Annotated in this window: 56 protein-coding genes (2 of these 56 running past the window's edge); 37 read left to right on the top strand and 19 right to left on the bottom strand. The window is 59.8% G+C overall.

Annotation, left to right across the window (positions count from 1 at the left end; genetic code table 11):
- A protein-coding gene (locus U367_RS0108430) for an ABC transporter substrate-binding protein (RefSeq protein ID WP_028616550.1) crosses the window boundary here: on the bottom strand, positions 1 to 157 show its start. 626 nt of this gene lie to the left of the window's left edge; the window shows 157 of its 783 coding nt (coding positions 1-157); the start codon lies at positions 155 to 157; its stop codon lies off the left edge, out of view.
- A 215-nt stretch (positions 158 to 372) separates the two neighbouring features.
- Between U367_RS0108430 and U367_RS0108425 the strand changes: the two genes are divergently transcribed.
- Positions 373 to 1,152 (top strand): IclR family transcriptional regulator, encoded by a 780-nt coding sequence (locus U367_RS0108425; RefSeq protein ID WP_028616549.1) that lies wholly within the window; start codon positions 373 to 375, stop codon positions 1,150 to 1,152.
- A gap of 186 nt (positions 1,153 to 1,338) precedes the next feature.
- On the opposite strand, the gene U367_RS0108420 is transcribed toward U367_RS0108425, so the two are convergent.
- The gene (locus tag U367_RS0108420; protein WP_028616548.1) at positions 1,339 to 2,583 is read right to left on the bottom strand and encodes a saccharopine dehydrogenase family protein; all 1,245 of its coding nucleotides are present in this window, start codon (positions 2,581 to 2,583) and stop codon (positions 1,339 to 1,341) included.
- Between the two features lie 28 nt (positions 2,584 to 2,611).
- Positions 2,612 to 3,709: a carboxynorspermidine decarboxylase gene (locus U367_RS0108415; protein WP_028616547.1), complete on the bottom strand. Its 1,098-nt coding sequence runs from the start codon at positions 3,707 to 3,709 to the stop codon at positions 2,612 to 2,614.
- A gap of 397 nt (positions 3,710 to 4,106) precedes the next feature.
- Between U367_RS0108415 and U367_RS0108410 the strand changes: the two genes are divergently transcribed.
- Genes U367_RS0108410 through U367_RS0108380 form a run of 7 tightly spaced genes read left to right on the top strand, consistent with a single transcriptional unit; the run spans position 4,107 to position 10,922 of the window.
- Positions 4,107 to 5,126 carry a LacI family DNA-binding transcriptional regulator gene (locus U367_RS0108410; protein WP_028616546.1) on the top strand — a complete coding sequence of 340 codons (1,020 nt, stop codon included), beginning with the start codon at positions 4,107 to 4,109 and terminating at the stop codon, positions 5,124 to 5,126.
- The gene (locus U367_RS0108405; RefSeq protein WP_028616545.1) at positions 5,110 to 6,114 is read left to right on the top strand and encodes an ABC transporter substrate-binding protein; all 1,005 of its coding nucleotides are present in this window, start codon (positions 5,110 to 5,112) and stop codon (positions 6,112 to 6,114) included. Before U367_RS0108410 ends, U367_RS0108405 begins: the two co-directional genes overlap by 17 nt.
- Complete coding sequence (locus tag U367_RS0108400) at positions 6,115 to 6,933, top strand: ABC transporter permease (RefSeq protein WP_028616544.1); 819 nt, start codon at positions 6,115 to 6,117, stop codon at positions 6,931 to 6,933.
- A complete protein-coding gene (locus U367_RS0108395; RefSeq protein WP_028616543.1) occupies positions 6,930 to 7,724 on the top strand; it encodes an ABC transporter permease in 795 nt (264 codons plus the stop codon). Before U367_RS0108400 ends, U367_RS0108395 begins: the two co-directional genes overlap by 4 nt.
- Positions 7,721 to 8,752 carry an ABC transporter ATP-binding protein gene (locus U367_RS0108390; RefSeq protein WP_028616542.1) on the top strand — a complete coding sequence of 344 codons (1,032 nt, stop codon included), beginning with the start codon at positions 7,721 to 7,723 and terminating at the stop codon, positions 8,750 to 8,752. Before U367_RS0108395 ends, U367_RS0108390 begins: the two co-directional genes overlap by 4 nt.
- Positions 8,753 to 8,761: 9 nt before the next feature.
- On the top strand, positions 8,762 to 9,595 hold the full coding sequence (locus U367_RS0108385; RefSeq protein ID WP_028616541.1) for a phosphodiesterase: 834 nt from the start codon (positions 8,762 to 8,764) through the stop codon (positions 9,593 to 9,595).
- A gap of 7 nt (positions 9,596 to 9,602) precedes the next feature.
- A complete protein-coding gene (locus U367_RS0108380) occupies positions 9,603 to 10,922 on the top strand; it encodes an OprD family porin (protein WP_028616540.1) in 1,320 nt (439 codons plus the stop codon).
- Between the two features lie 169 nt (positions 10,923 to 11,091).
- Here U367_RS0108380 and U367_RS0108375 read toward each other — a convergent pair whose 3' ends face one another.
- The 3 genes from U367_RS0108375 to U367_RS0108370 form a co-directional block, all read right to left on the bottom strand.
- Positions 11,092 to 11,550, bottom strand: coding sequence for a GNAT family N-acetyltransferase (locus U367_RS0108375; protein ID WP_028616539.1), 459 nt, complete (start codon positions 11,548 to 11,550; stop codon positions 11,092 to 11,094).
- Positions 11,547 to 11,933: a GFA family protein gene (locus tag U367_RS01000000129950; RefSeq protein WP_032864159.1), complete on the bottom strand. Its 387-nt coding sequence runs from the start codon at positions 11,931 to 11,933 to the stop codon at positions 11,547 to 11,549. The genes U367_RS0108375 and U367_RS01000000129950 overlap by 4 nt, the downstream gene beginning before the upstream one ends.
- A 71-nt stretch (positions 11,934 to 12,004) precedes the next feature.
- A complete protein-coding gene (locus U367_RS0108370) occupies positions 12,005 to 12,796 on the bottom strand; it encodes a hypothetical protein (protein WP_028616538.1) in 792 nt (263 codons plus the stop codon).
- A gap of 230 nt (positions 12,797 to 13,026) precedes the next feature.
- On the opposite strand from U367_RS0108370, the gene U367_RS0108365 reads away from it, so the two are divergent.
- Entirely contained in the window at positions 13,027 to 13,635 is a 609-nt protein-coding gene (locus U367_RS0108365; protein ID WP_028616537.1) for a LysE family translocator, read from the top strand.
- A 39-nt stretch (positions 13,636 to 13,674) separates the two neighbouring features.
- Here U367_RS0108365 and U367_RS0108360 read toward each other — a convergent pair whose 3' ends face one another.
- The gene (locus U367_RS0108360) at positions 13,675 to 14,829 is read right to left on the bottom strand and encodes a DUF1624 domain-containing protein (RefSeq protein ID WP_028616536.1); all 1,155 of its coding nucleotides are present in this window, start codon (positions 14,827 to 14,829) and stop codon (positions 13,675 to 13,677) included.
- 125 nt (positions 14,830 to 14,954) lie between these two features.
- Between U367_RS0108360 and U367_RS0108355 the strand changes: the two genes are divergently transcribed.
- The 5 genes from U367_RS0108355 (at position 14,955) to U367_RS0108335 (ending at position 19,305) form a co-directional block, all read left to right on the top strand.
- On the top strand, positions 14,955 to 15,491 hold the full coding sequence (locus tag U367_RS0108355; RefSeq protein WP_028616535.1) for a DUF924 family protein: 537 nt from the start codon (positions 14,955 to 14,957) through the stop codon (positions 15,489 to 15,491).
- Positions 15,492 to 15,587: 96 nt separating this feature from the next.
- Positions 15,588 to 16,220, top strand: coding sequence for a glutathione transferase (yfcF, locus tag U367_RS0108350; protein WP_028616534.1), 633 nt, complete (start codon positions 15,588 to 15,590; stop codon positions 16,218 to 16,220).
- Positions 16,221 to 16,331: 111 nt separating this feature from the next.
- Positions 16,332 to 17,063, top strand: coding sequence for a GntR family transcriptional regulator (locus U367_RS0108345; RefSeq protein WP_028616533.1), 732 nt, complete (start codon positions 16,332 to 16,334; stop codon positions 17,061 to 17,063).
- A 98-nt stretch (positions 17,064 to 17,161) separates the two neighbouring features.
- Positions 17,162 to 18,442 carry an MFS transporter gene (locus U367_RS0108340; RefSeq protein WP_028616532.1) on the top strand — a complete coding sequence of 427 codons (1,281 nt, stop codon included), beginning with the start codon at positions 17,162 to 17,164 and terminating at the stop codon, positions 18,440 to 18,442.
- 29 nt (positions 18,443 to 18,471) lie between these two features.
- Positions 18,472 to 19,305 (top strand): amidohydrolase family protein, encoded by an 834-nt coding sequence (locus U367_RS0108335; protein WP_028616531.1) that lies wholly within the window; start codon positions 18,472 to 18,474, stop codon positions 19,303 to 19,305.
- Here the strand turns inward: U367_RS0108335 and U367_RS0108330 are convergent.
- Entirely contained in the window at positions 19,282 to 19,545 is a 264-nt protein-coding gene (locus U367_RS0108330; protein WP_028616530.1) for a hypothetical protein, read from the bottom strand. The genes U367_RS0108335 and U367_RS0108330 overlap by 24 nt on opposite strands.
- Before the next feature lie 131 nt (positions 19,546 to 19,676).
- On the opposite strand from U367_RS0108330, the gene U367_RS0108325 reads away from it, so the two are divergent.
- Positions 19,677 to 20,321: a hypothetical protein gene (locus U367_RS0108325; RefSeq protein WP_028616529.1), complete on the top strand. Its 645-nt coding sequence runs from the start codon at positions 19,677 to 19,679 to the stop codon at positions 20,319 to 20,321.
- A gap of 35 nt (positions 20,322 to 20,356) precedes the next feature.
- Positions 20,357 to 20,698: a hypothetical protein gene (locus U367_RS0108320; RefSeq protein ID WP_016977143.1), complete on the top strand. Its 342-nt coding sequence runs from the start codon at positions 20,357 to 20,359 to the stop codon at positions 20,696 to 20,698.
- A 13-nt stretch (positions 20,699 to 20,711) separates the two neighbouring features.
- Here the strand turns inward: U367_RS0108320 and U367_RS0108315 are convergent, their stop codons facing one another.
- Both U367_RS0108315 and U367_RS0108310 read right to left on the bottom strand, forming a co-directional pair.
- Positions 20,712 to 21,458, bottom strand: a complete 747-nt coding sequence (locus U367_RS0108315; protein WP_028616528.1) for a creatininase family protein — start codon at positions 21,456 to 21,458, stop codon at positions 20,712 to 20,714.
- 32 nt (positions 21,459 to 21,490) lie between these two features.
- Complete coding sequence (locus U367_RS0108310) at positions 21,491 to 22,204, bottom strand: murein L,D-transpeptidase catalytic domain family protein (RefSeq protein ID WP_028616527.1); 714 nt, start codon at positions 22,202 to 22,204, stop codon at positions 21,491 to 21,493.
- A gap of 39 nt (positions 22,205 to 22,243) precedes the next feature.
- Between U367_RS0108310 and U367_RS0108305 the strand changes: the two genes are divergently transcribed.
- Positions 22,244 to 23,839, top strand: coding sequence for a L,D-transpeptidase family protein (locus tag U367_RS0108305; protein WP_028616526.1), 1,596 nt, complete (start codon positions 22,244 to 22,246; stop codon positions 23,837 to 23,839).
- Here the strand turns inward: U367_RS0108305 and U367_RS0108300 are convergent.
- Entirely contained in the window at positions 23,754 to 24,329 is a 576-nt protein-coding gene (locus U367_RS0108300; protein WP_028616525.1) for an AAA family ATPase, read from the bottom strand. The genes U367_RS0108305 and U367_RS0108300 overlap by 86 nt on opposite strands.
- 74 nt (positions 24,330 to 24,403) lie before the next feature.
- On the opposite strand from U367_RS0108300, the gene dapF reads away from it, so the two are divergent.
- Positions 24,404 to 25,207: a diaminopimelate epimerase gene (dapF, locus tag U367_RS0108295; RefSeq protein ID WP_028616524.1), complete on the top strand. Its 804-nt coding sequence runs from the start codon at positions 24,404 to 24,406 to the stop codon at positions 25,205 to 25,207.
- Here dapF and U367_RS0108290 read toward each other — a convergent pair.
- On the bottom strand, positions 25,195 to 26,337 hold the full coding sequence (locus tag U367_RS0108290; protein ID WP_028616523.1) for a PAS domain-containing sensor histidine kinase: 1,143 nt from the start codon (positions 26,335 to 26,337) through the stop codon (positions 25,195 to 25,197). The genes dapF and U367_RS0108290 overlap by 13 nt on opposite strands.
- Positions 26,327 to 27,142 carry an alpha/beta fold hydrolase gene (locus U367_RS0108285; protein WP_028616522.1) on the bottom strand — a complete coding sequence of 272 codons (816 nt, stop codon included), beginning with the start codon at positions 27,140 to 27,142 and terminating at the stop codon, positions 26,327 to 26,329. Before U367_RS0108285 ends, U367_RS0108290 begins: the two co-directional genes overlap by 11 nt.
- Before the next feature lie 128 nt (positions 27,143 to 27,270).
- Here U367_RS0108285 and U367_RS0108280 point away from each other — a divergent pair, with 128 nt between their 5' ends.
- A complete protein-coding gene (locus tag U367_RS0108280; protein ID WP_028616521.1) occupies positions 27,271 to 28,470 on the top strand; it encodes a TPM domain-containing protein in 1,200 nt (399 codons plus the stop codon).
- Positions 28,471 to 28,473: 3 nt separating this feature from the next.
- Here the strand turns inward: U367_RS0108280 and U367_RS0108275 are convergent, their stop codons facing one another.
- The 4 genes from U367_RS0108275 to U367_RS0108260 form a co-directional block, all read right to left on the bottom strand.
- Positions 28,474 to 29,316, bottom strand: a complete 843-nt coding sequence (locus tag U367_RS0108275; protein ID WP_028616520.1) for a response regulator transcription factor — start codon at positions 29,314 to 29,316, stop codon at positions 28,474 to 28,476.
- A gap of 65 nt (positions 29,317 to 29,381) precedes the next feature.
- Positions 29,382 to 30,800: an aminotransferase gene (locus tag U367_RS0108270; RefSeq protein ID WP_028616519.1), complete on the bottom strand. Its 1,419-nt coding sequence runs from the start codon at positions 30,798 to 30,800 to the stop codon at positions 29,382 to 29,384.
- 25 nt (positions 30,801 to 30,825) lie between these two features.
- On the bottom strand, positions 30,826 to 31,926 hold the full coding sequence (locus tag U367_RS0108265; RefSeq protein WP_028616518.1) for a polyamine ABC transporter substrate-binding protein: 1,101 nt from the start codon (positions 31,924 to 31,926) through the stop codon (positions 30,826 to 30,828).
- A gap of 96 nt (positions 31,927 to 32,022) precedes the next feature.
- On the bottom strand, positions 32,023 to 32,517 hold the full coding sequence (locus U367_RS0108260) for a DUF1543 domain-containing protein (RefSeq protein WP_028616517.1): 495 nt from the start codon (positions 32,515 to 32,517) through the stop codon (positions 32,023 to 32,025).
- Between the two features lie 106 nt (positions 32,518 to 32,623).
- Here U367_RS0108260 and U367_RS0108255 point away from each other — a divergent pair, with 106 nt between their 5' ends.
- The gene (locus U367_RS0108255; RefSeq protein WP_028616516.1) at positions 32,624 to 33,445 is read left to right on the top strand and encodes an aldo/keto reductase; all 822 of its coding nucleotides are present in this window, start codon (positions 32,624 to 32,626) and stop codon (positions 33,443 to 33,445) included.
- A 52-nt stretch (positions 33,446 to 33,497) separates the two neighbouring features.
- Here U367_RS0108255 and U367_RS0108250 read toward each other — a convergent pair whose 3' ends face one another.
- Complete coding sequence (locus U367_RS0108250) at positions 33,498 to 34,013, bottom strand: Hcp family type VI secretion system effector (RefSeq protein ID WP_010209954.1); 516 nt, start codon at positions 34,011 to 34,013, stop codon at positions 33,498 to 33,500.
- Between the two features lie 477 nt (positions 34,014 to 34,490).
- Between U367_RS0108250 and tssA the strand changes: the two genes are divergently transcribed.
- The 16 genes from tssA to U367_RS0108170 are packed head-to-tail and all read left to right on the top strand — an operon-like array spanning position 34,491 to position 54,165.
- Positions 34,491 to 36,044: a type VI secretion system protein TssA gene (tssA, locus tag U367_RS0108245; RefSeq protein ID WP_028616515.1), complete on the top strand. Its 1,554-nt coding sequence runs from the start codon at positions 34,491 to 34,493 to the stop codon at positions 36,042 to 36,044.
- 31 nt (positions 36,045 to 36,075) lie between these two features.
- Positions 36,076 to 36,573, top strand: coding sequence for a type VI secretion system contractile sheath small subunit (gene tssB, locus U367_RS0108240; RefSeq protein ID WP_028616514.1), 498 nt, complete (start codon positions 36,076 to 36,078; stop codon positions 36,571 to 36,573).
- A 28-nt stretch (positions 36,574 to 36,601) separates the two neighbouring features.
- On the top strand, positions 36,602 to 38,077 hold the full coding sequence (gene tssC / locus U367_RS0108235) for a type VI secretion system contractile sheath large subunit (RefSeq protein WP_028616513.1): 1,476 nt from the start codon (positions 36,602 to 36,604) through the stop codon (positions 38,075 to 38,077).
- A gap of 14 nt (positions 38,078 to 38,091) precedes the next feature.
- A complete protein-coding gene (gene tssE, locus U367_RS0108230; RefSeq protein WP_028616512.1) occupies positions 38,092 to 38,490 on the top strand; it encodes a type VI secretion system baseplate subunit TssE in 399 nt (132 codons plus the stop codon).
- Entirely contained in the window at positions 38,480 to 40,267 is a 1,788-nt protein-coding gene (tssF, locus tag U367_RS0108225) for a type VI secretion system baseplate subunit TssF (RefSeq protein WP_028616511.1), read from the top strand. Before tssE ends, tssF begins: the two co-directional genes overlap by 11 nt.
- Positions 40,231 to 41,244, top strand: coding sequence for a type VI secretion system baseplate subunit TssG (tssG, locus tag U367_RS0108220; RefSeq protein ID WP_028616510.1), 1,014 nt, complete (start codon positions 40,231 to 40,233; stop codon positions 41,242 to 41,244). The genes tssF and tssG overlap by 37 nt, the downstream gene beginning before the upstream one ends.
- Positions 41,245 to 41,250: 6 nt before the next feature.
- The gene (locus U367_RS0108215; RefSeq protein ID WP_028616509.1) at positions 41,251 to 43,683 is read left to right on the top strand and encodes an AAA family ATPase; all 2,433 of its coding nucleotides are present in this window, start codon (positions 41,251 to 41,253) and stop codon (positions 43,681 to 43,683) included.
- A complete protein-coding gene (locus U367_RS0108210) occupies positions 43,680 to 45,212 on the top strand; it encodes a sigma-54 interaction domain-containing protein (protein ID WP_028616508.1) in 1,533 nt (510 codons plus the stop codon). Before U367_RS0108215 ends, U367_RS0108210 begins: the two co-directional genes overlap by 4 nt.
- A 42-nt stretch (positions 45,213 to 45,254) precedes the next feature.
- Entirely contained in the window at positions 45,255 to 45,386 is a 132-nt protein-coding gene (locus U367_RS0108205) for a hypothetical protein (protein ID WP_028616507.1), read from the top strand.
- A 16-nt stretch (positions 45,387 to 45,402) separates the two neighbouring features.
- Positions 45,403 to 46,575 (top strand): type VI secretion system-associated FHA domain protein TagH, encoded by a 1,173-nt coding sequence (gene tagH / locus U367_RS0108200; protein ID WP_028616506.1) that lies wholly within the window; start codon positions 45,403 to 45,405, stop codon positions 46,573 to 46,575.
- A 29-nt stretch (positions 46,576 to 46,604) separates the two neighbouring features.
- Positions 46,605 to 47,066 carry a type VI secretion system lipoprotein TssJ gene (gene tssJ / locus U367_RS0108195; protein ID WP_028616505.1) on the top strand — a complete coding sequence of 154 codons (462 nt, stop codon included), beginning with the start codon at positions 46,605 to 46,607 and terminating at the stop codon, positions 47,064 to 47,066.
- A gap of 1 nt (position 47,067) precedes the next feature.
- Positions 47,068 to 48,396 (top strand): type VI secretion system baseplate subunit TssK, encoded by a 1,329-nt coding sequence (gene tssK, locus U367_RS0108190; protein WP_028616504.1) that lies wholly within the window; start codon positions 47,068 to 47,070, stop codon positions 48,394 to 48,396.
- Between the two features lie 5 nt (positions 48,397 to 48,401).
- The gene (gene icmH, locus U367_RS0108185; protein WP_028616503.1) at positions 48,402 to 49,262 is read left to right on the top strand and encodes a type IVB secretion system protein IcmH/DotU; all 861 of its coding nucleotides are present in this window, start codon (positions 48,402 to 48,404) and stop codon (positions 49,260 to 49,262) included.
- 15 nt (positions 49,263 to 49,277) lie between these two features.
- Positions 49,278 to 52,613 carry a type VI secretion system membrane subunit TssM gene (tssM, locus tag U367_RS0108180; protein WP_028616502.1) on the top strand — a complete coding sequence of 1,112 codons (3,336 nt, stop codon included), beginning with the start codon at positions 49,278 to 49,280 and terminating at the stop codon, positions 52,611 to 52,613.
- Positions 52,610 to 53,323, top strand: coding sequence for a PP2C family protein-serine/threonine phosphatase (locus tag U367_RS0108175; RefSeq protein ID WP_028616501.1), 714 nt, complete (start codon positions 52,610 to 52,612; stop codon positions 53,321 to 53,323). The genes tssM and U367_RS0108175 overlap by 4 nt, the downstream gene beginning before the upstream one ends.
- Positions 53,320 to 54,165: a serine/threonine-protein kinase gene (locus tag U367_RS0108170; RefSeq protein WP_028616500.1), complete on the top strand. Its 846-nt coding sequence runs from the start codon at positions 53,320 to 53,322 to the stop codon at positions 54,163 to 54,165. The genes U367_RS0108175 and U367_RS0108170 overlap by 4 nt, the downstream gene beginning before the upstream one ends.
- A gap of 4 nt (positions 54,166 to 54,169) precedes the next feature.
- Here the strand turns inward: U367_RS0108170 and U367_RS0108165 are convergent, their stop codons facing one another.
- Positions 54,170 to 54,499, bottom strand: a complete 330-nt coding sequence (locus U367_RS0108165; protein ID WP_028616499.1) for a DUF6388 family protein — start codon at positions 54,497 to 54,499, stop codon at positions 54,170 to 54,172.
- Positions 54,500 to 54,817: 318 nt separating this feature from the next.
- On the opposite strand from U367_RS0108165, the gene U367_RS0108160 reads away from it, so the two are divergent.
- Positions 54,818 to 56,259, top strand: partial view of an EAL domain-containing protein gene (locus U367_RS0108160; protein ID WP_028616498.1) — the 5' portion only. The gene runs 634 nt beyond the window's last position; 1,442 of the gene's 2,076 nt are visible here — the first part of the coding sequence; the start codon lies at positions 54,818 to 54,820; the stop codon falls past the right edge of the window.

The following is a 56,259-nucleotide window of genomic DNA, read 5'->3' as shown; positions in this document are numbered from 1 at the left end:
TACTGTTGCTCTTGATGTCGAGGAAGGTAAACGGCGAGCCACTGGCCGTTGCACCGACTTTGTACGAGGACGCACTGTCTGCGTGCGCGGCGCTGACACAAAAGGCGGCGCACAAACCGAAGGCAAGGCGGCGAAACAAGGGCGAAAGACTGTTCATCGGGTTACTCCAGAAGGAAAACGGATCGTCAGTACCGCGAGCGGTTATTGATGAAATCGCAAGCTCTGTGCCATTTCGATTGATAAAAATCGATATTAGCTATCAAAAATAGAAAAAATGAACCAGTCGTATCGATATGCGATTTTTAATGGTCTATTTTTGTCATTTAAGGTAGAAATATCGCCACGCCTGATCGACCTGACCGCGAGTCCGCCATGTCCGAAGAACGCAACAGTCTGCACAACCAATCCCTGGAAAAAGGCCTGTCGGTGCTCAAGGCATTCAGCGCGCAGCGCCGTAGCATGAGCCTTGCAGAGGTGGCCGAAGCCGCCGGCATGACCAAAAGCTCGGCCCAGCGCATGGTGTTTACCCTGGAAAGCCTGGGTTACCTTCGGAAACACTCCCGCACACGGCATTACCAACTCACACCCCGGGTGCTGGAGTTGGGCTTCAGTTACCTGGATGCGCATTCGTTGATCGAAGTGGCCAACCCGTTTCTGTCGGAGCTGACGCGGTTGACCGGCGAGACGTCATGCCTCACCGAGCCTGCGGGCTACGACATGACCTATATCGCGCGTTTCGTCAGCTCAGGGTTTGTGCCGGTGCACATGCCGATTGGTTCGCGGGTGCCGATGTATTGCACGGCGTCGGGAAGGGCGTATTTGAGCGCGTTGCCGCAGGAGGAGGCGTTGGTGTTGATTGAAAACAGCCAGCGCATTGCGCACACCAGCCAGACGTTGACTGACGTCGGGCAGATTCTGGAATCGTTGCAACAGGTGCGCGAGCAGGGCTACGCGGTGAATGGCCAGGAGCTGTTCCTGGGCGATATGACCATCGGTGCGCCAGTGCTGGGCGCCAATGGCCGACCCGTGGCGGCGGTGCATGTGGTGGCGCCGACCAGTCGGTGGAGCAGGGCGGATGCCGAGCGGCAGCTGGCGCCGGCGTTGTTGCAGTGTTCGCGGGCGTTGAGCAATTCGGCACGGAACCTCGAGTAACTCCACTCTCACATCCGCTGCAGATCAACTGTAGGAGCCGGCTTGCCGGCGATAGCGGTGTGTCAGCTGATGCATTTGTTACTGACCCAACGAAATCGCCGGCAAGCCGGCTCCTACAGTGGCCGTGTGTGCCCAAAACAAAAAATGCGCCCCTAGGAGCGCATTTTTTTGGTCAGCGAGCGCTTATCAGGCAATCGCATCCCAAGCCCGATCACCGTTCTCGTCTTTAATGCGAGTCGGCAACCCCATCACATCCAGCGCTTTCAGGAACGGCTCGGCCGGCAGTTCCTCGACGTTGGCCATGTGCTTCACATCCCACTCGCCACGGGCAACCAGCAGCGCAGCGGCCACGGGTGGCACGCCTGCGGTGTAGGAGATGCCCTGGCTGTCGGTTTCGGCAAAGGCTTCTTCATGGCAGGCCACGTTGTAGATGAACATCTCGTGGGGCTGGCCATTTTTGGTGCCTTTGACCAGGTCACCGATGCAGGTCTTGCCGGTGTAGCCAGGGGCGAGCGAAGACGGGTCGGGCAGCACGGCCTTGACCAGTTTCAACGGCACGACTTCCAGGCCTTCGGCGGTGGTGACCGGCTTTTCGGAGAGCAGGCCGAGGTTTTTCAGCACGGTGAACACGTTGATGTAGTGCTCGCCGAAGCTCATCCAGAAACGCACGTTGGGCACGTCGAGGTTTTTCGACAGTGAGTGCACTTCATCGTGGCCGGTGAGGTAGAGGTTCTGCGAACCGACGACCGGCAGGTCATCAGTGCGTTTGACTTCGAACATGGTGTTGCTGGTCCACTGGCTGTTCTGCCAGCTCCACACCTGTCCGGTGAACTCGCGGAAGTTGATTTCCGGGTCGAAGTTGGTGGCGAAGTATTTGCCATGGGAGCCGGCATTGACGTCGAGAATATCGATCGAATCAATGCGGTCGAAATGCTGTTGCTGCGCCAGCGCGGCATACGCGTTGACGACACCTGGGTCGAAGCCCACGCCAAGGATGGCGGTGATGTTCTTCTGTTTGCACTCTTCCAGGTGGTTCCATTCGTAGTTGCCGTACCACGGCGGGGTCTCGCAGACCTTGCCCGGCTCTTCGTGGATGGCGGTATCGAGGTAGGCAACGCCCGTGTCGATGCAGGCGCGCAGCACCGACATGTTGAGGAACGCGGAACCCACGTTGATGACGATCTGCGATTCGGTCTCGCGGATCAGGGCCTTGGTCGCTTCCACGTCCAGGGCGTTCAGCGCGAAGGCTTGGATGTCGGCGGGAATCTTGAGGCTACCCTTGGCCTTGACGCTGTCGATGATGGCCTGGCATTTGGAGATGTTGCGCGACGCGATAGCAATACGACCGAGTTCGTCGTTGTGCTGCGCGCACTTGTGGGCCACCACCTTGGCGACACCTCCTGCACCAATGATAAGAACGTTCTTTTTCAATTGCTTTATCTCTCCTTTATCCGCCAGCTTACGAAAGGCTGGACAGGTAGTCGTCGTAACCAAATTCACGAACCACCTCGACTGTACCGTCGAGTTGTTTCACTACGATGGACGGCATTTTCAGGCCGTTGAACCAGTTTTTCTTGACCATGGTGTAGCCTGCGGTGTCGATGAACGACAGCCGATCGCCGATGGCCAGCGGACGATCAAATTGATACTCGCCGAAGATGTCCCCGGCCAGGCAGGATTTGCCGCACACCATGAAGGTGTGTTCACCGTCGCTTGGCGCCAGCTTGGCGTTGAGGCGGTAGATCAGCAGGTCCAGCAGGTGGGCTTCGATGGAGCTGTCCACGACGGCGAGGTGCTTGCCGTTGTAGAGGGTGTCGAGCACGGTGACTTCCAGGGAGGCGCTGTTGGTGATCGCCGCTTCGCCGGGTTCCAGGTACACCTGCACGCCGTACTTTTCGGAGAACGCCTTCAGGCGCGCGCAGAACGCGTCCACCGCATAGTCTTCACCGGTGAAGTGGATGCCGCCGCCGAGGCTGACCCACTCGACCTTGTGCAGCAGCGCGCCGAAGCGTTCTTCGATGGTGCCGAGCATTTTGTCGAACAGGCTGAAATCGCCGTTCTCGCAGTTGTTGTGGAACATGAAGCCGGAGATCTGCTCGATCACGCCTTCGATCTTCACCGGGTCCCATTCGCCCAAACGGCTGAACGGACGCGCCGGGTCGGCCAGCAGGTAGTCGGAGCTGCTCACCTGTGGGTTGACGCGCAGGCCACGGGTCTTGCCCTCGGAACGTTCGGCAAAACGCTGCAGCTGGCTGATCGAGTTGAAGATGATCTTGTCGCAGTTATCCAGCATCTCTTCGATTTCATCGTCGGCCCAGGCCACGCTGTAGGCGTGTGCCTCGCCTTCGAACTTCTGGCGGCCGAGCTTGAGCTCATACAGCGACGACGAGGTGGTGCCGTCCATGTATTGCTGCATCAGGTCAAACACCGACCAGGTGGCAAAGCACTTGAGCGCCAGCAACGCCTTGGCGCCGGACTGTTCGCGCACGTAAGCAATCTTCTGCATGTTGACCAGAAGCTTCTGTTTATCGATGAGGTAGTACGGCGTTTTGATCATTTTTGAGAGCCTGCGGCGGTGCCTGCCAAAAAAGGACACGCATTGTGCCCGCACTTGGATCGAATCGAAAGGTTAGTGGGCGGATTTTGCTGCCCTTGGTTTACGAGCGTAGCGCTGGAGTGTGACTGTTCAGGGGCTGACACCGTTTTTTTGTAGTGAGCGGGCTTGCCCCGCGCTGGGGGGCGAAGCCGCCCTAAATCCAGGCACCACGATTTTTCTGGAGCTGCGCGACGTCCTTATTGGGGTGGCTTCGCCACCCAGCGCGGGGCAAGCCCGCTCACCACAGGTGCATAGCAGCAGTCCTTGGATGACATCAAATCGTCATGTTCTCGGCACTGAACTGCCACATTCCCCCGCTACTGTCCTCGCCAATGAGATCGATCTCAAGCGAGTGACAATGACTGACCTGAAAGACGTAGCCCGGCTGGCGGGCGTATCCCGCGCCACCGCCGCCCGCACTTTTGCTTCTCCCGACCAGGTGCGCCCGACTACCCGGGAGCAGGTGTTCGCCGCCGCCCGTGAGCTGGGTTTTCGCCCCAATCTGCTGGGCCGCCAACTGCGCCTGCAAACCACCCAGTTGATTGGCGTGGTGGTGCCCAATCTGCTCAATCCGGTGTTTGCTGAACAATTCCAGGCCATGGAGCGCGCCGCCCGGGCGCGGGGCTACAGCCTGTTGCTGGCGACTACCGACTACAGCAGCGAACGCGAATGCATTGTGGTGGAAGAATTGTTGCGCCAGCGCGTCGATGGCCTGGTGCTGACGGTCACTGATGCCGAGAGCAACAGCGTGCTCAGCAGCTTGAACACCGAACAAACCCCATTCGTGCTGGCTTATCACCAACCGAGCAACCCCAACTACAGCGCCGTGTCGGTGGACAACCGCGCAGGCATGGCCCTGGCCACGCGTTATCTGCTGGAAGCCGGCCATCGACGCATCAGCATGGTCGCCGGCCCTGCGCTGCAATCCGACCGTGCCCGCCTGCGCTACGCCGGTTATTGCGATGCAATGCGCGAATACGCTCTCGACCCCCGCCCGGTGATTGAAATGCCGGCCCATACCCAGGCCGAGTTCGCCGCCATCGAACCCTTTCTTCAAGGCCCCGATGCGCCCACCGCGCTGGTGTGTTCCAACGACTTCCTGGCAATCAGCCTGATCGCCGAACTGCGCCGCAACGCCTGGAACGTGCCCGAACAGCTGTCGGTGATGGGCTTCGACGGCATCAGCCTCGGCACCCAGATGCACCCAACCCTGTGCAGCGTGGTGCAACCCATCGCCTTGCTGGCCAGCACCGTGATTGACCAACTGCTGGCGCAAATCGCCGGCAACGCCCCGACGTCCCATTGCCTGCCTTGCCATATCCGGCCGGGCGACAGTACTCAACCCCACGAGGAAACCCTTGATGCGCGCACTCAGTAAAACCCTGGCAGCCGTGCTGCTGTGCGGTGCGGCCAGCCTGGCCCAGGCCGCCGAAACCGCGATCTGCTACAACTGCCCGCCGGACTGGGCCGACTGGGGCACCCAGCTCAAGGCCATCGCTGCCAGCACAGGCGTGCAGGTGCCGCTGGACAACAAGAACTCCGGCCAGTCGCTGGCGCAATTGGTGGCGGAAAAAGCCGCCCCGGTCGCTGACGTCGTTTACTACGGCGTGACCTTCGGCCTGCAGGCGCAAAAAGCCGAGGTGGTCGGCACCTACAAGCCCAAGGCCTGGGACCAGATCCCCGCTGGCCTCAAGGACCCGGCCGGCCATTGGTTCGCGATCCACTCCGGCACCTTGGGCATCATGGTCAACGTCGACGCGCTCGGTGGTTTGCCGGTGCCGCAAAGCTGGGCCGATCTGCTCAAGCCTGAGTACAAAGGCATGGTCGGTTACCTCGATCCCTCCAGCGCCTTCGTTGGCTACGTCTCGGCTGTGGCGATCAACCGCGCCCTGGGCGGTGACCTCGACAACTTCGCCCCCGCCATCGACTACTTCCAGAAGTTGGCGAAGAACGCGCCCATCGTGCCCAAGCAAACCGCCTATGCGCGGGTGCTGTCCGGTGAGTTGCCGATCCTGGTGGACTACGACTTCAACGCCTACCGCGCGCGCTACAAAGACAAAGCCAACGTCGACTTTGTGATCCCGAAGGAAGGCAGCATCAGCGTGCCCTACGTGATGAGCCTGGTCGCCAACGCGCCACACCGCGCCAATGCGGAAAAAGTCCTCGACTTCGTGCTGTCGGACGAAGGCCAGGCACTCTGGGCCAAAGCCTACCTGCGCCCAGTGCGCCCGATGAAAATGCCGGCTGACGTGGCCGCACAGTTCCTGCCCGACAGCGACTATGCCCGCGCCGGGGTGGTGGACTACGAAAAAATGGCCGCAGTGCAGGAAGCCTTCGCCGCCCGTTACCTGAACGAGGTCAAGTAAGTGGCAGCATCGGCAAAACATGCCGCCTGGGCGTTGGCCCCGGCCTTTGCGGTGCTGCTCGCGTTCTGGCTGCTGCCGCTGGCGCACTTGATGGTGCTCGGCGCCGAGAGCCGCGACAGCAACGGCAGCGGTTACTGGCAGGTGCTCAGCAGCGCGCAGTACCTGGGCAGCCTTGGGCAAACGCTGGTCCTGGCCGTGGTGGTGACGCTGGTGGCGCTGGTGATCGGCGGCATCAGCGGCGTGTTCCTCGCCCGGCACCAGTTTTTCGGGCGCTCGGCACTGGTGGCGTTGCTCACTTTTCCTTTGGCCTTTCCCGGTGTGGTGGTGGGCTTCCTGGTGATTCTGCTGGCAGGGCGTCAAGGTTTGCTGGCCTCACTGGGCCTGCAACTGGCCGGTGAACGATGGATCTTTGCCTACTCGTTGGCAGGGCTGTTCGTGGGCTACCTGTACTTCTCGATTCCACGGGTGATCCTCACGGTGATGGCCGCTTGCGAGAGCCTTGATCGTAGCCTGGAAGAAGCTGCGCACTCCCTGGGCGCCGGGCATTGGCGCGTGGTGTGCGACGTGATCGTGCCGGGTCTGGCGCCCGCATTGGCGTCCTGCGGGGCGATCTGTTTTGCCACGTCCATGGGCGCCTTCGGCACGGCCTTTACCTTGGGCACGCGACTGAATGTCACCCCGGTGGCGATCTACAACGTATTCACCAACTACGCCAACTTTGCCGTGGCTGCCGCGCTGTCGGTGGTGCTCGGCGCGGTGACCTGGGCCGTGTTGCTGCTCACGCGGCGCCTGGTGAAAAACGCGGGGACTGTGCTGTGAAGCGCTCATCGTTGTTTGTGCTGCAACTGCTGTTCACCCTGCTGGTGTGCGCCTTCATGTTGGTGCCGGTGCTGATGTCGTTGCTGGCGGGTTTGACCCGCAACTTCTTCGTCGGTCTGTCCAGTGGCTTGACCTTCGATTGGCTGATCCAGGTGTGGCAGGCCTATTCGCCCACCGTGTGGTTGTCGCTGCAATTGGCGCTGGCCTGCGCGGTGTGTGTCTGCGTGATCGGCGTGCCGGCGGCCTACGCCCTGGTGCGGATGAACAACCGCTTCAGCCGCGCCTTCGAAGAATTGATGGTGCTGCCGGTGGCGATGCCGGGGTTGGCCAGTGCGTTGGCGTTGCTGCTCACCTACGGCCAGTTCGGCAGCTTTCGCAGCAGTTGGGTGTTCATCCTGGTCGGGCATGTGCTGTTCACCTTGCCATTCCTGGTACGCCCGGTGATGGCGGTGATGCAACGCCAGCAACTGCCAGTGCTGGAAGAAGCGGCGGCCAGTCTCGGTGCGGGTCCCATCAAGCGCTTTTTCAGTGTGGTGGTACCCAACTGCCGCGCAGGAATCCTGGCCGGTGTGCTGATGGTAGTGACCTTGTCCCTGGGTGAATTCAACCTGACCTGGATGCTCCACACCCCCATGACCAAGACGCTGCCCGTGGGCCTGGCCGACAGCTATGCCTCGGCGCGCCTGGAAATTGCCAGCGCCTACACCCTTATCTTTTTGCTGATGATCGTGCCGCTGTTGATTGCGCTGCAGGCCATCAGTGCCCGTTTGTCCCGTGGAGAGCGTCGATGACCGCTATCACTATCCGCCTGCAAGGCTGTCGCAAGGCGTTCGCCGACGGCACCGTGGCCGTGCATGACTTGAACCTGACCGTCGAAGGCGGCGAAACCCTGGCGATCCTCGGCCCGTCCGGCTGTGGCAAAACCACCACCTTGCGCCTGATTGCCGGCCTGGAGCGCCCGGATCTGGGCCAGGTGTTGTTTGGCGATCAGGACGTGACGCGCCTGCCCATCGAGCGCCGCGATGTCGGCATGGTGTTCCAGAACTACGCGTTGTTTCCCAACCTGGATGTGGCGGGGAACATCGTCTACGGCTTGAAGATTCGCGGGATGTCGGTGACTGAGCGCAACAAGCGCTGCGACGAGTTGCTTGAGCTGGTGGGCTTGCAGCATCACGGCAAGCGCAGCATCCATGAACTCTCCGGTGGTCAGCGTCAGCGCGTGGCCCTGGCCCGTGCCTTGGCGCCGCGTCCGAAAGTGCTGTTGCTGGATGAACCTTTGGCGGCCCTCGACGCGCAATTGCGCGAACGCCTGCGCAGCGAACTGAATGAACTGCTGCGCGGCCTTGGCATCACCTCGGTGTTCGTCACCCACGACCAGGGCGAAGCCATGGCCCTGGGCGACCGCATCCTGGTCATGGAGCACGGCCGTGTCGCACAACTGGCCAGCCCGCGTGACATCTACCAGAAACCCGCCAACGCCTTCGTCGCGGGCTTCGTCGGCAACCTCAATGCCTTCACCGTGATCGAGCCTTCGGCCCATGGCTTGAAAGTCTGCGGCGGCGAGTTGCCGTGGCAGGCCGCCGAGCGGCCCAGCACGGTTTATTGCCGTCCCGAACACCTGAAGGTGATGGAGGGAGAAGGGCACTTGCACGGCCGTCTGTTGGCGCAGTTTTTCCAGGGCGCACAAAGCCGTTTGCTGGTGGATGTGGGCGGCCCGCAACCGCTGCTGGTCGACAGCAGCGACAACCAGCTGTACGCCGTCGGAGCGCCGATTGCCCTGGCGATTGCGCCACACATGTTGTTCACCCTGAATGCTTGAGAATCTACTGTGAATCGTCCGTTTCTTGTCGCGCAGATCAGCGACCTGCACCTTAAAGCCGGCCAGCGCCTTACTTATGGGGTTGTCGATACATTAGGCGCGCTGCGCCGCGCCGTCGATCATCTGAACGCCAGCCATCCGCAGCCCGATATCGTGGTGATCAGCGGTGACCTGGTGGACTTCGGCCGCGCCGATGAATACGCGGTGCTGCACCCCGAACTCGCCCGCCTGCACATGCCGTGCTACCTGGTGCCGGGTAACCACGACACACGCGCACCGTTGCTGGAGGCGTTCCGGGATCACGCCTATCTGCCTGTGTCCGCAGAGGGCCCGTTGGACTGGGTAGTGGACGAGCATCCGCTGCGCCTGATCGGTCTCGACTCCACCATCCCCGGCGGCCACGGCGGCCAGTTACTCGACAGCCAATTGCAGTGGCTCGACGCGCAATTGTCCCTGCGTCCGGATGCGCCGACCTTACTGATTTTGCATCACCCGCCGTTTATCAGCGGCATTGGCCATATGGACCGCGAACCGTTCATCAATGCGGCGGCGCTGGAGCAGGTCGTCGCCCGCCATCCGCAAGTCGAGCGCCTGCTGTGCGGGCACTTGCACCGGCCGATGCAACGCCGTTTTGGCGGCAGCTTGAGTTGTGTGTGCCCCGGCACCTCGCACCAGATCGTGTTGGACCTACAAGAAGCGGCGCCCGCGCATTTCAACCTGGAGCCGGCGGGCTATCTGTTGCATCGCTGGGAGGCGCAACAGGGTTTGATCAGCCACAACGGCGTATTCGGGGAATACCCGGGGCCGTATCCGTTTTATGACGCTCATGGGTTAATTGACTGAGGTTGTGATGAAAGCCACTTTGAATGTGTTAAGCGTATTGACCGGCAGCCTGGGCGTTGCCCTGAGCCCTTTGGCGTCGGCTGATTTCTTGAGCGACAGCAAAGCCAACTTGAGCCTGCGCAATTTCTACTTCAACAACGACAACCGGGATGGCACCGCCGCACCGTCGAAGACCGAAGAGTGGGGCCAGGCGTTTATCCTCAACTATCAATCGGGCTTCACCGACGGCACCGTGGGTTTTGGTCTCGACGCGATCGGCATGCTCGGCATCACCCTGGACAGCGGTGCCGGCCGCCACGTGGGCAGCTCGATGATCCCCAACGACGACGGCAAGGCCACCGACAACTGGGCCCGTGGCGGCGCCACGGCCAAGGCCCGTTTTGCCAAGAGCGAACTGCGCTACGGCTACCTGCGGCCGAACCTACCTATCCTGGTGAGCAACGACGGCCGCCTGTTGCCGCAATCGTTCGAAGGTGGGCAAATCACCAGCAAGGACATCGACAACCTGACCCTGATCGGCGGCCAACTGCAACACACCACCGGCCGTGGCTCCAGCGACCGCAGTGGTCTGGCAGCGGCGGGTGGCACCCAGGAAAGCAACAAGTTCAATTTCGCCGGTGCCGATTACCAGGTGACCAAGGACCTGATGGTCCAGTACTACTACGCCAACCTCGAAGACTATTACCAACAGCACTTCGCCGGGCTGATCCACGTATTGCCCCTGGGCGACTACGGCTCGTTGAAAACCGACCTGCGCTACTTCAAGACCACCGCCGACGGCAAGAACAGCAGCGCCGCCGGCCGTGCCGAAGGTTACAAACTCGGCGGCTATACCAAGAACGGCACCGGTGAAATCGACAACAACACCTGGAGCGCGGCGTTCATCTACTCCCTGGGCCCGCACGCGATCACCGCCGGGTACCAGCAGGTCTCGGACGACAGCAACTTCGCCCAACTCAACCAGGGCGGCCTGGTGAACAAAGGGGAGGGCGGTTCCAGCCTGTATCTCTACACCGACCGTACCGTGCAGACTTTCATCCAGGCCGGCGAGCGCACCGCTTTTGCGCAATACGCCTATGACTTCGCGTCACTCGGCGTGCCGGGGTTGAAGGCGTCGGTGATGTACCTGAAGGGCGACCACATCCTTACCGCCAGTGGCAACGACGCGAGCGAGTGGGAGCGGGATATCGCGCTGGATTACGTGGTGCAGAGCGGCACCTTCAAGAACGTTGGGTTTGGCTGGCGCAACGGTGTGTCGCGCAGTGACGTGGCGCGGGACCAGGATCAGAATCGGGTGTTTGTGAATTACTCGATTCCGTTGATGTAACGACCTTTCAAGCACTGCAAAACCCACTGTGGGAGCCGTCGAGCCCCAGCGAGGCCGCGATGACGGCGGCACTGCCGATAGAGATGCCGCTGCCACACCACCATCGTAGCCTCGCTGAAGCTCGACGATCCCCATTTTATTGTGTGTTGCGGAGCCGGCAGCATCCGTTTCAGCCGTTTTTCAAGATTTTTACGTGGGTGGCGGTGTCATCAGCCACCTGCTCAAAACCGCATCGAAGATAAAAAGCTGCGGCCTCAGATGTGTCGGTGGACAGACGTACTTTGTGAAAATGCACGGCAGCATTTTCCAGTAGCTGCACCACCAAGGCCCTACCAGCCTGTCGCCCACGGTAAGTACGTTCTACGTATACCCGGCGAAGCCGTCCAACTCCTGATCCCGCGACGAGATCACAAGAAAGACCGCCGACGGCGATCAACTGCCCATCACAAAACATTCCCAGAAAGCATTCGCCCGGCCGATCAAATCGATTGGAGCCGTCTTCCCACTCCGTGATCAATCGTGTCAGGAACCGGAAGCCTTCGGCGACTGCCTGAGCTTCGAGGGCTCGGATCTGCACCGGGAGCTGCTCCAGTTTGCGTATCGAGACGTTTGCGTTGAGCGGACTCAAAGGAACTGTCCACCAAGCCAGGGTGCCTTGGACTCAATGCAACTGTGCGCCTGGCTCTTTACCTTGAACGGGGTATCGAGCGTGCCCAGCGCAATCGAAATCCACTCTGGATACTTTCCTTCAGCGTCGCTCCAGAACAGCGATGAACCGCATTCCGAGCAGAATTGACGGGTGATACCTGGCGAAGATTCATAGCTTTTCAGCGTGTCACGCATAGCCCGGATCGTCACTTCTGATCGGCGCGCGCTGGCATACGTCGCGAACGCAGCGCCATGGCCTTTCTGGCATTTTTTGCAGTGGCAGTGGGTGACGGTCTTGAGCGGTGTCGAAACGTGATAAGTGATTGCGCCGCAGAGGCAACTGCCTTGAGTCGTTGTGTCCATAGGTGTTCTCGTTCTGTAAGTGCTGGCACGGTAACCAGAACGTACGCCAGCTTGACAGCAATTGACTGCCTTCACTCTCTTGAGCGCGAGGCCTCACACCTGACGACGTCGAAAGTGTTTGATTCAGGTTGATACACCGAAACAAGTCCGTCTGACAGGTTCGCTGATCGTTGGGATGGGGAAATGTTAGTGCAGTGCGATTTTTTAAAGTACTCGGTCGAAAGTACGACTTGTCTGGCAAGGGCAGCGGTCAGTGAACCTCTTTCTTCGAACGTACGAGTGGCCATGCTGGTAATGATGAAAATGACGAACAATCCCACAAACCTTGCAATGTACTTCCAGTCTCTCAGCTGTCGTTCGCCTTTCGGCTTTTCAAAGCCAACAAAGGCCCAATGCAAAAGCATAAAAACAGCAAGGAACGATGAGACCGCCAGCAGCCAGGAATAGAGTACAAAGAGGGTGGTCAGTGTAGACGAGGCCGCTGGAAGATAGCCCGGGTCTATTCCGGTAAAGTCATTGATAAACCCGTTGGCGTGCTGTTCAGAGTATTTGAATGCAAGCACGCCGATGATGCCCAACGCCCACTTGAACCACGTTTTTTCATACAGCGCTTTGAGCGTTGCCCAATACTCGATGACAACGGCAACGGTGCAGGTTGCTGCAATCAAATACGCACTGAATTTCGCAAAGGGATCTATCAGGTTTGCTCGAAAAATCAACACCGCTATGAAACTGGCGAACACGTAGCCGCCAAGAATATAAGCACTGACTAAGTAGAATTTTTCGTGTAGCGGGTAGCCTTGGAAGTTAGCCTTTATTCGACCAGTGACGTTTTGTTTGAAGCGGGAAACGGTTGCATTCATGTGGGAGGTTATTCTGAGTGGTTTTCTAACTCGACCGCGCTAAACAAATTGCACGGTTCAACCGGATAAACAGCAATCCTCGAGTCTGGGGACGTGATGAAATAGCGTCAATGGTTTTTGTGATATTGCTCTGGTCCTAGTAGATCCTCGCTCACGCCACCACAAACGTACAAGATTCGCCCTTCTCTCCCTCAGTAGACTCGCCACACTCTTTCTACTGCAGGTCTTCCATGGACATCTTCCTCTACGCCTTCAGCGTCATGTACAGCCCCGGCCCCGTGAATTTCATGGGACTCAACGCCGGGCTCACCGGCCAGTTCCGGCGGTCCACCGGGTTCTTCATCGGCGTGGGCTGCGCGATGCTGGTGTTGTTCGTGCTGTTCGGCTACACCGGCGAGGCGATCATTTCCCAGGCGGCGTTGCCCTATATTTCGTTGATTGGCGGTGTGTACACCTTGTACCTGGCTTATCAGGTGTTCACCGCGCGCACGGTGGTCGATGAAAAAGTCTCTACCGCACCGGCCAAGACCCTCACGTTCTGGAACGGTCTGGTGATCCAGTTGCTCAACCCCAAGGGCATCATGGCGGTGTTGCCGATCACCAGCGTCATGCTGCCGGCGGCGCATATCACCGGGGTGTCGATTGCGCTGGTGTCGGCGTTGCTGGCTTTTGGCGCGTTTGGCGCGCCGTGGCTCTATGCGTTGCTTGGCGCGATGCTGGGACGGCGGATCAACGGGGCGTCGGCGTTTACCGCGTTCAACCGCTGCATGGGCCTGGCGCTGGCGGTGTGTGCGTATTTCATGTTTCACGCGTTCTATGTGCATCTGGTCGCAACATGAGTGGACCTTTTCACCTCCACTCACGCATAGATCGAGCCTCTACAGGTACTTGAGCCAGGCCAGGTCGCGGCGCCGGGCCTTGAGCCCGGCGAACCAATGGACCGGCGCGTACAGCGCCAGCGGCAGCAGCAACGCCACCAGCCAAATGGCGCCCATACCGTCGAAGCCGAAGTAGTTGCCGTGATTCAGGCCAAACAGTGCCACACATGCGACGTAGAGGATTTTCAGCACGTACAGGTGCAGCAGATAGAAGAACATCGGTGCTGCACCGAAGGTGGCGAGCATGCTGATCCAGCGCTTGCTTCCCGCCTTCTCGAACGCCAGCAACAGCAGTAGCCCAATCCCCAGCGTCAGTGCCAGAAACAACAACGAAGGCGGGTACTTGGTGATGTTGAAAAAGCTCATCAGGGTTTGCACGCCGTTGTCATAGGCTTGCCATGGTTTTTCGCCATACCCATTGACCGCTCGCACTACCACGAACCCTATCAATGCACTTGCACCGCCCAGCCACAGATAACGCTGGCGCTGCGCCGGCTGCATGTCTTTGGCAAACCAGGGGCCGAGGCTGTAGCCCAGGGCGATCACACCGATCCACGGTAGCACCGGATAAGTGACGCGCAGGCGCAGCGACTCGCCCACTTCGATCCAGCTGCGCTCATGCAGGATTGTCCACGGAATATGCAGTGCCGAACCGGCCTCGAAGTGCAGCCCATCCAGCAGGTTGTGCCCGGCAATGATCACCACTGCCAACACGATCAGCAGCGGGCGCGGCAACCACACCAGCGCCGCAAGGGCGATCATGCTCACGCCAATCGCCCAGATGACTTGCATATAGATCACGCTAGGCGGCAGTTGGAAGGTCCAGGCGAAGTTGACCAGGGTGAACTCCAGCACCACCAGGAACAGCCCACGCTTGAACAGGAACGCCGACACATCGCGCCGGCCCTGGTATTTCTGGCCGTACAGCCAGGCCGACAAGCCCGTGAGCAACACAAACACTGGCGCGCACAGATGGGCGAGGGTGCGGCTGGCAAATAACGCAGGCTCGGTGCTGTCGATGGTCATCGGGTCGCTGACCTGACGGTGCAGCAGGAAGGTTTCGCGCACGTGGTCAAGCAGCATAAACAGGATCACCAGGCCGCGCAGGGCATCGATGGACAGCAGGCGTTGGCGCAGGGGAACAGCATCGGTCATGGGCGAGGGTCACAGGGCAGGGCGGAAATGGGGTGTTATCCTATAACATTAATTACCGCGTTGCCGCGATTCGTCACTAAGGATTCTGATACTGTCAGTGAAATCGTTTGTGCAGGCCCCTCATCATGACTACTCCACAATCCGTCCTCGACTTCTGGAAACACGCCGGCCCCAAACGCTGGTTCGCCAAGGACGAGGTCTTCGACGCAACTTTCCGCGACACCTTCCACACCACCCACCTGCAAGCCGCCCGGCGCGAACTGGAGCACTGGCTGGACTCGGCGCAAGGGGCTCTGGCGCTGCTGATCCTGCTTGACCAATACCCGCGCAACGCTTTTCGCGGCACTGCCCATATGTTCGCCACCGACCCATTGGCCCGCCTGTATGCCAGGCGCATGGTCGACGCTGGATTGGATCAGCAGATTGAGCCGGCATTGCGTGCGTTCTGTTACCTGCCGTTCGAACACTCCGAAGACCCGGCGGATCAGCAGCGCTCACTGGTCCTGAACCAGCAACTGGACGCCAACACTTACCATTGGGCCAAGGAGCACGCGCGCATTATTGAGCAGTTCGGGCGCTTTCCCCATCGTAATGGCGTGTTGGCGCGAGAGACCACGGAGGAGGAGCGCGCCTTTTTAGACAAGGGTGGCTTTGCCGGTTAGCCCGGTATTCCGAGTAGGAATGGCCCCATAAAAACAGCGCATTGTCTTTCTCGCCGCACATCTCGTAGCGTGGTGTTCCACTCACGGAGAATCGTTATGAGCCAGCGTCCGTTGCGCCTGTATGTTGATCATTTGTATACCAGCCCCTACGCGATGTCGGTGTTCGTCACCCTGCGGGAAAAAGGCCTGGCGTTCGACACCTTGACCCTGGACTTGGACGCCGCGCAGAACCAGACCGCCGACTTCGCCCAACTGTCCCTGACCCAGCGCGTGCCGACGCTGGTAGAAGGAGACTTTGCGCTGTCGGAGTCTTCGGCAATTACTGAGTACCTGGAAGAGACTTACCCCGAGACACCGGTCTATCCGGCCGATCCCAAGCAGCGGGCGAGGGCGCGGCAGGTGCAGGCCTGGTTGCGCAGCGACTTGTTGCCGATCCGCCAGGAGCGTTCGACGATGGTGGTGTTCTACGGGCAGAAGATGCCGCCATTGTCCCCCGTGGCCGAAGCGGCGGCACGCAAATTGATCAGCGCGGCCCAGGCACTGTTGGCGGGTAACCGGGCGTATCTGTTCGGCGCGTGGTCGATTGCGGATGTGGACCTGGCGGTGATGCTCAATCGCCTGATTCTCAATGGCGACAGCGTGCCCGCCGAGTTGGTGGAATATGCGCAGCGCCAGTGGCAGCGGCCTTCCGTGCAGGCGTGGGTGCGGCAGCAACGCCCGGCGCTGTAGCCGACCATTCATCCTCTATCCGCGGTGGCGCGCTTGACAGGCGTCACCCGGCGGACAAATACTCTCGCCATATTCATATATATGACTAAATAACAAAGTGAATGTGGCCCCATGAATACCTTGTCCAGTGATGCCCGTCTGCCGCTATACCAACGCCTGCGCGACCACCTGGTCGAGCAGATCGCCAACAATCGCTGGCGCCCCGGTGAAGCCATTCCCACCGAAGCGGTGCTGTCCGCCGAGTACGAGCTGTCCACCGGCACCGTGCGCAAGGCCGTCGATGCGTTGGTGAGCGAAGGCATTCTTGAGCGCCAGCAGGGTCGGGGCACCTTTGTGCGTCGCCCGCAATTCCAGTCCTCCCTGTTTCGATTTTTCCGTTTTCAAGGCCCTGCGGGCGAGCGTCAGGTGCCGGAAAGCCGCATCCTCACAGTTGAATCCCTGGCCGCGCCGTCGGCGGTCAGTGAGGCGTTGGGCCTGGCGCCCGAGTCCCAGGTGATCCGCATCCTGCGTACCCGTTTGTTTGACGTGCAGCCGCTGCTGGCCGAAGAGATCTGGCTACCGCGCACGCGCTTCCAGGCGTTGCTGGATATCGACCTGTCCCAGCAAGGCCCGTTGCTTTATCCGGTGTATGAAGACGTCTGCGGGCAAGTGGTGGCCTCGGCCGAGGAAACCCTGACCGCCGAATCGGTCAACGAGGTGTACGCGCGATTGCTGCAGGTGCCGGTCAACAGCCCGGTGGTGGTGATCGAGCGCCTGGCCCGCGATTACGCCGGCCAGCCCCTCGAGTGGCGACGCTCTCGCGGGCACGCCGAGCACTTCCGCTACCGCGTGGACATTCGCTGACCCGACACCCGCACCGTTAACTGTTTGCCCAACACTGGCCCGGCTGCGGCACGGTTCGCGCTCGGCTGCCTCGCGTTTGACCTATAAGGATAAAAATCATGTTCAGTTGGTATCGCCAAGTCACTCCCCGGGAGCGCAAAACGTTCTGGGCCTGCTTCGGCGGATGGTCCCTCGACGCATTGGAAGTACAGATGTTCGGTCTGGCGATCCCGGCACTCATCGCTGCGTTCGCCTTGAGCAAAGGCGATGCGGGGTTGATCAGCGGCGTCACGCTGGTGACTTCGGCCATCGGCGGTTGGGTCGGCGGCACCTTGTCTGACCGCTACGGCCGGGTGCGCACCTTGCAGTGGATGATCCTGTGGTTCTCGTTTTTTACTTTCTTGTCGGCGTTTGTCACGGGCTTCCACCAGTTGCTGATCGTCAAAGCGCTGCAAGGCTTCGGAATCGGCGGTGAATGGGCAGCGGGCGCGGTGTTGATGGCCGAGACCATCAATCCCAAGTACCGCGGCAAGGTGATGGGTACCGTGCAGAGCGCCTGGGCTGTGGGTTGGGGTGTAGCGGTCGGGGTGTTTGCGCTGATCTATTCGTTTGTGCCGCAGGACATGGCCTGGCGTGTGATGTTTGTGGTGGGCCTGTTGCCGTCGTTCCTGATTATCTGGGTGCGCCGCAATGTCGAGGAGCCCGACAGCTTCCAGCGCCTGCAAAACGAACAGGCGATTCCACCGAGTTTCTTCAAGTCGCTGGCGGGCATCTTCCGTCCTGAGCTGATTCGCGTCACGTTGTTCGGCGGTCTGCTGGGCTTGGGCGCCCATGGCGGTTACCACGCGGTGATGACTTGGCTGCCGACCTTCCTCAAGACTGAGCGCAACCTGTCGGTACTCAACTCCGGCGGCTACCTGGCGGTGATCATCTTCGCCTTCTGGTGCGGCTGCATCGCCAGTGGTTTGCTGATTGATCGCATCGGGCGGCGCAAGAACATCGTGCTGTTCGCGCTGTGCTGTGTGATCACCGTGCAGGCCTATGTATTCCTGCCGTTGACCAACACGCAGATGCTGTTCCTTGGCTTCCCGCTGGGCTTTTTCGCGGCCGGCATTCCGGCCAGCCTTGGGGCGTTGTTCAACGAGCTGTACCCGGCGGATGTGCGCGGTGCCGGCGTGGGCTTTTGCTACAACTTCGGGCGCGTGCTGTCGGCCGTGTTTCCGTTCCTGGTGGGGCATATGAGCGACTCCATGTCCCTCGGCTCGGCCATCGGCATCGATGCCGGGATTGCCTACGGCGTCGCGGTGATCGCCGCGCTGTGCCTGCCGGAAACCCGTGGTCGCGTGCTGGAAGCTGCGCCGATTGACAATGTGGTGACGGGCCAGCGCGCCCAGGCTTGACCCTTTTTTACTCTTGAAAGACGAACCTCATGCTCGATAACTGCTCCATCACCGGCATCGACGCCCACGCCCATGTGTTCAGCCGCACGCTGACTTTGGCCGGCGAACGTCGCTATACCCCTGACTACGACGCCACGTTGGCGGATTACTTCGGTCACTTGCACGCCAACGGCTTGAGCCATGGCGTGCTGGTGCAGCCCAGCTTCCTGGGCACCGACAACCGCTACCTGCTGGCCGCCTTGCAGCAGGCACCCGACCGGTTGCGCGGTGTGGTGGTGGTTGAACGCGATATTCCGCGCGACACTCTGCACGCCATGGCGCGCTCAGGTGTCGTGGGCGTGCGGCTGAACCTGGTGGGCCGGGCACTGCCGGACTTCAATGAGCCGGGATGGAAAGTGTTCTTTGAGCATATCGTCGAACTGGGCTGGCACGTGGAATTGCACCGCGAACTGGACGACCTGCCGCACCTGGTGCGGCAACTGCTGCCGTTCGGGGTGGAACTGGTGATCGATCATTTCGGGCGACCCGACGCGCGACTGGGCGTGGAGCAGCGTGGCTTTACCGAGTTGCTGGAGCTGGCGCTCGGTGGCCATCTGTGGCTGAAAGTCTCGGGAATCTATCGCCTCGGCGGGAGCGCGGCACAGAACCTTGAATTTGCCCACCAGGCCATTCCGTTGCTGCAGCAGAGCTTTGGCCTGCATCGGTTGGTGTGGGGCAGTGACTGGCCGCACACCCAGCATGAAGCGTCCATCGGCTATGGCGCAGTGATGGAGCAGCGCCAAGCCCTGGGTTGGTCCGCGCAGACCGAGCAGGCCTTGCTGATCGACACGCCCCGCCAGTTATTCGGCTTCCACCACGCGTAGCCAGTCCTCCTTCACGCGGCGGTCCAGTTCCTCCCAGTCCGCCATGCCCAATACCCGCGTGGTGTTCAAACCCCGCAGGTAACCGCGCAGTTGCTGGGCGCTGGCGTTGAGTTGATCGGGGTCCGCCGCTTCGTCCTGCAACACGTTCTCATAGTCGACCAGGTAATCGGCGACCCGCTCGCGAAACTCCGGTAGTACGGCTTCGCGGATGCGGTCGAAGGTTTTCTGGTGGGGCTTCATGGCGTGGTCCTTATAAGTTTTATGTCAGCACTATCGGTTCAGATAATAGTCACCATCAAGGATCGCAAGTTCTGTTTTTGCAGGAAAAGCGGAAAATCACCCCATCGAGACGCTGTTCAAGGAAATGCGCGATGAGGACGTTTATTCAGCTGGCGTTGATGGCTTTGATGCTCGGCACGGTTGCTATCAACAACGCGGCAATCGCCGATGATCTGCGTACGAGCCATTTGCTACCTATCAACGGTAGCGTAGACTCCCTGCAGCACGCGCAGTCGGTGGGTGTATTGCTGACTGACAGCACCCGCGACAACCTCAGCTACCTTGAACGCTACCACGACATGGCCTTGAATGGCGCCAAGGGTGCCCTCGACGGGCGTATCCGCCAGGCGTTCGTCAACAGCTCCGACCCGGAACTGGCCATCGATTGGTTGATGAGTTCGCTGCAGGGAACCTTTTTGTCGGTGACGGTCTACGACAACCTGGATGCCTTGGTGCTGGCTCACCCTGATGTGGTGGTGATGCTCGATACCCATAACCAACTGCTGACCCAGCGTAACGACCAGGTCGAGGCGCGTTTTATTGCGCGGTTCTATGATGCGAACCTGCAATACATCGCCAAGGCCGAAGGCTCGGTGCACAAGCAGGTGCCGTCGGTGTGGGTGCATGACCAGGCGGCGCCGGAAATTGCTGCGCAGATCGAGCAGCAGCGGGACGTGCAACTGGATGCCTTGAAGCAGTTCGATGCCTCGCTCAAGGCGTTGGTTCGTGCAGGTTGATGTGGACCTTTATTTTTTATAATCAGGAATTTTTCATGCGCGCTTTTTTCGCCCCGGCCTTGGCCTTTGCTTCTCTGATGTTGGCCGGTTGTGTTTCCGCCCCCAACGCTCCAACCCTGACCTTGCAGACCAGCAAAACGCCTGAAGCCTATGTGCAGTGCGTGCTGCCCAAGCTGGAAAAGCACAAGATCACCTCCACCGTGACGCAGAACTCGCGCCACGCCAAAGTGGTGTTGACCAGCAAGATTGCCGCCGATGATGTGCTGGAGGCCTACAAGTCCCAGGACGGCGGCAAGGTGTTCCTGTATGAGCGCAAGCCGCTGGCGTCGACGATTACGCCGTCGCGGCTTGAGCTTGCTGCCAAGGAATGCCAATAATTTCGCGTATGGCCTAGGGCTTGGCTTCGTTGCTGAAGGCATTGACCGTCTTGACTAAACCCTGCGCCGCCAACGCCACCAGCTCCCCACCTTTCTCTACCGTCGCCAGCGCCGGGTCCGAGCCCATGCGTCCATCAGGGAAGCGCGCGCGGAAGTCCAGCGCTTCACGGATCGGCCCGGTATTGGCGATTTGCGGTGAATAATCAGCCGTCTTGATCGAGTCCGGATAGGCCCATTGGGTCACCGCAATCTCCGACGGCGTGGCATGGCTGCCATGGCCCACCGGGAATTGGCGTTGCGCCAGGTCATTCACGCCTTCCAGGTCCCACCAGTTCACCAGCTTCAACGCAAACCCGGCCGGGCGACGGGCGAAGCTGGCCTCGGCGTACAGCTCGGAAAACGCCGCTTCAATCGTGGCGATATTGCCGCCGTGGCCGTTCAGAAACAGGATCTTCTCGAAACCATGCCCGGCCAGCGAGCGCACCCAGTCGCCAATCGCGGCAATGAAGGTGGAAGGGCGCAGGGAAATGGTGCCGGGAAAACCCAGGTGATGCTGGGCCATGCCGATGTTAAAGGTGGGGCCGATCAGCAGATCGGCGTTCTTCTGCGCTTCATGGGCGATGATTTCCGGGCACATCCAGTCGGTGCCCAGCAGGCCGGTAGGGCCGTGCTGTTCGTTGGAACCGATGGGAATCACCACCGTGCGGCTGCGTTCCAGAAACTGCCCGATCTCGATCCAGGTGGAGTGGTGTAGAAGCATGCGTGGTTCTCTTCTTTATCTATGGGGACAGGCTATCCGCCACGGATTGTACGACTACTCGCCACCTGTTGGGGTTTGCAATTGAGGTAGGTCGAAGACTTCAACCAGCGCTGGTCGGGGTACCACGAAAACATGAACTGTCCATCCTTGAGCTTGTCCACCACTTGGCGCGCCACCTGCGGGCGCACTGCCGGGCAACCCTGGCTGCGACCTATACGGCCTTCGCGCTTGCTCCACAAGGGGCTCACGTAGTCGGCGGCGTGAATCACGATGGCGCGGTCGCGGGCCTGGTCATTGAAACCCGGCTCCAGGCCGTCCATGCGCAGTGAATAGCCGTGGGTGCCCAGGTAGCTCTCCTGGGTGCGGAACAGTCCCAGGCTGGACTGGTGGCTGCCTTCGAGGTTGGAGAATTGGGTGGCGAAGTTTTCCCCGGATTTGGCGCCATGGGCTACCAAGTCGCGTAGCACCAGGGTTTTCTTGCGCAAATCGAAGATCCACAGCCGACGGGCGGTCGAAGGCTGGGAGTAGTCAATAACCGCTAGGCGCTCGGAACGTTCCTCGCCGTTATTGACCGCGCACTGCACCGCGTTCAGGGCGCTTTTGAGTACGGTGGGATTGAGTTCTGGAGCCGAGCGCGCCAGGCTGCTATACAAGTTAGGAGAGGTCTGGTTGGCGGCGAGCGCAAAATTGCTCAAGGCAGCCAACGCCACGGTCATCAAACCGAGGCGGCGCATGAAAGTCAGCATCTACGAAGTGTCCCCCGGTGTGGATTGGAGCCTGGTCAATTGTTCAAAAAACACGCATGTTACTTGAGCATTTGCCTGCTCGTTGCACCATTGGTCGCGACAGCCGACGCGCTGCCGGTCGAGCCGTTGCCGGTAACCACCCCGGCGCCGGTGGACCTGGCCCCCGTGCAACAGGCGTTGGCGCAACTGCCGAGTGTCTGCCCCGGCCTGGCGCCGCAGGTCGACGCCGCTGCCCAACTGCGCCTGCAAGCCTTCTATCAGCAGCAAGGCAATGTGCCGCTGTGGTCCGCCGATGAACGTCGACAAGCCCTGCAATCTCAGTTGCTGATGCTCGCCGATGACGGCCTGGACCCCACCCACTATAGCTTGCCTGCGCCGGATGCCACGGCAAACGTGCTGTGCAGCGATATCGCCAGCAGCCAGCATTATCTGCAAGCCCTGCAAGACCTGCATTACGGCCGCCTGCAACAATCGCGCTTCGAACCCCTGTGGCATTCCCAGCCACCCACCCGCGACCCTAACGTTGAAGTGCTGGCGTTTGCCGCCACAGGCCTGCAAGACATGGCACAGGCATTCGACCAGGCGCGACCCAGTGCCGATTTGTATCGCAGCTTGCGCAACGCCTATTCCACCGTGCGTCTGCAACCGTTGCCGCATTGGGACCCGGTTGCCGGTGGTCCGCTGTTGCGCCCCGGCATGGAAGACCCACGCGTGCCGGAGCTGGCGCGGCGCCTGGTCAGTGGTGGCTACCTGACCCAGGCACCTGGCGGCAAGCAGTACCGCGATGAACTGGTCAAGGCGGTCAAGGCCTTCCAGCTCAGCCACTCGCTGCAGGCCGACGGCGTGATCGGCGCCGGCACGGTGGCCGAATTGAACATCAGCCCGCTGGTCCGGCGCGAACAACTGCGCATCAACCTTGAACGCTTCCGCTGGCTGGCCCAGGACCTGGAGCCTGAAGGCGTGCTGGTCAACGTCGCCGCCGCGCAACTGAGCGTATACCAGAGCGGGATTCCGGTGTGGCAAACCCGTCTGCAAGTGGGCCGTGCCGAACGCCAGACGCCGTTGCTCAAGTCGCGCATCACCCGCTTGACCCTCAACCCCACCTGGACCATCCCGCCCACCATCATGCGCGAGGACAAACTCCCGGCCATCCGCCTCAACCCCGAATACCTGCGCCAGCAAAACCTGCAAGTGCTTGACGCCGAGGGCCACCCGCTGGCGCCCGAGCAAATCGACTGGGCTCGCCCCGGCAATATCCTGCTGCGCCAGGAAGCCGGCCCGCGCAACCCACTGGGCAAGATCGTAATGCGTTTTCCCAATCCGTATTCGGTATACCTGCATGACACGCCGAGCCAGCCGCTGTTCACCAAAGGGCCGCGGGCGTTCAGTTCGGGGTGTGTGCGGGTCGAGCAGCCATTACTGCTGCGGGATTTGCTGGTGAGCCCAGCCGAGCGCACCCGCACCGATGAATTGCTGGCCACCGGCGTGACGCATGAATTCAGGTTGGCCACGCCGGTGCCGGTGCTGTTGAGTTATTGGACGGTGGAGGTCAATCGCGAGGGGGGGTTGGTGTATGCGCCAGATATCTATGGACGGGACCTGGTGTTGATGAAGGCGATGGGGACTGTGCTTTGAGGGTTGCCAGCACCATTGTCACAGCCTGATCCGGCGTCATGAGTGCGGTGTCGAGCGTGAGCGGCACTTCAGCCCAAGCCTCGTACTCATGCGCCAGCACCGACGCCCAAGAGGGGGCAACCAGGCCGGGAATATCTCCCGTTCGGGTTTCCACCCGGCGTTGATGCTCCTGTCGGTCAGAGCAGATCACCCGAATATCCAGCAACGCCACACCCGCCATTGCCGCCGAGGTCTTCCACGCCTCCCGGCTTTCCTGGACCGGGTTCACACAGTCGGCCACCACCGTCTGCCCCAATCGCAGGTTGCTCAGCGCCAAGGCATTCGCCACCCCATAACCGCTGGCGCCCACGTCGCCCGCCAACATACCCGCATCACGGATTGCCTGCTCAATCACGTCGATGCGCAGGTACACCGCGCCGATCTGGCGTGCCAGTGCCTGGGCAAGGGTGGTTTTGCCGGTACCGGGCAGCCCGTTGAAGACAATTAACATGCGATGCTCTCGATAAGGTTGCGTGGGTTCAGGGTATCCTTCAGTTCCCCTGCAGGTCGACCACAGGACAGCCCATGCCCTTGCCGTTTGTAAAAATGCACGCTCATGGCGACGATTTCATCATCATCGACCGCCGAGGCCTGGACGATCCGATCACCGCGAAAATCGCCCGCCAACTCGGCAACCGCCACACCGGTATTGGTTTCAACCAACTGGCCGTGGTACTCGATTGTGACGACGCCGCCGCACGCATCAAGTTCTGGAACCCCAATGGCACGCCGCTGGCCACTTGCGGCAGTGCTACCCGTGGCGTCGCGGACCGCTTGATGCATGAGGCGGGCACGGACTCTGTGGTGCTGCGTACCGACCGTGGCTTGCTGATGTGTACGCGGACAGCGGGGCGGCAAGTGTCGGTGAACATGGGTGAGCCGTCGCTGGACTGGTCGGCCGTGCCGCTGGCCGAGGCCATGGATACCCGCACGCTGCCCATCGACGGCAACCCGGCGGCGTGCAGCATGGGCAACCCGCATTGCACGTTTTTCGTGGAAGACATCGCGGCTGTCGATATGGCAGCCGTGGGCCCGGCGCTGGAAATCCACCCGTTGTTCCCGGCCAAGACCAATGTGCATTTTGTGCAGGTGCTCGACCGTGGCCATATCCGCCTGCGCATCTGGGAGCGCGGCGGCGGCGTGCCGTTGGGCTCCGGTTCGTGCTGCTGTGGCGCGGTGGTCAATGGGATTCGTCGTGGACTGCTGGACGATACCGTCGAAGTGCAATGCGACGGCGGCACGGTCACTGTGCATTGGGCAGGCGAGGGCGGCGTAGTGCTGACGGGCAGCGTCGAACCGGTGATACAGGGCAGCGCCTACGTTGGCTGAAAGTTGACGGTAAACGTGGTGCCGCCCGTGACACAGGAACTCACCGCCACATCGCCGCCATGCACTCTGGCCAACTCGCGAACGATATACAGGCCGAGGCCTACGCTGCGCACGTCACTGCCTTGGTCGGTGCCACGGGTCATAGGTTCGAACAGCTCGGTGAGCAAGGCTTCGGGGATGACCTTGCCGTGGTTGTGTACTGAAACCTCGCACCGACCCTGTCCCAACCGTGACGTGACGGTGATCGGCCGTTGCAGATCGCCATACGCCACGCTGTTCGCCACCAGGTTGCCAATGATCTGCTGCACGCGGTCGGCGTCCAGGCAAGCTTCGCCACTGCCCTCGGCGAGATGCACCAAGTTTGCCGCAGGAAACGCCACGCGCAGTTCATCCACGGCGCGATGAATCACCTCATGCAGGTCCAACGGCGCAGCCTTGATGGTGATGCCCTGGCCGACGCGCGCCTGGGTGAAGTCCAGCAGGTCGGCGATCATGCGCTGGGCACGCTCGGACGACTGGCCAATGTGCCCCAGCAGTTGGTGCTCCTTGGCGGTGCGTTCGCCTCGGTTGAGAAAATCCGAGGCCATGCGGATTGCGGTGAGCGGGTTCTTCAAGTCATGGCTGACAATCGCCACCATCTGCTCGGCAAACAGCGCTCGGCGCTGGGAAATGGCATAGGCGTCGCTCAATTCGGCCTGGGCCAGTTTGAGCGCAAGTTCGGTGGCGGTCTTTTCCTGCAACAGCGCTTCGGCGAAGTTGCGTGCATTGAGCAACTCGCGCTCGTACTTGTCGCGGTCGGTGGTGCCGAACAGCGCCAGGTCGTACAGCGTTCCGTCGTCCTGCTCGCGTTTGATGCCGTTGAGCAGGACGGTCAGCTTGTGGCCTTCGCGGTGCAGCATGTCGAGTTTGACTTCGGTGACGCTGCCACGCATGCGCAGCATCGGCGCCAGGTGGGTCTGGTGGAAGATCCGTCCGCCCATGGTCAGCAAGTCCTGGAAACGCTTGCCGCACAGCTCCGTCGTACTGAACCCCAGCCACTCGCTGAAGCGCGAATTGGCTTGCAGGATCGTGCCGTCCTCCGCCGTGACGGCGAGGGCGCAGGCGGCGCTGTCGAACAACTCAGCCGACATGGGAGACCGCCCACGGCGCCAGGAAGCGTTTCATAGCCTCCGCGCAGGCCTGCGGCGCGCTCATGTGGGGGCAATGACCGACGTTGTCCACCAGGCAATAGGTACTGTTGGGCAACACGCTGTGCAGGTATTCGCCCACGGCCACGGGTGCGATCAGGTCGTCGCTCGATTGCAGGATCAGTACCGGAGTGGCCAGGCCGATCACGTCCTGGCGGTTGTCCGACATGAACGTCACCCGTGCAAATTGTTTGGCGATGGCCGGCTCAGTGCGGCAGAAACTCTCGGTCAGTTCTTCACCCAACGCGGGTTGGTCGGGCGCGCCCATGATCACCGGGGCCATGGCGCTGGACCAACCGAGGTAGTTGCTGTCGAGGGTATCGAGCAGGTCCTGGATATCCGCCAACTTGAAGCCGCCGACATAACCGTCTGCGTCGATATAGCGCGGCGAGGGGCCGATCATGACGTGGGCGGCGATCCGGCCGGGGGCGTGGCGGTCGGCGAGGGTGCCGATCATGGCGCTCACCGAATGGCTCACGAGGATCACCGGGCCCACGGCATACGCGTCGATAATCTCGTTCAAATCGCGCGCGTAACCGTCCAAGGTGCTGTATTTGGTCTTGTCGAATGCACTAAGGTCTGACAGGCCGGCGCCCACCAAGTCATACATCACTACGCGGAAGCGCTCGAAAAACTGCGGTGCCAGGTAGTTCCACATGGCCTGGTTGCAGCCGAAGCCGTGTGAAAACACCAGGGTCGAGCTGCCGCTGCCTTTCACTCTGATATTGTTGCGGTGGCGCAGATCCATGGGCTTCCTGACTGTGGCGTTTTGCTATGTATGGAGGGAGTTTAGATAGTCATCGGTGCGGGGTCACGCGATATAGCGCAGATAAGGTAAAGTCGCCGCCTTCAGGAAGAAACTTCAGGTAATAAAGCATGATGGCGATTCTGCGGCAGTCCGTCTTGAGTCTGGTGGCGCTGGTGTTTCTAGGCCTGCTGGGCACCGCCCAGGCGGACACTTCGCCGCTTGGCGTGGCCCTCGACCAACGGGTGATCGACCTCACCAACACGCTGGATGCCAGCACCACCACCCGTCTGAAAAACCAACTCGCCGATCTTGAGCAACGCAAGGGCTCGCAAGTGGCCGTGTTGCTGGTGCCCACCACCGGCGGCGCGAGCATCGAGGACTACGCCAACCAACTGTTCCGCGCCTGGAAGCTGGGACGCAAGGATGTCAATGACGGCATCCTGCTGGTGGTCGCTAAAGAAGACCGCAAGGTGCGTATCGAGGTGGGCTATGGCCTGGAAGGCACGGTCACAGATTTGCTCGCACACCGCATCATCGAAGAACACATCACCCCGGCCTTTCGCCAGGGGGATTTCGTCGGCGGTGTCTCCCAGGGCGTCAACGACCTGGTGGTACTGGTGGATGGCGGTGATTTGCCTAAAGCCACAGGGACAAGGGTCAATCCGCAGTTCATCGCAATCGCGCTGGCGTTTGTGCTAGGAGCCATTGGCGGCGTGCTGATGAGTGCTGGCAAACTGCGGTGGCGCCGCGCGTTGATTGCCGCGGTGGTTGCCACGTTGCTGCTAGTGATAGTGGGTGAGGGCCGCGACTGGGCAATGTTTCTGCTGGTGATGCCCCTGATCATGCTGATCGGCGGCGCGACCTTCGGCGCATTGTGGATGGCGCGCTCGGTGTTTTACGGCGTGATAGGGCTGCTGGTCTACATCCTGGGCTTGCTGGTGGTTGATCAGCGATATGCCGACGTCAACTTTATCCACTGGCTGGTATTTCCATTGGGTGCGCTGGTAGTTCTGGGGTTGTACCTGGTGCTGTTGGTGATCATGAAGGACGCCTGGAAGCAGAGCCGGGTGGGTTTTGTTGCGCGGCTGCTGGCAGCGGTGGGGGTGTATGTGGCAGCGGGCGTGCTGATGGAGCTCGGCCGTAATGGCTGGCTGTACGCATTCCCGATTGCCTCGTTTGCCGCGCTGTTCATCTTTGGCAAGACCAGCGGCGGGTCGGGGTCTTCGGGCGGTGGATCGAGTTCGAGCTCCAGCAGCTCCAGTTCCAGCAGCAGTTCCTCAGGGGGTGGTGGCTCCAGTGGCGGCGGTGGGGCGTCCGGCAGTTGGTAAACCCTACTGCTGCCGCGTCATCCAATCAATAAATAATGCAAACAGCTCCGCCTGGGAGTTGATGACCAACTTGGTGTACACATGCTTGCGATGCATGCGCACCGTCTCCGGCGAAATCCCCAGCACTTGCGCTGCCGACTTCACCGAGTGCCCCCGCAGGATCAAGTGCGCAATTTCGCGCTCACGCACTGTCAGCAGCCCACTGCCAAACCCCATGAAGGCTGCTTCAATCTGTTGATGTGCGCGGGTTTGACTGAAGGCTGGGTCGCCCACCACCTTGTCCAACCCACCCGTGGTGCCAAACCGGTGCAACAGCGCGCGGATCACCGGGTGGGCAGAGCGCTGCACGGCCAGTTGCGCATCGCTGAATTGGCCGGCGCTGAGTCCCTGGAACATGCACAGGGAAATCTTGCTGCGTGGGCACAGGTCAACGATGTGGTAACTCTCCAGGGCACCGCCGCTGCGCAGGTAATAGGTCTTGTAGTACTCACTGTTGAAAAAGTCATCCGGCGCGATTTGCGCCAACGAGTAGAAGCCTTCCGCCAAGCCTTTATCGACTGCCAGACAGAAGGGGTCCAACTGGTAGCCACGGGAAAAGTAGCGATGGATGATCTCGTCCTGATGCTCCCGTGGGATGCCTTGCTGATAGAGCAGGCGTGGCGCCTGGCCCTGGCGCTCCAGGCTGATCATCATCGATTCGATGGGGCACAGGGCACACAGCGCGGCGGCGAGGTACTCGAGGAATCGGGCTTCATCGACCTGGATAAACGCCTGGGCCAAGGCGTCGTGCCAGGTTTCGAGTGCCTGGGGGCCGAGGGCAGGGGGCTGATCGATCGGTGCGTTCATGCTGGCCAGTCTACCCGCCGGTCAGCATCCCGGCAAAAACCTCGAAACAGGCTCGGCGTTGTGGCTCATCGTCCCTGGTAGTCGCCGCTCTGGCGAAGTTCGGTCGCAGTGTCGAGAATGCACTGGCGCAGGGTTTCGACCACCTCGTCCACTTGCGCGTGGGTGATGATCAGCGGCGGCGACATCACGTTCAAATGCCCGATAGGGCGTACCAGCAAACCTTTTGCCTGGGCCCGTAGGTGGATGCGTTCGCCAATGTTCACCGCATCCGGCAACAGTGCCTTGGTGTGTTTATCGGCGACAAACTCTATACAGGCCATCAGGCGCTGACTGCGAATATCGCCTACCAGCGGCAGTCCGGCCAGGGTTTGCAGGCGCTGCTCCAGGTAGGTGCCCACATCCTCGACATGGGCCAGCAGGTTCTCGCGCTCAATGATCTCGATGTTCTTCAGCGCTGCCACGCAACTGACAGGATGGCCACTGTAAGTGAACCCATGGGTGAAGCAGCGGCCCTTGCCCGGCTCGCCGATCACCTGCCAGATCTGCTCCGAAAAAATGCACGCGCCCAACGGCAGATAGCCGGAGGTCAGGCCCTTGGCGGTAGTGATGATGTCCGGCTGCATGCCAAAGACGTCCTTGGAAGCAAAAAATGCGCCCAGGCGTCCGAATGAGGTGACCACTTCATCGGCGACATACAGCAGGTCGTAGCGTTGGCAGATTTGCCACATCCGCTGGTGGTAGCCCTCGGGTGGAATGATCACGCCACCGGAGCCCATGATGGGTTCGGCAAAGAATGCGGCCACGTTGTCCGGGCCGAGGGTCAGGATCTTGTCTTCGAACTCATTCACCAGGAAGTCGAGAAAGTCCGCTTCGCTCATCCCTTCCGGAGCCCGGTAGTAATTGGGGCAGGAGATGTGGTGAAACAGGTCGCTCATGAAATCGAATTCCGGCGCCCGGTCCGCGGCCTTGTTGCCGATGGACATCGTCAGGAATGTCGAGCCGTGATAGGCACTGAAGCGCGAGATGATGTGTTTCTTGGCCGGTTTGCCACGGCTGTTCTGGTAGAACTGCACCAGTCGATACGCCGTATCCACCGCTGTGGACCCTCCAGTCGTCAGGAACACATGATTAAGATCGCCTGGGGCCAGGCTTGCCAACTTGGCGCACAGTTCGATGGCTGTCACGTTGGCCATGTCGCAAAACGGGTTGGAGTAGGCCAGTTGGCGCACCTGATTGGCGATGGCGTCGGCCATTTCCTCGCGGCCGAGGCCAATATTCGTACACCACATGCCGCCCACCGCGTCCAAGTAGCGATTGCCGTGGGTGTCATAGATATAAGCGCCATCTCCTGCGGCGATATTCAATGAGCCCTGTTCACGGTGTTCGTCGAACATATGAAAACCGTGCATGTAGTGGGCTTTGTCGGCAGCGTCCAGTTGGTTGTGGTTGAACTGGGCGAAGAATTCAGGATTGGGCAGAGTCATGGCGTTTACCTTCAAAGGCTGGGAGTCATTTGCCGGTCTTGACGGCGTTCCACGTACGGGTGATCAGGCGCACGGCAGCCGGCGGCTGGCTTTGCTGGGTGAACAGGCGTTGCATCGTCTCCGGGTCCGGGTAGATAGCCGGGTTGTCGCGGATATCGGCGTTGACCAGCGGCTTGGACGCCAGGTTGCTGTTGGCGTAGTGGATGGTGTTGCTGACGCCGGCGATGGTGCCGGGTTGCAGGAGAAATTCGATGAACTTATGGGCATTGGCGACATGGGGGGCGTCGATGGGAATGTAGAAGTTGTCGAACCAGATCAACGAGCCTTCTTTGGGAATGAAGTAGTCCAGCTTGATAGTGGCGCCGGCTTCCGTCGCCCGTGCCTGGGAGGTGGCGTAGTCGCCTGACCACGTGGTTGCCAGGCACAGGTCACCATTGGCCAGGCCATTGATGAAACCGCTGGAGTCGAATTTGCGAATGTACGGCCGTACGGCCATCAGCACGTCCTGAGCAGCCTTCAAGTCTTTTGGCGCGACGCTGTTGGGGTCCAGACCGAGGTAGGTCAGGGCCAGGGGAATCATGTCGGTGGGGGAGTCCATGAAGGTGATGCCGCAGTCGGCAAATTTCGACACGATTTTGGGATCGAAGATCATCGCCAGGGAGCCGAGCGGGGCGTTCGGCATACGCGCCTTGATCATGTCGACGTTGTAGGTCACACCATTGCTGCCCCAGGTGTAGGGCGCGGAATAGGTGACGCCAGGGTCGTGGGCTTGCAGGCTTTTCAGCACCAAAGGGTCAAGGTTCTTCCAGTCGGGTAACTGGGACTTGTCCAGTGGCTGGAAGACTCCGCCCTTGATCAGCAGCGGCACCAGGGAGGCGTTGAGGAGGGCCAGGTCATATCCGGAACGCCCGGACAGCAGCTTGCCCTGCACGGTTTCGTAGGAATCGTAAGTGTCGTAGATCACCTTGATACCCGTGGCTTTCTCGAAATCGGCCAGGGTGGTATCACCGATGTAGTCTGCCCAGTTGTAGATGCGCAAGGTATTGCCTGGGTCGTCGGCGGCCTGAGTCAAGGTGGAGGTGGCAAGCAGTAGAGCGCTGGACAGAGCGATAAAGGCTTTACGCATGGGGCCCACCTTGAGTTGTGCTTGTTATCAGTCTGAGGGACTGATTGCACTGTCAGGCAGATAGCCGGTGGGCGCCATACCCCGTTCGGGTAGGGTTCAGCTCAGGACGATGTAGTCGTTCTGCTGGAGTATTGGCCGGTGCGTGCCCTGCACCAAGTGGATATAGCGACCGTCCACCAGGTCGATGGGCAGGCAGTCGTCGATGTCCAGCACTCCATCGGTGTGGGCTTGGGACCATTGGCGCCGCGTGTGTTGTTTGCCTTTGCTCATGGCCTCCTGTTTGTTACGGGCTACCACCAGCAGGTAGTGATGGGCTTCACCAAAGCCGTTGGCTTCGTAACCGCCAAGGTTGATGAAGTAGAGGTGAGGCGCGCCAGCCGCCGGGGCCAGATGGCTGAGTTCGACTCTCCAACCGTCCACGCCCTCTACTGCCATCCAAGAATCGATATGTACGCCCTTGGGGCTGCCGAACCAGTCGGCGCGTAGTTGCGGGTAGGTCGCTTCCAGCGTGTCCGCCACAGCGAACACCACATCGTGAACTTCAATCTTTGCTCGTGGGTGTTTGCCCCCGAGCATGACGACAAACAGCATTGCAGATTCTTCCTGGCGACTTGACAGAGGCTAACCTTACTTCGATTGAACCCTTTTGTCCGGTCAATGCCAGACTGTTAATCCGCGAACTCATCAGGAGGTTGTCATGCGTACCATTGATCTGGCGGGTGTTCCCGTCCCTGTTATCGGCCAGGGAACCTGGCGCATGGGCGAAAACCCCGACCAGCACCGCGCCGAAGTCGCCGCGCTGCAATTGGGTATTGACGAGGGTATGACCTTGATTGACACCGCCGAAATGTATGGCGAGGGCGGCGCTGAAAGCGTCGTTGGAGAAGCGATTCGAGGCAGGCGCGACCAGGTGTTTCTGGTGAGCAAGGTCTACCCGCACAATGCCAGCCACAAGGGCGTGCCCCGCGCCTGTGAAGCCAGCCTCCAGCGCCTGGGCACGGACTATATAGACCTCTATCTGTTGCACTGGCGTGGCCAGCACCCCCTTGAGGAAACTGTCGAAGCGTTTGAACGCCTGCGCGAAGCCGGAAAGATCGGCCGCTGGGGCGTCTCCAATTTCGATGTGGCCGACCTGCAGGAACTTGCATCCCCGGCCTGCGCTACCAATCAGGTGCTCTACAACATCGATGAGCGCGGCATCGAATTCGACCTGCTGCCCTGGTGGCAACAGCACCACTTGCCCTTGATGGCGTACTGCCCGATCGCCCAGGGCGGTGAGCTGTTGTCCAGCCCGACCCTCAAGCAGATCGCCCGTCGCCATGAGGTCACACCTGCGCAGGTCGCCCTGGCCTGGGTGTTGCGCCATGACGGCGTGATCGCAATTCCCAAAGCCGTCACGCCGGAGCATGTGCGACTCAACGCAGCCTCCGCCAAATTGGTGCTGGATGAACACGACCTGGACGCAATTGATCGCGTGTTTGGCGCACCCAAGCGCAAGCACCCTTTGGCGATGGTTTAGCCAACCGTCAGGAGCGGCGCCTTCCTTGGCACCGTTCCCGGGCTAATCCGGATTAACCGGCAACCGGGCTGCGCCAGTCATCGGACCCGGAAGTGCCTGACACTTCGTGGGTCCACACGATCTTGCGGTAGGTGAAGTACACATCCTCCAGATGGGTGAAGTGGGCGTTGTCCGGGTCCTGGCAGTTGGGCATGCGTGATTGGATGTCCACGATGGTGGCGCCCTCCAGTTCAATCGTGAAGTAGTGCTCCTGTGTGCCGGCCGACGAGGTGCGCAGCCACTCCAACCGGCACTTGACCTCTTCGCCGCTGGTCAACGCACTGAACAGCAATGGTGAGGACTTATCGAAGACTTTGCTGATCATCATGGGCTTATGCACCCTCTGGCCCGTTGGTTGGCCGGATTGAGGGTCGCGCGGAATGATCACCTGATGAGAAAACGCCTGGACCAGGATCTGGTCCTCATGGCCTTCCTGATAAATGTTACCTACCGAGTCCTGGGTAAACGTGCCTGCCGTGATCAAACCTTGTTTGACGCCGGTGACGGAGAGATACGCGGGTGTTGGCATGACGGGTTTCCTTGTCTGATTGAAGGGGTAGTCCCACCGATAAATGCAGCGGATGGGACTTTGCCTATTACAAGAAGCGTGCCTGAAAGTGTGTGGGGTAATGATTGTTAGGGTTAGGCTGTATATAAGTTAGGGTTGTTGAGCAGTCAGGGTATGTTTGGTGGGTTTAAATTGGTTTTTCTTGCGCATTACTGCGCACTTAGTTGCTCAGTTGAGACTTTATTTGAATGGCTGGCTTGTAACGTCAATCCGAACGAGCGGGGATGATTGAGTGCGCAAAATGCTGCGCAGTGGCCGATTTAAGGGGTTTGTAGGAAAAGGATTAACTATTATTTCGTCGCTTGCTGAATGTTTTAGGCGTAGCTAAGGTTCTGGAGCTTTGCAGGGATTCCTGCAAGGTTTAGATGGCTTTCTGCTGCGCACTTTACGTGTGGTTAGTTGGCTGGTCCTGTCTTGGTTAGTTGCGCCTGGTGTGAAATGTCTTATTCGGACACGCTGTGTGATCATTATCTTGAAGTTGCCAGGTCGCCCTGTGCGCAATCGAGTTTTGCGGGCAGCGATATGCGCTTTTCGAGTGAATATGAATGCCTGGAATCCGAGTTGGCAAAGGCGCAATCGATTCATGGCAGCAGCCAGCCCGATTGGCGCAAGGTCCTGGAAACCAGCGAGCTAATGTTGCGACATCAGTCCAAGGATCTGCGCTCGGCCGTCTGGCTGACCTGGGCGTTGCACCAGTGCGAGTCCTATACAGGCCTGCTAGCCGGGCTCGGATTACTGCGTTATCTCTGCGAGCACCATTGGTCGGTGGTCTACCCCGAAAAACTGCGTACTCGCGGTGCGTCATTTGCTTGGTTGGTACTGCGTCTCGAACCTCTGTTTACGCAAGGCCTGCCCCTGCAGAGCCAGCAGCCCTTGTTTCGTGCAGTACTTGAGCAACTGGTTTGCCTCGATGAGGTATGGACCAGGCACTTGGGAGATGAGGCGCCTTTGCTGCTGCCGATCCGCAGGCAATTGGCTCAGCGGCTGGAGCTGGCTGTTCAGGACCATGCTCCGGCGGCAGGGATGAGCGGTGTCATAGCGCAGGTCAGGCACGCGACCAGCCAACTATTCAAACCTGAAGCGGTCGTGGACAACGAAAAAGACGCCAACAAATTGCTACGCACTCTGCAGGAGCAGGCCCGCTCCTTGTGTGCCTGGTGGTTGCGTCAGAACGCCACCGATCTGCGTGCCTTGCGCCTCAACCGAACGTTGAACTGGCTCGTACTGAGCGGGTATCCGGATGCCGACAGCGAGCGGATTACCGCCTTGCGCGGGCCTGCGCCTGACAAGCTCAAACGTTATCAGGAGCGTTTTGCTCAGGGGCATTACGCCGACCTGATACTGGAACTCGAAACCAGTCTCGCCGGCGCGATGTTCTGGTTCGACGGACTGCATATGCTCTGGCAATGCCTGGACGCCTTGCAGGCGGAACAGGCCATGACTGAGTTGGAAGTGACCTTCGCCTTGCTGCTGCAACGTCTGCCGGACCTGCCGTCGTTCTGTTTTCACGACGGCATTCCTTTTGCCGATGCCGCCAGCCGTGACTGGATCACGCAGCAGGTCAGCCGTCGTCTGCAAATACCCGAACCAGCCGCAGTGATGATTGATGCCGAAGCCGAGCCTTGGGAGATCGCCTTGCAGGCAGTGGCACCCCGGTTGCGAAAGGACGGGCTCAAAGCCGCAATCCATGAACTCAAAAAAGGCATGTATGCCGCTCGCAGCGAGCGCGCGCGATTTCATTGGCGGCTTGCCCAGGCGAGGCTGTGTGTACAAGCCGGCAAGCACGAGCTGGCGAAGATCCAGCTCGAACATCTGGACCACGAACTGCAACACACAGGTCTTGAACGTTGGGAGCCGGAACTGGCCCTTCAGGTAACCCAGCTTCTGTATCGCTGCTGTGATCTGTTGCCACAAAACCACGCCGTGCTCGAGCGCAAGGAAGACACCCACCGCAGGCTGTGCCTCTTCGATCTGGAAGCGGTACTTGAATAGGCTTTCGAGCCACTGAGTAAGGAGAAACACCATGGCCAAAGAAGGTTCGGTCGCCCCCAAGGAACGTATCAACATCACTTTCAAGCCCGCCTTGGGCGGTGCGCAGGAAGAGGTCGAACTGCCGTTGAAACTGTTGGTGCTGGGCGATTTCACCCAGCGTGAAGATGTGCGCAAGCTCGAAGATCGAAAGCCTATTGCGATCGACAAGAACACCCTGGATGACGTGTTGGCCAAACAGGCATTGAGCCTGACGCTGAACGTGCCTAACCGTCTGCAGGAGGATGCGGGTGTTGAGGAATTGGCCATTCAGGTACGCATTAATTCCATGAAGGATTTCAATCCGGCGAACCTGGTAGAGCAGGTTCCCGAACTGCAAAAGCTGATGGCGTTGCGCGAGGCACTCATGGCGCTCAAAGGACCATTGGGCAACACGCCGAGCTTTCGCAAAGCTATCGAACAGGCCCTCGCCGATGACGATTCCCGTGCTCGGGTATTGGCTGAGCTGGGACTGGATACACCTGACGCCTGACATTTTTCAGTAAAAGGACACTGAGCTCATGACGACACAACAGCACTCACTGCCTGCACAAACCGCTCATCAATACAGCATTCTCGATAACATCGTTGCCCAGACTCTGCTGAGTGCGGACGACGAGGCCTATGGTATTGCCAAGCGTGGTGTTTCGGCGTTCATCGAAGAGCTGATCAAACCGCAGAACCGAGGCGAGCCCGTCAAGAAACGGCTGGTCGACCGGATGATTGCCGAGATCGACACGAAGCTTAGTCTTCAGATGGATGAGATCCTGCACCACCCGGATTTCCAGGCCTTGGAAGCTTCCTGGAAAGGCCTGCAGTTGTTGGTTGATCGCACCAACTTCCGCGAGAACATCAAGATCGAACTGCTGAACGTCTCTCGGCAAGATCTGCTGGAAGATTTCGAGGACTCACCTGAAGTGATCCAGTCCGGTCTGTACAAACATATCTACAGTGCGGAATACGGTCAGTTTGGTGGTCAGCCGGTGGGCGCAATTATCGCCAATTACTTTCTGTCTCCCAGCGCCCCCGACGTGAAGTTGATGCAGTACGCTTCCAGTGTGGCCTGCATGGCCCATGCGCCTTTTATCGCCGCTGCAGGGCCTGCGTTCTTCGGGTTGGAAAGTTTCACCGGTCTGCCGGATCTCAAAGACCTGAAGGACCATTTCGAAGGCCCTCAATTCGCCAAATGGCAAAGTTTTCGCCAAAGCGAAGATTCACGCTATATCGGCTTGACCGTGCCGCGTTTCCTGCTTCGTACGCCCTACGATCCCCTTGAATGCCCGGTCAAGACCTTTGCCTACCAGGAAAACGTGGTCAACAGCCATGAACACTACCTGTGGGGCAATACGGCCTACGCTTTTGCCACACGCCTGACCGATAGTTTCGCGCGGTTTCGCTGGTGTCCGAACATCATCGGCCCGCAAAGCGGTGGTGCGGTGGAAGACTTGCCGTTGCATCACTTCCATAGCATGGGTGAAATCGAAACCAAGATTCCGACTGAAGTCTTGGTTTCCGATCGCCGGGAGTACGAACTGGCGCAAGAGGGATTCATTGCCCTGACGATGCGAAAGGGCAGCGACAACGCAGCGTTTTTTTCCGCCAGTTCGGTCCAGAAGCCAAAACACTTTGGTCTTAGTCCGGAAGGCAAGCAGGCGGAGCTGAATTACCGTCTGGGCACCCAACTGCCCTACATGATGGTGGTGAATCGCCTAGCCCACTATCTCAAGGTCCTGCAGCGTGAGCAATTGGGGTCGTGGAAGGAGCGCACCGACCTGGAGCTGGAACTCAACAAGTGGATTCGACAGTACGTCGCCGATCAGGAAAACCCCAGCGCCGAAGTGCGTGGGCGGCGCCCCTTGCGTGCGGCCCGCATCGTTGTCAGTGATGTCGACGGCGAGCCCGGCTGGTATCGAGTCAACCTGAGTGTGCGCCCGCACTTCAAGTACATGGGGGCGGATTTCACATTGTCCCTGGTCGGCAAGCTCGACAAAGAATGAGCAGAGGCCAGGTAATGCCCAACCACCAGAGTCTTTTCCAGCGCCTTGAGCGCCCGGCTACTCCCGCAAGTGCCGTGACGTCCGTCGCGATCCACCTGGGAAAAATGCTCAGCATCCGTGCGGGCAGTTTGCAGACGCTGCCCGATTACGGCTTGCCCGACCTCAATGACATGAACCAGAGCCTACATGAGTCATTGTCTCAGTCACGCTTGTTGATCGAGCGATTCATTCGCGCCTACGAGCCGCGCTTGAAGGATGTGCGGGTCAAGACGTTGCCGAGGGACCACGACCCACTGGCCCTGGCCTTCGCCATTGAAGCTACTTTGATGATCAAGGGCACCCAGCGCCCCGTGGTGTTCACCGCTCGGCTATGCGATTCCGGTCGGGTAGAGGTCTTGCCGGATGTCGTTTAATCGTTATTACCAAAGCGAGCTCAGTGCGTTGCGCCAGCTCGGTCGTCAGTTCTCCGAGCGCAATCCTGCGCTTGCTCCCTTTCTCGCAGAGTCGGGTCAAGATCCGGATGTAGAGCGGCTGCTGGAAGGCTTTGCGTTTCTCACGGGTCGCTTGCGCCAGAAGCTCGATGACGAGCTTCCAGAACTGACACATTCGCTGATGCATTTGCTCTGGCCCAACTACATGCGCCCGATGCCCGCGTTCAGCATGCTGCAATTTGATCCGTTGAAACACTCCGGTCCTGACGTGTGGGTGGCGAGGGACACGCCGGTCGAAAGCGCCGCAGTCAATGGCGAGCGGTGCCGTTTTCGGACCTGCTATGCCACGCAGGTTCTACCGCTGCAACTGAGCGCGTTGGAGTACGGCACCCAGGCAGGGCGGGGGAAGTTGAGCCTGCGTCTGGACATGAGCGCCGAAGGTAATTTCAGTGAATGGACCTTCACTCAGTTGCGTCTGCATCTCGCCGGAGATCGCTACATCAGCCAGGAGCTGTACCTGAGCCTGCTGCGTCATCTTGACGGTATTGAGTTGCTACCTTTGGGCCACGATGGCCTGCCGGTCAACGGGGTTAATGGCCAGGCGTTATCACTGCGGCTGGGCGCCGACCAGGTCCAGCCGGTGGGTTTCAGCGAGGAACAGGCGTTGATCCCGTATCCGCAAAATACCTTTCCAGGGTATCGCCACCTGCAGGAGTATTTTGCCTTTCCTGACAAGTACCTGTTTGTCGATGTCGGGGGCTTGGGCGTGCTGCAGGAATTACCTGGCGAATTGCTCAAGCAGGTGCGTGGGGTGATGTTGCGCTTCGAGTTGCGCACTCCATGGCGTGAGTCCCAGCAGCCCACCTTGGAGAACGTCAAACTGTACTGCACCCCTATCGTGAACCTGTTCAAGCATGATGCGGTGCCCATCCGGCTGGACGGCAAGCAGGATGAGTATCTGCTCGTCCCTGGCGAATACTCACGGGAAAACGCGAGTGTATTTTCCGTCGACAGTGTCACAGGGTGGCAACCGGGTGGGCGTGGATACAAGGCTTACGTGCCCTTCGAATCCTTCGAACATGGTGGCGACACCGACCAGGCGGATAGCCCGGTGAGTTATAGCATTCGTCAACGGCCATCGGCACAGCATGCAGGGCTTGAAACCTGGCTTGCGTTTGGTAACGGTCCTGAGTCAGAGCAGCAAACACTGTCGATCGAGTTGACGTGTACCAATCACAACCTACCTCGGCTGTTGCAGCTTGGGGACATAAACCTGCCCTGCGAACAGACGCCAGAGGGGTTGTCGTTTCGGAACATCTGCGCACCGACGGCCAGTTTTTCGCCACCCCTGGATCAGGATTTTCTCTGGCGATTGATCAGCAACCTGTCGCTCAACTATCTGTCGTTGAGCGACATCAACGCCTTGAAGGTAATCCTTCAAACCTATGACTTACCGCGCTACCACGATCGGCAAGCGCAGAAGGTCAGTGAGAGGAAGCTGGGCGCAATGCGATCCGTCAGTCATACGGCGGTCGACCGATTGCAACGGGGCTTGCCGTTTCGGGGGATACGAATTGATCTGAGCATCGACCCCCAAGGCTTTCTGGGGCATGGCGAAGTATTCGTCTTCGCGTCGGTACTCAACGAGTTCTTCGCGCTTTACGCCAGTCTCAACGCCTACCACGAACTAAGAGTCATCAGCACACAAGGAGACGTGTACCTATGGCCACCACGGATGGGGCAGCAGCCCCTGCTTTGACGCGACTGTCCCGGGGCATCCGCGAGTATTCGCTGTTCCAGGCGGTTTTGCAGGTGATCAACCGCTTGCGCGAAGCCCATCCCCTGTCGGATGACGACGCGTTGTATGACTTGTTGGAGTTTCAAGCCAATCCAGGTCTTGGCTTTCCCGGTCACGATATTGACCGGGTGGAGTTTTTCATTGAGCACGGGCAGTTGCGCGCGCGTCTTCGCCTCAACCTTTTGGGCTTGTGTGGCGCGGGGTCGCCCTTGCCGGCGTTTTATGGCGAACAAGCGTGTGCCGACGGAGTGGGTGGCAGTACTACGCGAGAATTTCTGGACGTGTTTCATCACCGTTTGCAACGACTGATGCTACCCATCTGGCGCAAGTACCGTTACCGGGCGCGGTTCCAGGCAGGCGCGCGTGACACGTTATCCGAGCAGATGTTCGCGTTGATCGGCCTGAGCGGCCAGCAGATTCGCAGTGTCGCGCAATTGAACTGCGAGCGGCTGTTGCCTTACTTGGGGTTACTTAGCCTGCGGGCGCATTCGGCAGCCTTGATCGAGACGGTGTTGCGTTACTACTTCAAACACCACCGCTTGTTCATTGAGCAGTGGGTACTGCGTACGGTTGCAATCGCTGACGCACAGCGAAATCGGCTCGGCACCGCGAATAGCGTACTTGGCCGTGACCAGGTATTGGGCAGTCAGGTTGCCGACTGTAGTGGCAAGTTCAGGGTGCATCTGCAGGGCCTGTGTTGGCAGCAATTCCATGGCTTTCTGCCCACTGGGCCCGACTACCCGCTGCTGTGTTCATTGGTGCGCCTCACATCTCGGGATCCACTGGACTATGACGTGCGGCTGGTGCTGGCCAAGGAAGAGATCCGACCGTTGCACATTGGCGAACACAACGTCTGTCGCCTCGGCTGGACCACGTGGCTGGCGCATGACTGCTCCGACGGGGTGGTCATGGTGCCGGGCAACGCTCATGAGGGATGAATCATTATGATAAATGTGGATCTGCAACAACTTATTCAGACATTGACCACCCAGGCCCGTCGGGATTTGGTGCGCGCTGCTGAACGTTGCGTAACGCGCGGCGGCAGAGAAGTACTGGTGGAAGACTTGTTGCTGGCCTTGCTGGAGCATCAAGACGGCCTTCTCGTACGGGCTATGGCAGATGCAGGCATTGAGGTGGGTGAGTTGCAAGCGGCACTGCAGCCCAAGGGGGAGGCGAGCGCATCACGCAACCCGGTGTTTGCCCAATCGCTTGTGCAATGGCTGCAGCAGGCCTTGATGGTTGCCCATCTGGAACTGCGCCAGACTGAAGTCGATCACGGCGCGCTGTTGCTGGCACTGCTGCGTCACCCGCTGCACCATGCGGGGAGTGCCTATCAGGTTTTGTTGAACCGCTTGGATACGCAGCGTTTACTGGGCTTTGTGTCGAGTCAGTCGCCTGGCGCGGATCCTTCGCCGACGAGCGAATCATTGCTGGAGCACTTCACTCACGACCTGACGCGCCTGGCGCTTGAAGGCCGTATCGATCCGGTGGTGTGCCGCGAAGCTGAGATCGGCCAACTGATCGACATTCTCATGCGCCGGCGCAAAAACAACCCAATACTTGTCGGCGAAGCCGGTGTAGGCAAGACGGCCGTTGTCGAAGGCCTCGCGCTGCGCATTGCCACCGAGCAGGTGCCAGCCGCTCTAAAGGATGTGCGGGTGCTGACCCTGGATATGGGGCTGCTCCAGGCTGGAGCCAGCATCAAGGGTGAATTTGAGCGGCGCCTCAAGGGCGTGATCGACGAGGTCAATGCCTCGGTCAAACCGGTGATCCTGTTTATCGATGAGGCGCATACGTTGGTCGGTGCGGGCGCTCCGGCGGGTGGGTCTGATGCGGCTAATCTGCTGAAACCGGCCTTGGCCCGTGGTGAATTGCGCACCATCGCTGCGACCACTTGGTCGGAATACAAGAAGTACTTCGAGAGAGATCCGGCGTTGGCACGGCGCTTTCAGCCTGTACTGGTTGGCGAGCCCAGTGTCGAGCAGGCGGTTTCGATCCTGCGCGGACTGGTCTCGGTATATGAACGCAGCCATGGCGTTTACGTGCGGGACGATGCGGTTGTGGCGGCGGCGCAGATGAGTGCCCGTTATCTGAGCGGGCGCCAGTTGCCCGACAAGGCGGTGGATGTGTTGGACACCGCTTGCGCTCGTTTGCGTACCCGTAGGGAGGCGGCGCCCGAAGAGTTGCAACGCCTCTATGCGGAACAGGCGAAAGGCGTGCGGCAGCATCAGGCAATAGGTCGTGACAGGGATGCAGGGTTTCCCGTGGATGAGCAAATACTCCACGGGTTGAACCTACGCATGGAGGAAATGGAAAGCGAGCGCCAGCTTCTGGAACAGTGCTGGCAGAAGCAACAAACATCGGCGCAGCAGGTATGCCCGCACCTGGTGGCGGAGGTCATCAGTGGCTGGACCGGTATCCCGGTTGAACAGTTGGCATGTGAGCACAGTACACGGGTGCTGGGTTTTGCCGATGCCCTACGCGCGCGCATTCTTGGCCAGGAACAAGCGGTGCAGGCTCTGGACCGCAACCTGCGCGCCGTTGCAGCAGGGCTCAACAAGGCCGAAGGCCCGGTTGGTGTGTTCCTGCTGGTGGGCCCAAGTGGCGTGGGCAAGACCGAGACTGCGCTGGCCCTGGGCGATCTGTTGTATGGCGGTGAGCGTTTTGTCACCACCCTCAACATGTCGGAGTTCCAGGAAAAACATTCACTGTCTCGCTTGATTGGCGCACCGCCCGGTTATGTCGGTTTCGGCGAGGGCGGTGTGCTGACCGAAGCCGTACGTCAACGCCCGTATTCTGTGGTGTTGCTCGACGAGGTCGAGAAGGCCGACCCGGAAGTCTTGAACCTGTTCTATCAGATTTTCGACAAAGGCCTGGCCAATGATGGGGAAGGCCGGGAAATTGACTTTCGCAACACGCTGATCCTGATGACGTCCAACTTGGGCAGCGAGTGCATCGGTGAACTGTGCGCAGACGGCGCGCGACCTGAAGTGCCAGTGCTGCAAGAGGCGATCCGTCCGTTGCTGCGCGACCACTTCAAACCCGCATTGCTGGCTCGCATGCGCGTCGTGCCGTATTACCCGGTGACGGGTGAGGCTCTGCATGACTTGACTAGACTCAAGCTGGAACGCTTGGGTCAACGGTTGCATCTGCGCAAGCTGGCGTTCAGCTATACGCCCGAGCTGGTTGCACACATGGCCAAGCGTTGCGCCCATAGCGATAGCGGCGCTCGCTACCTTGACCAATGGATCGAACTCCATTTGTTGCCGCAGGTGGTGGATCGCTTGCTGGCGGCGATGGCTCAAGACGAACCCTTGGCGCATGTGCATGCGTACCTGACGGAGAATGGTTCTCCCCTCTGTGAGTTCAGCCAATGAGGGAGAGCCGACCCACCCAGGAGCCCCAATCACAGGCATACCTCGACGCGTTGCTAGGCTGGTTCGTTCGTTTGGGTGCCGATGGCGACGAAATCACCTTGCCCGGGCTCTGTGTTGCGGCTGTGGCGCAGTTGAGCCAATGCGAACTCAGTCAGTGGTACTGGCGCGATGAGTCCACTGGCCGACTCGAACTGATTGCCCAGCATTTGCTCGGAGTGTTTTGTTCCGGCGATCCAGTCGGAACCAAGGACTTTCAGCATGAGCAGGTGTTGCACTATGTACTCAGCCATAAAACGGCTCTTAGCCTGGAGGACCTCGCCGGCAGCGTGTACGAGTGCGGGTTTCTGCCAGCACTGGAGACTCCCTGGGAAGCGCTGTCGTGTGTGCCGCTGTTCAACCGCGACAAGGCCATCAACGGCGTGTTGCTGCTTGCCAGCCAATGCCGGAGAAATTTGCACGACTACTCCCTCTCTTTGAGCCAGCTGGGAAGTTTTGCCTTGATGCAGCGGACTCTACTGAAGAGTCAGTGTTCCACAGGAAGTATCGCCCTTTTGAATGACCGTAAACCGGCCCCTCGAGCGGAGTTTGGGCTGATCGGCAGCAGTACGGCGATGGATCAGACGTACCGCCTGATCGGTAAGGTCATGCAGACGCCTTACACCGTATTGCTGCGCGGCGAGACGGGGACAGGCAAAGAGGTGGTGGCACGGGCTATCCATTCTGCAGGTCCGCGCAAAAGCAAAGCGTTCGTGGTGCAAAACTGTGCGGCGTTTCCCGAAGGATTGCTGGAAAGCGAGTTGTTCGGCTATCGCAAAGGGGCTTTCACGGGAGCTGAACGCAACCATGTGGGGCTGTTTGACGCGGCGCATGGAGGCACGCTGCTCTTGGACGAAATCGGCGATATGCCGCTGTCGCTGCAGGCCAAGTTACTGCGGGTCCTGCAGGAAGGCGAAGTTCGCCCGCTGGGCGCTACTGCGGCACACAAGGTTGACGTGCGCATCATTGCTGCGACACATCGTGACCTCTGCGCGATGGTAGCCCAAGGCAGTTTCCGCGAAGACCTCTATTACAGGCTGGCGCAATTCCCCATCGAACTGCCGCCCTTGCGCGAGCGTGACGGCGATGTGTTGCTGTTGGCGCGGGATTTTTCGCAACAAGCTTCCATTGCACTTGGACGTGTGCCGGTGTCGTGGTCAAGCGCGGCCCTTGACCAACTGTCGAGCTACGCCTTCCCCGGCAATGTTCGTGAGCTCAAATGCCTGGTGGAGCGTGCGGTACTGCTCTGCGATGACGGGGTGATCCTGCCGGTGCATCTTTCCTTGCCTGCGCCACCAGCCAATGACTCCGTCGATGCGACGTTGCGCCAACGTCTGGAGCGGGTAGAGCGGGTGTTCCTGATCGATTGTCTGCACAAGAACCGTGGTAATCGCACCCGAACTGCGCGTGAGCTGGGTGTCGCCCGCCGCACGCTGCTCTATCGCCTGGCGCGCCTGAAGATTCCCGTTGGCGATGTCCGTGAGGAAGGCTGAATGGAAGAAGTGTGGGCACCTGATTTTCATGGGAGATACCTGATGTTTTTTCATCCGTGGCAAGCCCTGGTGCTTGTGCTGTGTTTGTTGAGCGGCTGTAACGCCAATTATGTCTTTGATGATGCCGACTACCGTCCGTTGGGTGACCCCCAGGCGACACGTCGTGGGCAGTGAGCAGGAGAGCTCTGCCATGCAATTAGTGTTTGAAGTCTGCAGTGGCGTGAATAGTGAACCGCTGGCGCGCAAGGCGTTTGATGGTGTTGGCGGTGTGATCGGCCGTGGGACGGGTTGTGACTGGATCATCCCCGATACCCACCGCCTGATCTCCAGTCATCACGCCTTGGTCAGTTATCGAGAAGGCCACTACTACCTGACGGATATCAGCAGCAACGGCATCAGTGTTTCAGGCAGCATGGAACGCCTGGGCAAAGGGCAGGCGCGGTTGATCACTGAGGGTGAAGTGTACCAACTGGGACGGTTGGAAATTCGTGCCCGGTTGGTGGCAAATGAACGGCGGTCGTTTGCTGGGGATGATGTGATTCCAGACGACGCGTTCCTCGGGCTTGACCCTGTTGACGCGCTGGATCGCGAGCAAATGCGTGTCAGCTCATCGGCAGAATTGGACGGCCTGGATACGTCAACGCAGGTGACTTTCCAATCGCACATTCAAGGGCCTGTGGATCGCGATCATCTGATCGTACCGACATGGGCTGAACCCGACAGGAAAGAGATACCTCCCGAACCCGCCATGGCCTTGCCTGCTGCCTCGCAGGTGTTCTGGCCGCAGTTTGCGCAAGCATTGGGTGTGCAAGTGGATACGCTTGATACGCCAGGCCGCGAAGCCCTCGCGATCAAGGTGGCCGGGCTGTTCAGACAAGTCATCGAAGGGCTGCAGCAAAACCTACGAACCCGCGATGAGCTGAACAGCGAGATCAACATTGCATTGACCCCCCCAGTGTCAAACATCCTCAACCCGCTGAAAGCTTGCGCCGACAGCCAGGCTGCCATGGCGTCACTACTGCGGGCTGGTGCCCCGGGAGAGCTCGCTGCCGAGCAAGCCGTCGCCCAGGCCTGTCGAGACCTGCAAGTTCATCAAGTGGCCATGACCGTGGCTTGTCGGACCGCGGTGCGGGGTGCATTGGCAGCCTTTGCGCCTGGGCATTTGTTGCTGTGCTTCGAGCGCGAGGGCAAGCCACCCAGGTTTTTCACCGAGGCAGCTTATTGGCGGGCATACCAACGCCACTATCGACGACTGGTTGACGAAGATCCCTTGGGCCATCAGTGGTCGCGTAACGATTTTTCCAGTGCCTATGAGGAGCAGGTACGCCTGATTTGCGCCCTGAATGTGGGGTGCCCAGGATGATGTTCGCGTGCCGAGTTGCGGCCCTATCAATGCTGTCAGCACTGTGCCTGTTGGCCGGATGTAGCAGCCTTTCACCTTTTTCGACCCTGACCAAACTGGACTTGACGTTGATCGCAGGTGACGAAGTCAACCCCGACCTGCACGGTCGCCCCTCTCCCGTGGTAGTGCAACTGATTGAACTACGGCACCCCGTGGCCTTTGAAAATGCCGATTTTTTCAGCCTCTACGACCGCTCCGAACAGACACTCTCCAAGGATTGGGTCAGCAGCGAGGAGTTGGAATTGCGTCCTGGTGAACGGCAGGCACTCAAGCTCAGTGTCCAGCCGCATAGCCGCTATGTCGGCGTACTGGCGGCGTATCGCGACTTGCCTCATGTGCAATGGCGGCTCGTGCTGCCGGTAGTCCCGGGGCAATTTACGCGTGCCGACATTGTGTTGGACCAGACGGGGCTACGGATGGCAACCCCTCAGACAGACAGGACGGAGAATTGAGATGCAGGTCCATAACGTTGTCTGGCAAGAGGGCATGCTGTTGCGGCCCCAGCACTTGCAACACAATGACCGCTACTACCATCGACAGCTCAACCGAACTCGGTTGCTGAGCAGTGATGCGTGGGGGTTCCTGACCCTGGACATCGATATGCAGTACCTCAACCTGGGCAAGGTCGTTGTCAACCAGGCCAGCGGAGTATTGCCGGACGGCAGCTTGTTTGAGTTGAGCGGCGCGATGGAGCCTTTGGTGTTGCAGGTGCCTGCCAATGCGGGCAGGCAAGCTGTTTATCTGGCGTTGCCGCTGGCGACCGAGAATCAGGTTGAGGTGCGCAGGAAGGAGCAAAGCGATGTGCTGGCACGCTACGTCGCCTGTGAATCGGAAATCGGCGACTCCAACGCCGGCGTTGATTCTCGTTGCCAGATCAACTGTGCACACCCGGACTTTCGGCTGATGCTGGGCGATGGGCCCAGTGATGCGTTCTACGTGAAGCTCCAGGTCGCCCAAGTGCAAGATTCGACTCGCGAGGATGGCGTAAGCCTGGATGCGGACTTTGTGCCGACGTTCATCTATCTCCAGAGCGCCGGATATGTGCCGTCATGCATCAAGGAGGTGATCAGTCTGCTGGCGACGCGTGGCGATGCGATTGCAACGCGAATCCAGGGGAGTGGTGCCTCGACAGGAGCACAGGTCGGCGACTTTCTGATGCTGCAACTGATCAATCGTGCCGAGTTGGTCCTGCGTCACTACCTGGTGCAGGCTCAAGTGCGTCCGGAGCTGCTGTATCGGGAGTTGCTCTCGATCCTCGGCGAACTGTCGACGTTCGCCAACGACAACAAGCGCGCACAACTTGCCGTGCACTACCGGCATGGCGATCAGGGGGCGAGCTTTCGTGGGCTGATGGAGGGGCTTCGCGCTGTATTGTCGTCGGTGCTGGAACAACATGCCATCGAGTTGGCGTTGCAAAAGCGGCAATACGGGGTGCTGGTTTGCCCGGTCAGTGATCTCAAGTTGCTCGGCACCGCCACCTTCATTTTGGCCGCCACCGCCCAATGTGATTCGGAAGAGCTTCGCCATCGTTTGCCGGCGCATCTCAAGATCGGCCCCGTAGAACGCATCCGCGAGCTGGTGAACCTGCACCTGGCCGGTATCAAGGTCCAGCCGCTGCCGGTCGCGCCGCGGCAGATTCCGTATCACGCCGCCAAGACCTATTTCATGCTCGAACTCAGTCCTCGTGATATCGCGCAGTTGGAGCAGTCGGGTGGTTTTGCCTTCCACGCGAGCGGCGAATTCGCGGAGCTAGAACTCAACTTCTGGGCTATCAGGAACTGAATACCATGACGAAGGGCAGTGAATACCCGCAGGATGAAAAAACCGTACTACTTGACCGTGATGGGCTCGGGCCGGCGCTGGGACCCGTTACAGACTTCCCATCGCCGCCACGCTTCGCGCAGTTGGAAGATCGGATGATCTACGCCGCCAACCTCCCGGGGCAGCGTTTCAAAATGGGCTCCAACATGCTGTTGGCAGCGGGCTGGGAGCTCTTGTCGCAGATTGCCCAGCTCAAGGCCAGCCCCGCTCGGGAAAGCTTGCAAGCGCTCAATGACCAGCTCTCATCGTCCATCAGCGCATTTGAGGCCCATGCCTTGCACTTGGGGGCAGAGAGCAGCCAGGTGATGTCGGCGCGTTATGTGCTGTGCAGTGTCATCGACGAGGCGGTAGTCACCACGCCTTGGGGCAGTTGCAGCGATTGGTCGAAGAAGAGCCTGTTGAGCCGCTTTCACAACGAAACCTTCGGTGGTGAAAAGTTTTTCCAGTTGCTGGAGCGATTGTCCCGCGATCCCGTCAAGCATATTGCCATGCTGGAGCTTATGTACCTGTGCCTGTCGTTGGGATTCGAAGGCAAATACCGCGTCATGGAGCGGGGAAGGGGGCAACTGGAAACGATCCAAGATGCTGTTTACCGCCAGGTCAGGCATGTGCGAGGTGACCGGGTGCCGCTATCCATCACTCCCGAGAGAGGGAAAGTTCCTCGGGTACGAATACGGATTGTCTCCGTCATGTGGGTCGTTATTTGTGTGCTGGCTTGTTTACTGGTGATGTATTCGGGGTTTGCCTGGGTGCTGAACCAGGAGCGCGAGGCGGCGCTGCAACCTCTTCAACCTCTGGTGTCAGGCTTGTCTCGGACACCCTCGTAACGCTGGGAGCAATGGATGAACGCATTCTTCAAAGGAGTGGGTACGGTGCTGCGCAAAAGTTGGGTATACAGCTTGCTCCTAGTGCTGTCCAGTGCGCTGCTGGTGTGGTTTTTCGGGCCCTTGCTGGCGGTGGATGACTACCGTTTCTGGCAAAGTCCGACGTCCCGTTTGCTGACCATCAGCGGGTTTCTATTGCTGTGGGGGCTGGCGATGGTCGTGGTGGGCGCGCGTCGTACCGTGTGGTTGAATCAGCCAGCAGAGCATGAGCGTCATCAGCGGCAGGCACTGATCAACGATGAAATACGACAGGTGCGGGAGCGCTTCAAGGAGGCGCTGCAGGCGTTGAAAACCTCACGACGCTACGGTGAGCGCAGCGAGCGTTGGCGAGACGAGTTGCCCTGGTATCTATTGATTGGCGAGCAAGGCAGCGGCAAGACCAGCCTGCTGGCGGCCAGCGGCTTGCCGTCTGCACTGGACTCCCCTGAAACGGCGCCACAGGGGGCCGCGTCTTGGTGTGAGTGGTATTTTGCCGAAGAAGCCGTACTGGTCGAGGCCGCGGGCCGTTATCTGGGCCAGCCGGACCCTTCAGTGGATGAAGCGGGATGGTCGACCCTACTCGACATGCTCAAGCGGCGGCGTAGGTCGCGGCCACTCAATGGCGTAGTCGTCACGTTGTCAGTCGACACACTTTCAAGCAGCAATGAGCACGACCTGGAACGTCATGCCCGCCATGTGCGTACCCGCTTGCAGGATATCCAGCAAACACTGCACGTGGATGTACCAGTGTATTTGGTGTTGACCCAGTCTGACCGGTTGGCCGGGTTTTCCGAGTTTTTTGATGCTCAGCAGGGCGATGATGCAGACCAGGTCCTGGGAGGGTATCTGGGTACCGACCTCGTCCAAGTGAGAGCAGTGTTCGAGAGCTTGCTGCAACGCCTGGGTGGGGAGTTGATTCCGCGCTTGCATCACGAGCGAAATGTCGAGCGTCGAAGGCGCATGCTTGATTTTCCCCGGCAGGTCGCACGCATTGGTGACTGTCTATGCCTGTTTATCGAGGCGGCGTTTTCTGTCAATCGCTATCAGCCTATCAATGCTCTGCGAGGTTTCTATCTGACGTGTGCGAAGACCGTCGATGTACGTCCCCATTTTGTACAGGGGCTGTTTAAGCGCGTGATTTTTGCCGAGGCCGACCTGGCCGGGCTGCTTGATCCGGAACGGCAGCGCATACGCCGACGCCACGGATTGATGGCGCTGGCAGCGACTGTGGTTATCGGGGCTGTGGGGGTAGTGTGGGCGCACAGTTACGCGTTCAACCATCAGCGCCTAGTGCAATTACGGGGACTGATCAGCACCCAGCCCGCCCCGCCGCGAGGGGCGGACGAGAGCCATGCTTTGCTGGCGCTGCTGGACGGTCGACTGGCGGCAACCCAAGTGTTTTCACCGCAGGCCGAAGCACGGTGGATTGATCGGGCCGGCTTGTATCAGGGGGCGCTGAGTAGCCCGCCACTGGCTGCAGCTTATGAACACGCCCTGCAGCAGCAGTTTTTGCCATACGTGACCACCCTGCTCGAAGGGCGAGTGCGAGGCAGCCTGGGTGACCGCGAACACTTGCTGGATAGCCTGCGTGCCTACCTGATGCTCAATCTGCGTGGGCGGCTTGATAAGGGCTGGCTGGCAGAGTATGTGTCTGGCCAGTGGTCGGGAGACTCTTCGGCGAATAAGCGCTTGAATGAACACTTTTTACGCCTCCTCGAACAACCGTTTCAGGCGCCATTGAATGAAGAGTTGGTCGCCCAGGCTCGCTTGGTATTACGCGGTGAGTCACTGATGGAGGTGGTCTACAGGGCGCTGCGGGAGCAAGCGCGAAACCTGGAGCCTTATCGCCTGGCCGAAGGTCCGGCGTTTACCAGAGGCGAGCCGCCTATACCGGGGTTTTATACCAAGAAATACCTACTGCTGTTCGAACAGCAGGGTACTCAGATGGTCAATGCCATTGCTCAGGACAATTGGGTACTTGGAGAGGGTACTGACCTGAGTGTAATGGATCTACGCAGGCTGATGCTGGCGCTGGAACAGCGCTATTTCAGTGAGTACGCCGACGCCTGGAGCGACGCTCTCGGTCGGATCAAGCTGCGGGAAAGTGGCAGCCTGCAACAAGACGCTGAACAGCTTGCAAGCCTTACATCGGCTCAATCGGCTTTGGTGCAGTTGTTGCAGCAGGTGCGCGAAAACACTCGCTTAGTGTCGGCTTCCGATCGACTTGAAACGGAAGTCCAGCAAGTCGGCGAGCTGGGCACGGTGACTTCCAGGGACCTGACCCGAGCAGTGTTACCTGATAATGCCCGGCGTGCCTTGCAACGCCGTTTCGAGCCCTTGCATCAATTGCTCGACGAACAGCAGAACCCAAGGGGCGAGTTGACGCAGGTATTGCGCTTGCTGGATGAGCTGCAATTGCAATTGTCGACAGTGAGCCGGGACAGCTCACCGGAGCAGGCAGCGTTCAAAATGGCCAGGCAACGGATGGATGGACAGCAGCCGCTGCTGGGCAACTTGCGTGACACGGCGGCTCGCTTTCCGCAGCCGCTCAAAGGGTGGTTCGAAGGCATTGCCGACCAAAGCTGGCGCCAACTGCTCGATGGCGCCTACGGGTTTGTAAATCAGCACTATCAAAACGAAGTCTATGGCTTCTATGCGAAAGCCATTCAGCGTCGTTACCCATTCGATGCGCATGCGGGCAGTGACGTTGCCCTAGGCGACTTCCAGGCGTTTTTCAAGCCTCGGGGTGCTATGGCGCGCTTTTTTGAGAGCTACCTGCGGCCGTTCGTCACCGTCGAGGGCAACCGCTATCGCCTGCGGGGGATAGAAGGGCGCAGCCTGCCGATGTCGCGCCTGTTACTGGAACAGCTGACCAAGGCCCAGATCATTCGCCAAGGTTTTTTTACCGAGGAACAGGGAGATTGGGCCGTACGGTTCACGCTGGCGCCCTACAGCCTGGACCAGGCCGTCAGCCGGGCGACGCTGCGGGTGGGTGATCAGCAGTTGGAATACCGCCACGGCCCGATCGTGTCGATGGCGTTCCATTGGCCGAGTGAAGCGGAGAATGGTCGCAGCAGCCTGGTGCTGGAGCGCGGTGCCGAGCGGCCATTGGGCATTGAGAAAGACCGTGGCGCCTGGTCGATGTTCCGGTTTTTCGACCTGATGCAAAGCGAGCCCGCGAGCGGCAGGGATGCGCAGGTTCTCAAGGCTGACCTAGCTGGCCTGCGGGCCAATTACCTGCTCACCAGTCAACGCGACCCAAGCCCATTCCATATGGCGACGTGGCGCACCTTCCGCCTGCCGGAGCAATTGTGAGCGGTGCGCAGTCATGGCTGAGTGCCGGGCGCACGGCGCAAGGCAAGAGCCGTGCACGCAACGAGGATGCCTTCCTCGATTGCCCGCAACGGGGTTGTTGGGCGGTGGCGGATGGTATGGGCGGGCATCATGCCGGAAATGTAGCCAGCCAACGGGTGGTTCGCAGCCTTGCTGCACTGCCAGGCCAAGGCGATTTCGACCAACGGATCGAGGCCGTTCGACGGTGCCTACGGGGTCTCGACAGCCAGTTACAACCCGCCGATGGCGTGGCGGGCATCATGGGCAGTACCGTGGTGGTGCTGTTATTGGCACATGATCGCGCCGCCTGTATCTGGGCCGGGGATAGCCGATGCTACCTGTGGCGAGGGCAGCGGCTGTATCAACTGTCGCGGGACCACTCCTTGCAGCAGCAACTGATAGACACGCAACAGTTGAGCCCGGAACTCGCCCAGGCTCATCCTGGCGCAAGAGCCTTGACCCGCGCGGTGGGTGCCAGGCAGCCATTGAGCCTTGAGATACTGGAACTGCGTTCCCAGCCCGGTGACGTGTTTTTGTTGTGCAGCGACGGTCTGTACCAGGGGCTCAGTCACCGGGAATTGGGGAATGCCATGAGCGCGAGCACGCCACGGCACGTGGTGGATCGGTTGTTCAGCAGTGTGCTGCTGGGGCCGGCACGGGATGATCTGACCGCCGTGGTGGTCCGGCCATGAGCGCGGCGGCAGGCCCGCCGAAAGTGCTGGCCGGGCGCTATCAGCTTGAGCGAATCCTCGGTGCCGGGGGAATGGGTGTGGTTTATCGCGCGCGGGACTTGCTGCATGAAGCGTTCGGCGAGCCAGACTGTCGCGTGGCGCTGAAATTGTTAAGCGAGACCCTATCCGCGTCCACTGACGCGCATGTGCTGCTCTACAGCGAATTCGCCCTGACCCGAAGCCTGCGACATGACCATGTGGTACGTGCATTTTCTTTCGAGGTAGACACGGCGCACCAAGTGGCGTTCTTCACCATGGAACTGATGCCCGGCCTGACGCTCGACCGAGTGCTTCCGGAATGTCCTCAGGGATTGCCGTGGCAGGAGTTACAACCCATGGCCCTGCAACTGCTGGATGCACTGGCCTACACCCATCGGCAAGGTGTCCTGCATGGCGATGTGAAACCGGCGAATATCATGGTCGGGGAGCAGGGGGTACGTCTGTTCGATTTTGGCTTGGGTCACGCGCAAGCCCAGGCGGAGGCTGGATTACCAGGTTTGAGCCGCAACCGGCTGAATGCCTGGACTCCCGCCTATGCAGCGCCGGAGCTGATGGCAGGCGGGTTGCCGTCGGCGAGCGCCGACTTGTATGGGGCGGCCCGAGTGCTCTACGAAATGGCAGAGGGACGGCGGCCCGTAGAGCGTCAACGTAATCAACGATTGCCGCGGCCCAGGCAACTGCCCAGGCAGTACTGGCCCTTGTTATGTTCAGCACTGGCCATGGACCCTGAGCAGCGAACCGTCGATGTTGCCGAGCTGTGCGAGGGGTTGGCAGCCCGTCGGTGCTTATGGTTCATGGGCTAGTGCGTCAACCGGCCAAATCATGCATCCGACAGTACTCGTCCCAGCTCAACCCCGCCATCTGTGCCACTTCCTTGTGTACTTCAAGGCGTTGGGTTTCAAAGGCTTCGGGCGACTCGGCGGTCAGTTTCAGGGTCAACTCCCAGGCAAACAGGCCCTGGCGTTCGGCCTCTGCTTCGAAGGCCTCGTGCAGCCGTTCGGCGCGGTACTGCGCCAGGGTTTCGCCCTTGGCTTGTGCGGCGAGCGGGTTCAGGGTGTCGAGTTCTGCAGCGACATCGGGGTGTTCGTTGACGAACCTGTTCAATGCCAACTGGTGGTTATCGCCGGGTGGTGACAAGGACTTACTCCATTCGATGGCCGGGCTTTGGATATGGCTGGCGCGTTTGCCTAGCCGGCGGTGGGTCATTGCAAGTATGAGGTTGAGTAAAAACAATAACAGGTAGGCTATCCGCGCCGCAGCAGATTTGGTCAGTGGTCCACGTAAGAAAATTCAATTATTTAGAGAATCTAAAGAATTGCCTGTCATCCATTACGGAAAAAACACCTGCATGAATGGCAAAAGGCTTTCGCTCATCGTGCCAGGACGTGTAGCGTTAACCCCGTATTTCCGGCCCTGCCTTCCAGGGACAGAGGGCGATGGGCAGAGGGATGGGTCATGGCGCAAACGCTGTTCAAGCTTTTCTTCACCCAACGTCTGGCTGCCTTGGCCAGCACTGAGTCTCTTCGAGCGATTCGCGAAGGTTTGTTGTGGATCCTGCCATGCCTGTTGGTGTCGGCAAGCTTCCTGATCCTGTCTGAATGCGCGCGGGTGCTGGGTTTCGATGCGCAAGTGGTGGCGTTCCTCGCTGGCTTGCATAACCAGATCAGCTCCGTGATCCCGCTGCTGGTCGCTGCGTCCATCGGTTACATGCTGGCAATCCAGCATCGTCTGCCACAACTGCCGGTAGCGTTCTTGTGCCTGGCCCATGTGGTGGTGGCGACGTTTATCCTGCGTGAATACCCCCGGGCTTCAGCCACCTTCGTCCTGTTTATCGCGATTGCCTCGCCGCTGTTGAATGTGCCGGCAATCGCCTGGCTGCACCGTTATCGCTGGACTCGGTTGGTCAATGAGGACTTGGTAGGGCACAACCTGCGGGGCACGATCAATATGGTGGTGCCTGGCGCGATCACCGCGCTGGCGTTGGTGATGGTGCTGTCCGTGTTGTTGCAGGTGCCTTATGTGGCGCAGTTGCAGGGACCACAAGTACTTGATGCCTTGCAATCGCCTTACGGTAGCGGCCTGTTTGTGACCCTGATGAATTCGCTGCTGTGGTTCTTCGGCATCCACGGTGTCTATGCCATGCAGCCGCTGTTCGATGTGCTGGACCAGGCGGTGGTGCTGAACAATGCCGCGGCGGCGGCGGGCGAGCCGCTCAAATACCTGTTGAACAGCGGCCTGCTGGGCAGCTTTGCGTTTATCGGCGGTTCGGGCGGAGCGCTATGCCTGTTGCTGGCGATCTTGCTGTTCTCCAAGAGCCAGTCCATGCGCTTGTTGGCGGTGGCAAGTCTGCCACTGTCGCTGTTCAACGTCAGTGAGGTGCTGTTGTTCGGTTTGCCGATCATCCTCAATCCGCGCTTGTTCATTCCCTTTCTGATTGTGCCTGCGTTGAACGCCATGGTGGCGTTGACGGTGGTGCAGATGGGTTGGGTCTCGCCGGCGGTGGTCAGCGTTCCGTTTACGGCGCCTGTGCTGCTCAATGCCTACCTGAGCACGCACGGCGACCTCGCGGCAGTGGCGTTGCAGCTGACGCTGCTGGGCCTCGGCACGTTGGTGTATGCGCCGTATGTGCACGCGATCCATCGCCAGACCACTGAAGGTGGCACGGTGTACCTCAAGTCCCTGGACATGACCTTTCGAGGTCTTGAAGAAAAGGGCCGGCTGCGTGAGCTGGACCCCGTGCTTGCGTCTCACAAGGCCCTGGCGCGCCAGGCCAATGAACTGAGCCGCATCCAGCAAATCAGCGACTACGAGTTCTACCTCGAATTCCAGCCACAGGTCTCGACCCGTACCGGCCTGTGCACCGGTTGTGAGGCGCTGATGCGTGCCCGCGATGCCCA

The sequence above is a fragment of the Pseudomonas canadensis genome (assembly GCF_000503215.1).
In the GTDB taxonomy this organism is placed as follows: domain Bacteria; phylum Pseudomonadota; class Gammaproteobacteria; order Pseudomonadales; family Pseudomonadaceae; genus Aquipseudomonas; species Aquipseudomonas canadensis.
Note: the sequence above shows the minus strand (reverse complement) of the source record. Positions and strands in the feature narration are given on the sequence as shown.

Bases quoted from the DNA above. Each gene is read 5' to 3' on its own strand.
- U367_RS0108365 (WP_028616537.1), top strand. From the start codon at position 13,027: ATGGACATCTTCCTCTACGCCTTCAGCGTCATGTACAGCCCCGGCCCC.
- U367_RS0108285 (WP_028616522.1), bottom strand. From the start codon at position 27,142: ATGGATCTGCGCCACCGCAACAATATCAGAGTGAAAGGCAGCGGCAGC.
- tssG (WP_028616510.1), top strand. From the start codon at position 40,231: ATGGCCACCACGGATGGGGCAGCAGCCCCTGCTTTGACGCGACTGTCC.
- U367_RS0108410 (WP_028616546.1), top strand. From the start codon at position 4,107: ATGACTGACCTGAAAGACGTAGCCCGGCTGGCGGGCGTATCCCGCGCC.
- U367_RS0108370 (WP_028616538.1), bottom strand. From the start codon at position 12,796: ATGAATGCAACCGTTTCCCGCTTCAAACAAAACGTCACTGGTCGAATA.
- U367_RS0108320 (WP_016977143.1), top strand. From the start codon at position 20,357: ATGCGCGCTTTTTTCGCCCCGGCCTTGGCCTTTGCTTCTCTGATGTTG.
- U367_RS0108255 (WP_028616516.1), top strand. From the start codon at position 32,624: ATGCGTACCATTGATCTGGCGGGTGTTCCCGTCCCTGTTATCGGCCAG.
- yfcF (WP_028616534.1), top strand. From the start codon at position 15,588: ATGAGCCAGCGTCCGTTGCGCCTGTATGTTGATCATTTGTATACCAGC.
- U367_RS0108425 (WP_028616549.1), top strand. From the start codon at position 373: ATGTCCGAAGAACGCAACAGTCTGCACAACCAATCCCTGGAAAAAGGC.
- U367_RS0108325 (WP_028616529.1), top strand. From the start codon at position 19,677: ATGAGGACGTTTATTCAGCTGGCGTTGATGGCTTTGATGCTCGGCACG.
- U367_RS0108340 (WP_028616532.1), top strand. From the start codon at position 17,162: ATGTTCAGTTGGTATCGCCAAGTCACTCCCCGGGAGCGCAAAACGTTC.
- U367_RS0108405 (WP_028616545.1), top strand. From the start codon at position 5,110: ATGCGCGCACTCAGTAAAACCCTGGCAGCCGTGCTGCTGTGCGGTGCG.
- U367_RS0108275 (WP_028616520.1), bottom strand. From the start codon at position 29,316: ATGAACGCACCGATCGATCAGCCCCCTGCCCTCGGCCCCCAGGCACTC.
- tssM (WP_028616502.1), top strand. From the start codon at position 49,278: ATGAACGCATTCTTCAAAGGAGTGGGTACGGTGCTGCGCAAAAGTTGG.
- U367_RS0108215 (WP_028616509.1), top strand. From the start codon at position 41,251: ATGATAAATGTGGATCTGCAACAACTTATTCAGACATTGACCACCCAG.
- U367_RS0108250 (WP_010209954.1), bottom strand. From the start codon at position 34,013: ATGCCAACACCCGCGTATCTCTCCGTCACCGGCGTCAAACAAGGTTTG.
- U367_RS0108270 (WP_028616519.1), bottom strand. From the start codon at position 30,800: ATGACTCTGCCCAATCCTGAATTCTTCGCCCAGTTCAACCACAACCAA.
- U367_RS0108390 (WP_028616542.1), top strand. From the start codon at position 7,721: ATGACCGCTATCACTATCCGCCTGCAAGGCTGTCGCAAGGCGTTCGCC.
- U367_RS0108415 (WP_028616547.1), bottom strand. From the start codon at position 3,709: ATGATCAAAACGCCGTACTACCTCATCGATAAACAGAAGCTTCTGGTC.
- tssC (WP_028616513.1), top strand. From the start codon at position 36,602: ATGACGACACAACAGCACTCACTGCCTGCACAAACCGCTCATCAATAC.
- tssK (WP_028616504.1), top strand. From the start codon at position 47,068: ATGCAGGTCCATAACGTTGTCTGGCAAGAGGGCATGCTGTTGCGGCCC.
- U367_RS0108280 (WP_028616521.1), top strand. From the start codon at position 27,271: ATGATGGCGATTCTGCGGCAGTCCGTCTTGAGTCTGGTGGCGCTGGTG.
- U367_RS0108330 (WP_028616530.1), bottom strand. From the start codon at position 19,545: ATGAAGCCCCACCAGAAAACCTTCGACCGCATCCGCGAAGCCGTACTA.
- U367_RS0108360 (WP_028616536.1), bottom strand. From the start codon at position 14,829: ATGACCGATGCTGTTCCCCTGCGCCAACGCCTGCTGTCCATCGATGCC.
- tssB (WP_028616514.1), top strand. From the start codon at position 36,076: ATGGCCAAAGAAGGTTCGGTCGCCCCCAAGGAACGTATCAACATCACT.
- U367_RS0108345 (WP_028616533.1), top strand. From the start codon at position 16,332: ATGAATACCTTGTCCAGTGATGCCCGTCTGCCGCTATACCAACGCCTG.
- U367_RS01000000129950 (WP_032864159.1), bottom strand. From the start codon at position 11,933: ATGGACACAACGACTCAAGGCAGTTGCCTCTGCGGCGCAATCACTTAT.
- U367_RS0108355 (WP_028616535.1), top strand. From the start codon at position 14,955: ATGACTACTCCACAATCCGTCCTCGACTTCTGGAAACACGCCGGCCCC.
- U367_RS0108210 (WP_028616508.1), top strand. From the start codon at position 43,680: ATGAGGGAGAGCCGACCCACCCAGGAGCCCCAATCACAGGCATACCTC.
- U367_RS0108290 (WP_028616523.1), bottom strand. From the start codon at position 26,337: ATGTCGGCTGAGTTGTTCGACAGCGCCGCCTGCGCCCTCGCCGTCACG.
- U367_RS0108170 (WP_028616500.1), top strand. From the start codon at position 53,320: ATGAGCGCGGCGGCAGGCCCGCCGAAAGTGCTGGCCGGGCGCTATCAG.
- tssE (WP_028616512.1), top strand. From the start codon at position 38,092: ATGCCCAACCACCAGAGTCTTTTCCAGCGCCTTGAGCGCCCGGCTACT.
- U367_RS0108315 (WP_028616528.1), bottom strand. From the start codon at position 21,458: ATGCTTCTACACCACTCCACCTGGATCGAGATCGGGCAGTTTCTGGAA.
- U367_RS0108260 (WP_028616517.1), bottom strand. From the start codon at position 32,517: ATGCTGTTTGTCGTCATGCTCGGGGGCAAACACCCACGAGCAAAGATT.
- dapF (WP_028616524.1), top strand. From the start codon at position 24,404: ATGCCCTTGCCGTTTGTAAAAATGCACGCTCATGGCGACGATTTCATC.
- tagH (WP_028616506.1), top strand. From the start codon at position 45,403: ATGCAATTAGTGTTTGAAGTCTGCAGTGGCGTGAATAGTGAACCGCTG.
- U367_RS0108265 (WP_028616518.1), bottom strand. From the start codon at position 31,926: ATGCGTAAAGCCTTTATCGCTCTGTCCAGCGCTCTACTGCTTGCCACC.
- tssA (WP_028616515.1), top strand. From the start codon at position 34,491: ATGTCTTATTCGGACACGCTGTGTGATCATTATCTTGAAGTTGCCAGG.
- U367_RS0108335 (WP_028616531.1), top strand. From the start codon at position 18,472: ATGCTCGATAACTGCTCCATCACCGGCATCGACGCCCACGCCCATGTG.
- U367_RS0108205 (WP_028616507.1), top strand. From the start codon at position 45,255: ATGTTTTTTCATCCGTGGCAAGCCCTGGTGCTTGTGCTGTGTTTGTTG.
- U367_RS0108380 (WP_028616540.1), top strand. From the start codon at position 9,603: ATGAAAGCCACTTTGAATGTGTTAAGCGTATTGACCGGCAGCCTGGGC.
- tssJ (WP_028616505.1), top strand. From the start codon at position 46,605: ATGCTGTCAGCACTGTGCCTGTTGGCCGGATGTAGCAGCCTTTCACCT.
- U367_RS0108300 (WP_028616525.1), bottom strand. From the start codon at position 24,329: ATGTTAATTGTCTTCAACGGGCTGCCCGGTACCGGCAAAACCACCCTT.
- tssF (WP_028616511.1), top strand. From the start codon at position 38,480: ATGTCGTTTAATCGTTATTACCAAAGCGAGCTCAGTGCGTTGCGCCAG.
- U367_RS0108310 (WP_028616527.1), bottom strand. From the start codon at position 22,204: ATGCTGACTTTCATGCGCCGCCTCGGTTTGATGACCGTGGCGTTGGCT.
- icmH (WP_028616503.1), top strand. From the start codon at position 48,402: ATGACGAAGGGCAGTGAATACCCGCAGGATGAAAAAACCGTACTACTT.